Source organism: Rhodoferax potami (assembly GCF_032193805.1).
Lineage (GTDB): Bacteria > Pseudomonadota > Gammaproteobacteria > Burkholderiales > Burkholderiaceae_C > Allorhodoferax > Allorhodoferax potami_A.
Genome location: NZ_JAVBIK010000001.1, coordinates 1783908 through 1840869 on the forward strand (window position 1 = coordinate 1783908; position 56962 = coordinate 1840869).

At 61.3% G+C, this 56962-nt stretch carries 50 protein-coding genes, 2 pseudogenes and 1 riboswitch (2 of these 53 only partly in view); of the genes and pseudogenes, 16 read left to right on the forward strand and 36 right to left on the reverse strand.

The features are described 5' to 3' along the window. The 10 genes from RAE19_RS08535 to RAE19_RS08580 all read right to left on the reverse strand — a co-directional run. Nucleotides 1–1057 carry the 5' portion of a secretin N-terminal domain-containing protein gene (locus RAE19_RS08535; RefSeq protein ID WP_313874468.1) on the reverse strand. It extends 692 nt beyond the left edge of the window, so 1057 of the gene's 1749 nt are visible here — the first part of the coding sequence; the start codon lies at nucleotides 1055–1057; its stop codon lies beyond the left edge, outside the window. A gap of 11 nt (nucleotides 1058–1068) precedes the next feature. Next, nucleotides 1069–1545, reverse strand: coding sequence for a hypothetical protein (locus RAE19_RS08540; protein WP_313874469.1), 477 nt, complete (start codon nucleotides 1543–1545; stop codon nucleotides 1069–1071). Beyond that, the gene (locus RAE19_RS08545; RefSeq protein WP_313874470.1) at nucleotides 1542–2165 is read right to left on the reverse strand and encodes a hypothetical protein; all 624 of its coding nucleotides are present in this window, start codon (nucleotides 2163–2165) and stop codon (nucleotides 1542–1544) included. Before RAE19_RS08545 ends, RAE19_RS08540 begins: the two co-directional genes overlap by 4 nt. After that, the gene (locus tag RAE19_RS08550) at nucleotides 2162–2842 is read right to left on the reverse strand and encodes a PilN domain-containing protein (protein WP_313874471.1); all 681 of its coding nucleotides are present in this window, start codon (nucleotides 2840–2842) and stop codon (nucleotides 2162–2164) included. The genes RAE19_RS08545 and RAE19_RS08550 overlap by 4 nt, the downstream gene beginning before the upstream one ends. 21 nt (nucleotides 2843–2863) lie before the next feature. Further along, nucleotides 2864–3913 carry a hypothetical protein gene (locus tag RAE19_RS08555; protein WP_313874472.1) on the reverse strand — a complete coding sequence of 350 codons (1050 nt, stop codon included), beginning with the start codon at nucleotides 3911–3913 and terminating at the stop codon, nucleotides 2864–2866. A gap of 162 nt (nucleotides 3914–4075) precedes the next feature. Beyond that, nucleotides 4076–7069, reverse strand: coding sequence for a DUF6701 domain-containing protein (locus RAE19_RS08560; protein ID WP_313874473.1), 2994 nt, complete (start codon nucleotides 7067–7069; stop codon nucleotides 4076–4078). Continuing rightward, nucleotides 7069–7479 carry a hypothetical protein gene (locus RAE19_RS08565; RefSeq protein WP_313874474.1) on the reverse strand — a complete coding sequence of 137 codons (411 nt, stop codon included), beginning with the start codon at nucleotides 7477–7479 and terminating at the stop codon, nucleotides 7069–7071. Before RAE19_RS08565 ends, RAE19_RS08560 begins: the two co-directional genes overlap by 1 nt. Beyond that, nucleotides 7476–8378 carry a prepilin-type N-terminal cleavage/methylation domain-containing protein gene (locus tag RAE19_RS08570; RefSeq protein ID WP_313874475.1) on the reverse strand — a complete coding sequence of 301 codons (903 nt, stop codon included), beginning with the start codon at nucleotides 8376–8378 and terminating at the stop codon, nucleotides 7476–7478. Before RAE19_RS08570 ends, RAE19_RS08565 begins: the two co-directional genes overlap by 4 nt. A 13-nt stretch (nucleotides 8379–8391) precedes the next feature. Further along, on the reverse strand, nucleotides 8392–8844 hold the full coding sequence (locus RAE19_RS08575; RefSeq protein ID WP_313874476.1) for a type IV pilus modification PilV family protein: 453 nt from the start codon (nucleotides 8842–8844) through the stop codon (nucleotides 8392–8394). After that, on the reverse strand, nucleotides 8831–9289 hold the full coding sequence (locus RAE19_RS08580) for a pilus assembly FimT family protein (RefSeq protein WP_313874477.1): 459 nt from the start codon (nucleotides 9287–9289) through the stop codon (nucleotides 8831–8833). The genes RAE19_RS08575 and RAE19_RS08580 overlap by 14 nt, the downstream gene beginning before the upstream one ends. A 192-nt stretch (nucleotides 9290–9481) precedes the next feature. On the opposite strand from RAE19_RS08580, the gene RAE19_RS08585 reads away from it, so the two are divergent. Further along, a complete protein-coding gene (locus RAE19_RS08585) occupies nucleotides 9482–11584 on the forward strand; it encodes an O-antigen ligase family protein (RefSeq protein ID WP_313874478.1) in 2103 nt (700 codons plus the stop codon). 64 nt (nucleotides 11585–11648) lie between these two features. On the opposite strand, the gene RAE19_RS08590 is transcribed toward RAE19_RS08585, so the two are convergent. The 9 genes from RAE19_RS08590 to RAE19_RS08630 form a co-directional block, all read right to left on the reverse strand. Next, on the reverse strand, nucleotides 11649–12038 hold the full coding sequence (locus tag RAE19_RS08590) for a pilin (RefSeq protein WP_313874479.1): 390 nt from the start codon (nucleotides 12036–12038) through the stop codon (nucleotides 11649–11651). A 150-nt stretch (nucleotides 12039–12188) separates the two neighbouring features. Further along, entirely contained in the window at nucleotides 12189–12707 is a 519-nt protein-coding gene (locus RAE19_RS08595; RefSeq protein WP_313874480.1) for a hypothetical protein, read from the reverse strand. A gap of 3 nt (nucleotides 12708–12710) precedes the next feature. After that, nucleotides 12711–13949, reverse strand: a complete 1239-nt coding sequence (locus RAE19_RS08600; protein ID WP_313874481.1) for a type II secretion system F family protein — start codon at nucleotides 13947–13949, stop codon at nucleotides 12711–12713. A gap of 2 nt (nucleotides 13950–13951) precedes the next feature. Continuing rightward, the gene (locus RAE19_RS08605; protein WP_313874482.1) at nucleotides 13952–15718 is read right to left on the reverse strand and encodes a GspE/PulE family protein; all 1767 of its coding nucleotides are present in this window, start codon (nucleotides 15716–15718) and stop codon (nucleotides 13952–13954) included. 46 nt (nucleotides 15719–15764) lie between these two features. Next, nucleotides 15765–16577, reverse strand: coding sequence for a glycine zipper 2TM domain-containing protein (locus RAE19_RS08610; RefSeq protein ID WP_313874483.1), 813 nt, complete (start codon nucleotides 16575–16577; stop codon nucleotides 15765–15767). Between the two features lie 176 nt (nucleotides 16578–16753). Beyond that, the gene (metH, locus tag RAE19_RS08615) at nucleotides 16754–19519 is read right to left on the reverse strand and encodes a methionine synthase (protein ID WP_313874484.1); all 2766 of its coding nucleotides are present in this window, start codon (nucleotides 19517–19519) and stop codon (nucleotides 16754–16756) included. 29 nt (nucleotides 19520–19548) lie between these two features. Then, nucleotides 19549–20547, reverse strand: coding sequence for a Gfo/Idh/MocA family protein (locus tag RAE19_RS08620; RefSeq protein WP_313874485.1), 999 nt, complete (start codon nucleotides 20545–20547; stop codon nucleotides 19549–19551). A gap of 72 nt (nucleotides 20548–20619) precedes the next feature. Then, the gene (locus RAE19_RS08625; protein WP_313874486.1) at nucleotides 20620–21243 is read right to left on the reverse strand and encodes a hypothetical protein; all 624 of its coding nucleotides are present in this window, start codon (nucleotides 21241–21243) and stop codon (nucleotides 20620–20622) included. 66 nt (nucleotides 21244–21309) lie between these two features. Further along, entirely contained in the window at nucleotides 21310–22386 is a 1077-nt protein-coding gene (locus RAE19_RS08630; protein ID WP_313874487.1) for a homocysteine S-methyltransferase family protein, read from the reverse strand. 24 nt (nucleotides 22387–22410) lie between these two features. Beyond that, nucleotides 22411–22491: riboswitch (S-adenosyl-L-homocysteine riboswitch) on the reverse strand. 178 nt (nucleotides 22492–22669) lie between these two features. Here RAE19_RS08630 and recQ point away from each other — a divergent pair. Beyond that, entirely contained in the window at nucleotides 22670–24580 is a 1911-nt protein-coding gene (gene recQ, locus RAE19_RS08635) for a DNA helicase RecQ (protein WP_313874488.1), read from the forward strand. 7 nt (nucleotides 24581–24587) lie between these two features. Here recQ and RAE19_RS08640 read toward each other — a convergent pair whose 3' ends face one another. Both RAE19_RS08640 and RAE19_RS08645 read right to left on the reverse strand, forming a co-directional pair. Continuing rightward, nucleotides 24588–24881: a hypothetical protein gene (locus tag RAE19_RS08640; RefSeq protein ID WP_313874489.1), complete on the reverse strand. Its 294-nt coding sequence runs from the start codon at nucleotides 24879–24881 to the stop codon at nucleotides 24588–24590. Between the two features lie 176 nt (nucleotides 24882–25057). After that, complete coding sequence (locus tag RAE19_RS08645) at nucleotides 25058–27385, reverse strand: ATP-binding protein (RefSeq protein ID WP_313874490.1); 2328 nt, start codon at nucleotides 27383–27385, stop codon at nucleotides 25058–25060. 156 nt (nucleotides 27386–27541) lie between these two features. Here RAE19_RS08645 and RAE19_RS08650 point away from each other — a divergent pair, with 156 nt between their 5' ends. The 3 genes from RAE19_RS08650 (at nucleotide 27542) to RAE19_RS08660 (ending at nucleotide 30427) form a co-directional block, all read left to right on the forward strand. Next, nucleotides 27542–27682 carry a hypothetical protein gene (locus RAE19_RS08650; protein ID WP_313874491.1) on the forward strand — a complete coding sequence of 47 codons (141 nt, stop codon included), beginning with the start codon at nucleotides 27542–27544 and terminating at the stop codon, nucleotides 27680–27682. A gap of 14 nt (nucleotides 27683–27696) precedes the next feature. Continuing rightward, nucleotides 27697–28278 (forward strand): glutathione peroxidase, encoded by a 582-nt coding sequence (locus RAE19_RS08655; protein ID WP_313874492.1) that lies wholly within the window; start codon nucleotides 27697–27699, stop codon nucleotides 28276–28278. Between the two features lie 262 nt (nucleotides 28279–28540). Then, on the forward strand, nucleotides 28541–30427 hold the full coding sequence (locus RAE19_RS08660) for a phosphoenolpyruvate carboxykinase (GTP) (protein WP_313874493.1): 1887 nt from the start codon (nucleotides 28541–28543) through the stop codon (nucleotides 30425–30427). Nucleotides 30428–30553: 126 nt separating this feature from the next. On the opposite strand, the gene RAE19_RS08665 is transcribed toward RAE19_RS08660, so the two are convergent. Beyond that, nucleotides 30554–30961, reverse strand: coding sequence for a hypothetical protein (locus RAE19_RS08665; RefSeq protein ID WP_313874494.1), 408 nt, complete (start codon nucleotides 30959–30961; stop codon nucleotides 30554–30556). Between the two features lie 130 nt (nucleotides 30962–31091). On the opposite strand from RAE19_RS08665, the gene RAE19_RS08670 reads away from it, so the two are divergent. Next, nucleotides 31092–32054 (forward strand): LysR family transcriptional regulator, encoded by a 963-nt coding sequence (locus RAE19_RS08670; RefSeq protein ID WP_313874495.1) that lies wholly within the window; start codon nucleotides 31092–31094, stop codon nucleotides 32052–32054. Continuing rightward, the gene (locus RAE19_RS08675; RefSeq protein ID WP_313874496.1) at nucleotides 32051–32851 is read left to right on the forward strand and encodes a metallophosphoesterase; all 801 of its coding nucleotides are present in this window, start codon (nucleotides 32051–32053) and stop codon (nucleotides 32849–32851) included. Before RAE19_RS08670 ends, RAE19_RS08675 begins: the two co-directional genes overlap by 4 nt. An 8-nt stretch (nucleotides 32852–32859) precedes the next feature. On the opposite strand, the gene RAE19_RS08680 is transcribed toward RAE19_RS08675, so the two are convergent. Further along, on the reverse strand, nucleotides 32860–33753 hold the full coding sequence (locus RAE19_RS08680; RefSeq protein ID WP_313874497.1) for a DNA ligase: 894 nt from the start codon (nucleotides 33751–33753) through the stop codon (nucleotides 32860–32862). An 89-nt stretch (nucleotides 33754–33842) separates the two neighbouring features. Here RAE19_RS08680 and RAE19_RS08685 point away from each other — a divergent pair, with 89 nt between their 5' ends. Next, nucleotides 33843–34265, forward strand: a complete 423-nt coding sequence (locus RAE19_RS08685) for a universal stress protein (protein WP_313874498.1) — start codon at nucleotides 33843–33845, stop codon at nucleotides 34263–34265. 53 nt (nucleotides 34266–34318) lie between these two features. Here the strand turns inward: RAE19_RS08685 and RAE19_RS08690 are convergent, their stop codons facing one another. The 5 genes from RAE19_RS08690 to RAE19_RS08710 form a co-directional block, all read right to left on the reverse strand. Continuing rightward, nucleotides 34319–35302, reverse strand: a complete 984-nt coding sequence (locus tag RAE19_RS08690) for an aldo/keto reductase (RefSeq protein WP_313874499.1) — start codon at nucleotides 35300–35302, stop codon at nucleotides 34319–34321. A gap of 85 nt (nucleotides 35303–35387) precedes the next feature. Continuing rightward, the gene (yjfF, locus tag RAE19_RS08695; RefSeq protein WP_313874500.1) at nucleotides 35388–36356 is read right to left on the reverse strand and encodes a galactofuranose ABC transporter, permease protein YjfF; all 969 of its coding nucleotides are present in this window, start codon (nucleotides 36354–36356) and stop codon (nucleotides 35388–35390) included. Beyond that, nucleotides 36353–37414, reverse strand: a complete 1062-nt coding sequence (locus RAE19_RS08700; protein ID WP_313874501.1) for an ABC transporter permease — start codon at nucleotides 37412–37414, stop codon at nucleotides 36353–36355. Before RAE19_RS08700 ends, yjfF begins: the two co-directional genes overlap by 4 nt. Before the next feature lie 2 nt (nucleotides 37415–37416). Further along, nucleotides 37417–38955: a sugar ABC transporter ATP-binding protein gene (locus tag RAE19_RS08705; protein WP_313874502.1), complete on the reverse strand. Its 1539-nt coding sequence runs from the start codon at nucleotides 38953–38955 to the stop codon at nucleotides 37417–37419. A gap of 72 nt (nucleotides 38956–39027) precedes the next feature. After that, nucleotides 39028–39993 (reverse strand): ABC transporter substrate-binding protein, encoded by a 966-nt coding sequence (locus RAE19_RS08710; protein ID WP_313874503.1) that lies wholly within the window; start codon nucleotides 39991–39993, stop codon nucleotides 39028–39030. Between the two features lie 400 nt (nucleotides 39994–40393). On the opposite strand from RAE19_RS08710, the gene RAE19_RS08715 reads away from it, so the two are divergent. Continuing rightward, entirely contained in the window at nucleotides 40394–41317 is a 924-nt protein-coding gene (locus RAE19_RS08715; RefSeq protein WP_313874504.1) for an aldose 1-epimerase, read from the forward strand. Nucleotides 41318–41365: 48 nt separating this feature from the next. On the opposite strand, the gene RAE19_RS08720 is transcribed toward RAE19_RS08715, so the two are convergent. Further along, the gene (locus tag RAE19_RS08720) at nucleotides 41366–41995 is read right to left on the reverse strand and encodes a TetR/AcrR family transcriptional regulator (protein WP_313874505.1); all 630 of its coding nucleotides are present in this window, start codon (nucleotides 41993–41995) and stop codon (nucleotides 41366–41368) included. A 59-nt stretch (nucleotides 41996–42054) separates the two neighbouring features. Continuing rightward, a complete protein-coding gene (locus tag RAE19_RS08725; protein WP_313874506.1) occupies nucleotides 42055–42978 on the reverse strand; it encodes a LysR family transcriptional regulator ArgP in 924 nt (307 codons plus the stop codon). Nucleotides 42979–43064: 86 nt separating this feature from the next. Between RAE19_RS08725 and RAE19_RS08730 the strand changes: the two genes are divergently transcribed. After that, entirely contained in the window at nucleotides 43065–44390 is a 1326-nt protein-coding gene (locus RAE19_RS08730; RefSeq protein ID WP_313874507.1) for a D-amino acid dehydrogenase, read from the forward strand. A gap of 300 nt (nucleotides 44391–44690) precedes the next feature. Here RAE19_RS08730 and RAE19_RS08735 read toward each other — a convergent pair whose 3' ends face one another. After that, nucleotides 44691–45629, reverse strand: coding sequence for a LysR family transcriptional regulator (locus RAE19_RS08735; RefSeq protein ID WP_313874508.1), 939 nt, complete (start codon nucleotides 45627–45629; stop codon nucleotides 44691–44693). A 174-nt stretch (nucleotides 45630–45803) separates the two neighbouring features. Between RAE19_RS08735 and RAE19_RS08740 the strand changes: the two genes are divergently transcribed. Together RAE19_RS08740 and RAE19_RS08745 are read left to right on the forward strand one after the other, a co-directional pair. Continuing rightward, complete coding sequence (locus RAE19_RS08740) at nucleotides 45804–47114, forward strand: aspartate aminotransferase family protein (protein ID WP_313876207.1); 1311 nt, start codon at nucleotides 45804–45806, stop codon at nucleotides 47112–47114. 87 nt (nucleotides 47115–47201) lie between these two features. Continuing rightward, entirely contained in the window at nucleotides 47202–48707 is a 1506-nt protein-coding gene (locus tag RAE19_RS08745) for a CoA-acylating methylmalonate-semialdehyde dehydrogenase (protein WP_313874509.1), read from the forward strand. A gap of 122 nt (nucleotides 48708–48829) precedes the next feature. Here the strand turns inward: RAE19_RS08745 and RAE19_RS08750 are convergent, their stop codons facing one another. From RAE19_RS08750 to RAE19_RS08760, 3 genes and pseudogenes are all read right to left on the reverse strand, one after another. After that, nucleotides 48830–49000: a hypothetical protein gene (locus RAE19_RS08750; protein ID WP_313874510.1), complete on the reverse strand. Its 171-nt coding sequence runs from the start codon at nucleotides 48998–49000 to the stop codon at nucleotides 48830–48832. A 148-nt stretch (nucleotides 49001–49148) separates the two neighbouring features. Then, nucleotides 49149–49619 (reverse strand): annotated as a pseudogene (locus tag RAE19_RS08755) (FxDxF family PEP-CTERM protein); the annotation flags it as partial. A gap of 40 nt (nucleotides 49620–49659) precedes the next feature. Then, entirely contained in the window at nucleotides 49660–50142 is a 483-nt protein-coding gene (locus tag RAE19_RS08760; RefSeq protein ID WP_430962570.1) for an FxDxF family PEP-CTERM protein, read from the reverse strand. A 137-nt stretch (nucleotides 50143–50279) separates the two neighbouring features. Between RAE19_RS08760 and RAE19_RS08765 the strand changes: the two genes are divergently transcribed. Beyond that, complete coding sequence (locus tag RAE19_RS08765) at nucleotides 50280–51314, forward strand: LLM class flavin-dependent oxidoreductase (protein WP_313876208.1); 1035 nt, start codon at nucleotides 50280–50282, stop codon at nucleotides 51312–51314. Here the strand turns inward: RAE19_RS08765 and RAE19_RS08770 are convergent. Next, nucleotides 51286–52149, reverse strand: coding sequence for a pirin family protein (locus RAE19_RS08770; protein WP_313874513.1), 864 nt, complete (start codon nucleotides 52147–52149; stop codon nucleotides 51286–51288). The genes RAE19_RS08765 and RAE19_RS08770 overlap by 29 nt on opposite strands. Nucleotides 52150–52795: 646 nt before the next feature. On the opposite strand from RAE19_RS08770, the pseudogene RAE19_RS19430 reads away from it, so the two are divergent. Further along, nucleotides 52796–53400 (forward strand): annotated as a pseudogene (locus tag RAE19_RS19430) (GGDEF domain-containing protein). A 69-nt stretch (nucleotides 53401–53469) separates the two neighbouring features. Continuing rightward, nucleotides 53470–55449 carry an ATP-binding cassette domain-containing protein gene (locus tag RAE19_RS08780; RefSeq protein ID WP_313874515.1) on the forward strand — a complete coding sequence of 660 codons (1980 nt, stop codon included), beginning with the start codon at nucleotides 53470–53472 and terminating at the stop codon, nucleotides 55447–55449. Nucleotides 55450–55461: 12 nt separating this feature from the next. On the opposite strand, the gene RAE19_RS08785 is transcribed toward RAE19_RS08780, so the two are convergent. Beyond that, nucleotides 55462–56754, reverse strand: coding sequence for a CaiB/BaiF CoA transferase family protein (locus RAE19_RS08785; protein ID WP_313874516.1), 1293 nt, complete (start codon nucleotides 56752–56754; stop codon nucleotides 55462–55464). A gap of 121 nt (nucleotides 56755–56875) precedes the next feature. Here RAE19_RS08785 and RAE19_RS08790 point away from each other — a divergent pair, with 121 nt between their 5' ends. Next, nucleotides 56876–56962, forward strand: partial view of a GH1 family beta-glucosidase gene (locus tag RAE19_RS08790; RefSeq protein WP_313874517.1) — the 5' end (the start) only. Its footprint extends 1245 nt past the window's final position; the window shows 87 of its 1332 coding nt (coding positions 1–87); its start codon is at nucleotides 56876–56878; the stop codon falls past the right edge of the window.

A 56962-nucleotide genomic window follows, 5' to 3' on the forward strand; every position in this document is an offset into this window, starting at 1 on the left:
GTGCCAAACCGAACAAGCCGCCGCCGGTTGCCACGGATGGGAAGGACACCGCACCGTTGATCGTGGTAGTGCCTTGAACAAAGGGGTTGGTGCTCGTCACTCCACTACCGATCACACCGGCAGCGATCTGGTTGGAGCCACTGGTATTGAAAGCCCCCCAGTTCACACCGCTCTGGTAACCATCGCGCAACTCGACCTCTACCACCTTGGCTTCCAGCATGACCTGGCGCTCCACCGAGGCTTGCGCTGCTTTGAGGAATTTTTCCACCTGCCGCAATTCTTCAGGCATGCCGCGCACCGCCATGATGCCGGCCTGCGGGCTGGCGACCATACTGCGGCCTTCACCACTGCCCAGCAGGCTGCGCACGGCACCGGAAAGCTCCCCCCAAAAGTCGGACTTGGAAGTGGTCGATACCCGGCTGTTTTCCGGTTGGGCACCGGTTCCGCCGTTACCGGTCGCACCAGCGGCTGTGTTCGTGCCGCCAGACGATGACTGCGGCAAACCCGCTCCGGACGAGACCCGCAACTCGCTGCTGCCTTGGCGCTGCGAGGTCGGGTAGTTCAAAGTAAACACACGGGTCTGGAGGGTCGGGGCGTACACCGTGATACGGCGCCCTTCTATTTTGAAGTCGTAGCCATAGACATCGCGGATTGCCTCCAGAGCCTCGGTCACGGTCACGCCGCGCAAGGTCACAGACAAGGTTCCTGCCACGTCAGGGTGCATCAGCATGCTGTAACGGGTATCTGCCACGATCGCCAGGAACACTTCGCGCGCCTGGGCGTTGTTGACCAGCAAATCCAGACGCGGCTCGGGCGGCGGGGCCACCACGGGGGGTGCAGGCTCTGCCAAGGCTTCGCTCACTTTGGCGGGGACCACTGCTTGCGCCTTGGGAGGGGCTTCCGGTATTTCGGCCAGGATGGCCGCACTCACATCGGGCGTACGCAAGGGCCGGTCCATGCTGCCACAAGCGCCCAGAAGTGCCGCGCTCACCGTGGCACACAGAACCGAAACAGAGCGCGGAATAAAAGCGGTGGAGGACATAGCAATGGGGTTCATAGGTCGGGACTTCACGGTGGTGTGCCGGTGCATGGCGCAACAGGGGTCACGGCTTGGACGGACTTCGGACGGGCGGTTTTTTGTGCCGACTTGCGGGGCGATTCAGGGCCTGGAAGAGGGGCGGCACGGTCACAGGCGTCAGGCGCCTTGGCCACAGACCGCTGGATTCCGGCAAAGCGGGGCAGCTTGCGGATCTTGCGGCCTTCGCGCAACCAGATTTCAGTCTCAGTGATACGGTCCAGCGTAGCCGCACCGACCTTTTTCCCGACGCCGATCAATCGGGTACCGACCACGAGATACGGAACCCCGTTCTGCACCATCACGCTCATGTTGGGCAAAGGCACCTCTGCAGGATCCATGACAGCCCCCGGGGGCAAGGCCACGCCCGCTGCAGCCGGTGGCGCGGTCGGATCGCGCTCGGCGGCACCAGCTATGCCCAGCCAACTCGCCAGCAAAAGGCTACCCACCCATAGACGACTGGGCATCATGGCTGCGCCTCCAACACATAGACACGCAGGGTGAGCTCAGGCCCTTGGGGACCAACCAGCAACTGGAAGCCGCTCCAACGCAGGCGGGGCAACGCTTGCTCAAGACTTTTCACATACCGCGTCAATTCGTTGTAGGAGCCAGTCACTTTGAGCTCGAGGCCCCGGCGGGTGATGCCCGGGATGGTCTCGGTGGCCGGGGTCGCGCCATCCGCCGATACCGTGCCGGAAGACACCAGACGCAAACCCGGACTGCGCTTCAAGAACTGGGCGAGTACCGGCTCTATCGACGGCTCTCCGCTGGCACCGGAGGGCGCGAGCACTTGGATGTCGCGCTGCAGGGCATCCAGGGTCGCTTGCGACTGGGCAAGCTCAGCCCGGACATCCGCATTCAAATCGGTGGGCTTGGACACTAGCGCCAACTCGGCCCGCAAACGATTGACCTCAGAGGACTGCGTCACGAACTGCTGCTGCACCTGCTTCATCGCCTTCTGCGCCGGCGTGAGCCAAATCAAATCAGCCAAGGCGAGCGCCACCACCAAAAGGGAAATGAACAAAAACAAACGCTCACGCAGACTCAGCGCATTGATGCGGGCTGACTGTGCAATCCACCAGGCTTTCATGGTTGGGCTCCCGGCGCTTCAGGCTGCGCTTGGGCGCTCACCAGGTTGAAGGACCACGCCTCTCGCCCCCGGGCACCCGAGGCGCCTGCGGATGCTGCCAGCGCGGCGCCGCCTACTGACGGCGCCAGCGCCGTGCTCTGGATTTTCACGGTGCTGAGGCGCAAGCCGTCCATCAGGGGGCTCTGGGCCAAACGCCCGACCCAATCGTTCAAGGAAGATGGCTCCAAGGTGAAGCCGGTCACTTCCATGCTGCCCGCATCGGCGCGCACCGCGGTGATCCAGACCGAATCGGGGATGCTGCGTGCCACCAGAGCCAGCCGGTCAGAGTGGCCGAATCCGGGTTTGAATTGCCCTTGCTGCAATGCCAGCAAGGCTTGGTTCTTGAGTTGAATCTCGGCTTTTTTAGCTTGCGCTTCTTGGATCAACGCTGGAGAGGGTGGCTCCGCACGGGCTTTGCTCTGGGCGATAGCGGTTTGCAGGCTTTGCATCTCCGAGGCCTGCGTCTGCAAAGCCGAAGCAAACCCGCGCTGGGCATTCTGCAAATTCCACACCCAAGTGGCGCACAGTGCAGCACCCAGAACCATGAACACGCCGAGGGCCAACGCAATGGTGTTCGCCTCGAACTGCTGACGGGGCTTGATCAGCGAAACGGAGCATAGGTTAATTTGTTGGGGCATGGTGTCCTGTCCTGGTGCAGTCTAGGCGTCACCGCGCAACAAAATGCCAAGCAAAGGCAGGCATAAAGGCCGGTCTGCCTCTGCCACCGTGTCCCAGCCCGCAAAGCTGCTGGCGACCTCGAGTGCGCTCACGTTTTGACCGGTATCGCGGCTCAACCACTCTGCCAACTCCGCGCTACGCTCCCCCGCAAACACCTGAAAACCCGCCAAGGGCCACTGCGTCCAGGTGCGTTCCCACAGGTCTATCGAGCGCTGCACTTCCACCAACAGCCGCTGCGCACGGTCGATATCGCCCTGTTCGGCCGGGGCGGAATCTGCGCCTGTGGTCGAAAAGTTCGGGCTGTAAGATCCGCCGCCCGCATAGTCAGGCACGTATTCCTCTACCGGAGTGTAGGTATCCACCGCTGCAGGCTCTGGCGCCGCAGCGGCGGTCCAGGTCATTCCCATGAAGCCTTCGGGCAGGTCCAAGCGGCGGCTGTAAAACAATTCACCGGCTGCGCTGATGGTCAGCAACGCCTGCCGGCCGCCTGACAACAAAAGCGCACCGGTAGCTCGCGCGGGCTCCAGCAGGGTTTGCAAATTGCGTTGCGCCATGTCCTGGACATCGATCACCCGGACATCCCAGTGCATGGCCTCGCTAAGGCCCATGACATCGCGCACAAAACTATTATTCGCAGCCACCACAAACATTTGCGATGCCGCACGACCCTCACCATCGCCGACCCGGAGCACATCCATCGTCAAGTCATCCAAATGCGCGTCCACCATTTCCTTGACCTGGTAGCGGGCAGCAGAGCGCAGCTCTTCAGGGGGGACCGACGGGGCTTCAATTTGCAGCACCTGGTATTGCTCGGGCTTGAGCATGACGTGCGCCGCACGTCCTTTAAGCCCTAAAGCGGTGAGCCGACGAACAAACTCCTCCATGGTGTCGCTGCCTTGGATTTCCACGCCAGCACGCTTCACCGTGAAATCACGACCCGAGCCTGCCGCGACCACATAGGCCAGCGTTTGGCCTGACCACGACACGATCAGCTGTGCACCGGATGCGGCACGCCGCCAAGGCCAGCGCATCGTCAGCAAGCTCCCGTCAGGCGGGGGTGGAAGAACACAGTCGCAACTTCAATCATGAAATAGTTTGATGTCTCAGGAAATTTGCTCTCAGTTTAGTAGCTTGCCACGCCATCATGACACGGATTAAACGGGGTTTTCCAGCAGATTGGCAACCCGACACCCTCAGTAGTTCTCCCGCAAGTAAATCAAGGGGCTGCGGTATTTGCCGAAGGTCGCCCGGGCCGCCGGGTTGGTGCCAAACCACGGCATGTTGGCGGCCGTGGCCGGTGTCGCCGTTGCCGATACGCATGTGGTGGCCGACGCCACCGGAGTCGCGGCAACATTCAAGGTCAAAAGCACACTACCGCTGTTCCCCTTGCCCGGCTTGGACAATTGCAGGCTGGACAGCCTGCCGGCCGCCAGAGTCTGCGAGCTGGTGGGGCTGAGCTGGGTTTCACAGTTATTCAGGTTCTCGGTGTAGCTGCCCATTTGGATGGCAGAGGCCGCAAACGCGGTGCAGCTATCCAGGGTGTTGAGCACATACGCGCTTCCGTTCCAGTAACGGGCCTCCACCGGTATGGGCAAGGGCAGCAGCTCGGAACCATAGGCATTCCCCAAACGCAGTTGCCCATAGCGAATGCGGGTCGTGCCCGTGGCGGTGGTCGGGCCGATCAGGGTGCTGCCATCTGCATCGGCGACCGCCGCTTGAATACGGAAGCTGTCAAAAGGTCCGTCGGGGGTGGTCAATTTGCTGAACGCAAAAGTGTCAGTGATGCTGACCTGCCCCAGGTTCCACAGCGAATTGCTGGGCATCACGGGGAATGCCGGGATGTTGACCAAGCGGGTGATAGCCACTGGGCTCGAGGCGTTGTCTCCACTGAACGTCACAGAGGCCGCTCCCGTGAAACCAGACACCAGGCGACTCACCACCGGATCTGTCGCCGACGCCGGGCCGCCCGTGGTTGCATGGGCCTTAACCACCAGATTCACGGCCAGCGCATCTTGGCCCATATACGTAAAGCCCCCCGCGGTGCAAGCGGGTGTCAGGCTGCCGCTGAAGGAGTAGTGGCTCGGGTACCACCGGCCCATTCGGGCGGAGGCATTACTGCCGATGTTGCAGCCGTACCTGCCGCCCGTCAGCGTGTTGGAGCTGCTGTTCGCCACACAGTCTCCGGCCGCGGCATCGATTGCAGCGAAAGCCGTATCGACCACCGCATCTGCCTGAAACTGGATGTTGCCGACATCGGTGTAGCGGAAACTGTTGCCTGTGGCTGTAACGCCCGTGGCGGCGCCAAATGCACCGGTCAAGGTGCTGGCTTGAATGGTGGCGTTGTTGTGGTCGACCACTTTGGTCTCGTCAATGGCTGGCGTACCGGTGTACCCGCCGGTCACACCAGAAGACGCCGACAGGTCGAAATTACTGCCAGCCACCGCCCGAGGAGTGCCCGTCAAACCCGTGTTGGTTTGCGAAGCGGTGGTGACCGCCAAGCTTTGCGGACGGATGGCGAACCGGTCCGAGGAACACGCATAGAGCGTGGGCGACACATTGGTGTCCGTCACCCTGCAAATCACGTTGCGATGGGCGGTGGGCATGGTGATCGGGGTGGGCATGGCCTTGCGCCCCAGATCCGTGGTCGCAAAGGTGATGTTGCGGCTGGCAATCGGGCCGGTATAGGCCGAGCAACTCGCCGGCGCGGTGGCCGGCTGATCGAACAACTCCACCGTCACGCCGCTGGTGGCGGTATAGGTCAACGCAGGCGTACCGTCGGCCAGGACCGCCATGACATCGAAGTTGAACGGAGTCCCGCTGAGCTTGGTATTGAGTGGGTTACGCCCCGTGCTCGTGGCGATCACATTGTTATACACAGCACCGGTTTCGAGACAGTCGTAACCACCGACACAAGGTGTGCCTACAAAAGTCATGGCACAGCTTTGGGTACCCGTCATCGTGTTGAAGCAGCGCGTTCCGTTCAAAGGAATCGTGCTCAATCCCGTGGAGCCCAGCACCACAGCGCCGCTAGCAGAGGCCTGTAGCGTCACTGTCTGAATGCTATTACCGGACCCAACCGTAAACGTGCTGGGAGTTTTGGACACGGCAGGCACCCCGGGGGTGGTGGTGACCTGCCCGGTCAATGTCCCGGTGCTCACAATGCTGGCAGCAGGGCAAGGCACGGTGGATACCAGACAAGCCAACACCTGGACCGGCTCCGGGCACAAGGTGCCCATGCCATCGTGCCGAATTTCGAGGTGGTCGTAGGGTGGCACCGTGGGCGAACCGACCACAAAGTCATAGCTGAAGGTGTAAGTTCCGGGCGCTATGAACTGATACTGGATACCGATCCCGGTGTCGCGGAGGGTGCCGCTCACTGTATTGATCATCGGTGTAGCTTTGTTGACAGAACAAGTGTCACCGGCATCCCAGAACGTGTCCCATGTGTTGGCACAGTATTGGGAGAAGGGCAAACCCGAGCGCTCACGGAATGACTCTACGATCGTGACCCCTGCGGGAATAGCGGTGGTCGACGTGCACGCGCCAAAGGGTGGGGGATAAGTACCAATCACTCGCTTCCCGTTAGAGTCCACAAATGTCACGCCGCACCCAAGGTCACTGCCCCCCAAAAAGGTGTCAAAAGCATGGCTGTACCGTACGGGATTGGTCGCACTCACCGCAAAGCCCGAGGGAATGACGACTGTCACCTCGGCAATCAAAAAATCGAGCGGGGTGGTGTATTTCCAGACGATAGAGACTTGAGGTCCATTGGTCACCGCGAGTGTAGAAGTTGCCGCTTGCTGCACACCGGCGACCGCAGGGTTGGCAGGTGTGGTGGCGCTGATGGTCTGCGTGTCGTAACTTTGTCTCGTCGTAGTACCCAACCGGAAATTAGAGGGTCCGTAGAGCCGGCCGTTCGCTCGCAAAAACACTCCGTTATCAAGGTCATTGCTGGGCGGAGCCGTGTTAGGTTGAAAGACTTGCCCGGTGCCATTGAGACGCGCGACTTGGATTTGGGTATTCGCATCAATGAACACTCGTAAGCCATTAGTCGCCGTGTTGCCCCCAGTGTTATTGAACTCGATCGCCAGTGCGGCCACAGGTAGCAGCCCCAGGGCCACACAGGCCACCCATCGCCACACCATCGACCGGAGGAACCGGAAAAACACTTTGATTCGGGTCGTCATCACATCTCCATGCTGGCGCTGACACTGCGCTCTACGTAGTTGCTTCCACCGGCAACACCCAAGCTGGCCCGGGCGTCCAGCCGGTAAATGACCACATTGCCACCGCTATCGGCATAGACGGTGCGGCTACACGTCACCAGGACGGTGTAGCCATCCACATTGCGGCCAGCCGCACTGGTGAAGTCGCCCGAGGGGCAGGCGGCGTTGCTCGCAACCAGGCTTGCCACCCCCCACGCGAGGCCGCCGCGGGCCGCCCAGTAGGCGCGGCTGCCTTGCAGGTCGCGGGCGGAGGTCAGCTGCTGGGTGTTCGAAAACGACACCATAAAGCCGCCCAAGGCAGCCAGCACCACCACCAAAAAGATGGCGGCGATGGCGGCAAAGCCGTGTTGCTGGGGGAGTATTCGTGTCATGGCGTGTTGTTGACCTGGATCTGGTGATAAAGGTTCACCGTTTCCGCATTCCGGGTGATGGAGAGCGACATTTGCACCAGCCCGTTGCGCTGCGAATCCGTGTCGTTGTAGGTGAAACTGCAGGAGGACACATCCGAAATCAACACCGGCGCTGCGCTCACCGGGTTGCCTGCACTGCCGCAATACCGGGTGGCGCTATTGGTGAACAACACCCCGGTGCCGGTGGTCACCCCGGGCGTTACCAAGCGGCGCAGGGTACTGCCGTTACAAACATAGGCCACCACGTTTTCCTCGACCGGCACCACATGGAAACGCTTGGTTCCGGACTCCAACGGAAACAGCTTGGGTGCTGCCAGGGTGATCGTGGTCTCCTCGGCACCGCTGGTGGCATCGGAACTGAGGCTGGCAACCCGCGCCACGTTGTCGCCGTTATAGGCAGTCACATTGGTGATGCCGAGGTTGTAAACCACCACCAAGTCGTTGATACCGATCCGCTGATCCGCCGGCCAATCTGCATTACGGCCCAGCATGTTGAAGTCCGTATCTGCCGTTGTGAAATCGAGCCCCTTGCCCACCGTACCGTCGGTCGGACGATTGTTCTCCCGGTAGCGGGCGCCGTTGCGGGTGGGAATGAATTCCAGGCAAGTGTCTGCCCCGCTGGTACTCACCCGCACACTGTTGGGCAAGGCCTTGCGGATATCCCGCGAGATGCGCCGGACTACGGTGTCTGCCACGTCGGTCAGGGCGGCCCGACGTCCGCTGTCGACATACGCTTGGATGGGTGCCCGCATGAACACCGCCACCACCCCACCGATCACCCCCATGATCACAATCACGATCACCAGCTCCACCAGGGTGAAGCCCGTTTGTTGCCGCAAAGCTTGAACCGGAGTTTTCATCGTTGGTGACCGCTCAATAATTGGTCCGGTAACCGGTCAATACCATCGACTCGGTGCCACGCGTCACCGTGACGCGCACCCTTTTGGCCTCGATACCCAGTGTCGTGTTGTCGGCCGTGACGGCAATCGTCAGTGCGTAACCGGACAAACTGGCGGGGAACGCAAATGCCGCTTGTGTTTGACCGTTGTAATCGTCCACATCGTCCCACAGGTCCCGGCTTGCCTCGACGACGGCAGGCGAGTTGTCCGGATCGGTATAGGCTTTTTGCAGCACCTCTTCGAGCACCGACTCCGCGATGGCGATAGCCTGTTTGCGGATCATGGGGTCCGCGCTGGATTTCACCGAGTTGTCCATCACCGACAAAATGCCCGCCAAGCCCGCACCCACCACCACGATAAAAATGAGCAGCTCCACCAGAGTGAAGCCGCTTTGACGGTGAGCAGACTCCTCCTTAATCATGCACATACCCGGTGCCTGCTTCAATGGTGATCGACGGTGTCACATTGGCCACCTGCAGGACTTGCGTCGGGGCGGCCGCGCCGGTGCTGGCGTTGACAGGTTGCCCCAGCCCATCAAAGTTGAAAGAGGTCAAGGTGCTGCTGAACGCCACCCCGCTGCGGGCTATAAGCCTGGCTTCACCGCCCGGCCCGGGCAGGTCGATGGCGCAGGTGTTGCTGCCCGCCACGTCAGCCAAGCGCAAACGAATTTCACTGGCGGACAATTCCACACAGACGGTGCGGCGCTGGGCGATGGCGGTTTTCTGGGCATAGCGCAAATAGGCGAGCGATTGGTCATTGAACCCGCGGGCATAGAAATCACCCGTGTTGATCATGCGCGGCACCGCGTACACCGACAGCACCCCGAGCAACACAATCACCATGACCAACTCCACCAGCGTGAAACCGCGCATGCGCCTGCCCCGAGACGCGGGCATCGATTCCAACGCAAAATCCAAGGAAGCGGGCGGTGACATGTATCGTTTACATTTGCTATGCTTTTAGGAGCTATTCGCGCAGGAAAATCAAACGCTACAGCCTTATTTAATCATCAATCGTTGACCCCATAGCGGGGTCGCGGTGGACCCGCAAAGCTTACCTCCAACATGCCTGCTGCACCAGCCTCCAATGCACCCGAAAGTACCGCCATTTCTGCGGCCACTGCGTCCGCTCACCGGAAGACCCGGGGCGCCGCTTGGGCACTCGCGCTCACCCTTGCGCTCATGCCGGCGCTGGGTGTTCCCGGGGAATGGGTGTTGCAGGACACGCTGAAGTCCGCGCTGCTGGCTAGAGGCGTGGTGTGCGCCTTGGCACTGCTGCTCATTCGAGCGCTCCAGGCTCCTCGCGGGGAAAGCATCCCCTGGTTTCTTCATGGCCTGTTGGCGTTTCCAGCCGTCTTGTGCCTGTATGCGCTGGGCAGCATGGCGTGGTCGCACAGCTATCTGGCGGGGGCAGAGGCTGCGCGCTGGTGCGTGCTTGGCGCGCTGCTATGGGCCACCCTGCAGGTGCTGCGGGGCGGACACGCCATGCTGCTGGTGTGGGGCATCCATGCGGGCGCGGTCGGTGCAGCGGCGTGGGGCGCCGCGCAGTTTTGGGGAGACCTCTCCTGGTTCCCACAAGTGGCCGCGCCGGCCTCGGTGTTTGTGAATCGCAACTTCTTTGCGGAATATCTGGTGTGCACCTTGCCGTTCTCGGCGTATGCCCTGATGCAGCTGCGTTCCCCCAAGGGGCGGGGCCTCATGGCACTGTCGCTGGCATGGAACCTTGCGGCCCTGCTCATGACTGGCACCCGCTCGGCACTGATAGCAGCAGCCATCATGGTGCCTGTCACTTTGGTCGTGCTGTGGCGCTACCGGCGGGCGGCCGATAGTCCGTCTTGGTCTCAGCGCGACCTGGCGCTCACCGGCTCGGTTTTGCTGCTGGGGCTGGCAAGCTTGGCGCTGATCCCGAGCAACAGCCCGACCATCGTGGCACAAGGGTATGGGTTGACACCTTTGGAGCGCAGTGTGTACCGTGCGGGCTCAGTGGCACGGGCCGAGGAGTTCACAGAGGGCTCGTTTTCTGCACGCTTGCTCATGTGGCGTGCCAGCATCCGCATGCTGATAGATCAGCCGTGGACCGGGGTCGGTGCGGGTGCGTGGGAAGTGCATATTCCGCGCTACCAAGGTGCCCAAAACTCCGTCGAAACCGACTTTTATGCCCACAACGAGCCCTTGCAACTGCTGGCCGAATACGGCCTGCCGGTCGGTGGTGGCCTTTTGGCAGGCCTGCTCGGGTACCTGCTTTTCAGTGCCCAAACCCGATGGCAGCGCTTGGCCCGCGCTCAGCCTCCGGCAGCGGAAGCCTTGTGTGCAATAGCCCTGTGCAGCCTGTTGGGGCTTTTGCTCGTGAGTAATGCAGGGTTCCCGTGGCGACTCGCCAGCACCGGGGCGCTGTTCATGGTGGCGCTGGCGGTGCTGGCCCACGCGGACCCACGCCCCTACCTAGCCAGCGCTGGCACTTTGCGCACCGGGTTGGTAGCAACAGGCTTGGCGGGTTTGGTGATTCTGGTGGTGAGCGGCTTGGCGTTCCGGGCCGAATTCAGCATTATTCGCAGCATCCAGACGCTCAACCTCATCCTGAAGAACCCCACCATGCTGCCTGCGGATTGGCAGCGGCTACAAACCGAGGCGTGGGACTGGCTCAAAAAAGGGGTGGAAATTCACGCCCACTACCGCAAGCTCACGGCACAAGCGGCAGACGGCTTTGCCGCCACCGGCAACTTGCAGGCAGCACTCTGGGCCCAAGACTCAATCGCGGTATCCCGCCCGTACATTCCGGATGTCCGTGCCAACCAGGTCTTGCTGAATGTGGCCCTGGACCGCAACGGCCCTGCCGCCGAGGCGCTTGCCGCTCTTGCGGCCTTGCAACCGGATACCCCGCGTACGCGGGCTTTGGACATTCTGCTCATGCGGCGCACCGGCCAGACCGCAGAGGCTGCCCACAAGCTCCGCACCTACTTTGTAGCAGGGGTGCCCCAGTACGATTTGATCCAAATGGCCATCGCGATGGGCCTTGAAACCGGGGATGCGACCTTGACGACACAAGCCTACCGGCTGTGGGTACGCCACTGGCCGCAAGACCGCCAGGCGCAAGCGGCGAGCCTGGATACCGCTCCCGCCGCTTGGCGGGACGCTATGCGCCAACCCGACGAAGCGGTTCGCCCATGAAAAAAGCCAGTGTGGCAAACCACACTGGCTTTCCGAGGCCTAGAGCAGATAAGCTGCTGTTGCCTCAGGGCGTTGTAATGGCAATAAAAGACGCGGTTACTGCAGTGCCACCGCTCGGAGTGAATGTCAGAACACAATTGTTACTGGCTCCAGACGCAGTGCCAAAAGCGGTGGTGTCAGCGGTGTACTCCGCCGATGGGAAGCTTCCGCCTTGCAAGGTGCCTTTGGCTGCATCGCATGAATTCACAGCCGTTCCAGTTCCGCGGGCGGAGAATGTTGCGTAGTTGATGGCGGAGCCGGAAGAGAGTGCACCCGCCACGCCTTGCACCGATGCCTTACGGGCATCCGCAGACAGATCGACGAACTTTGGGATAGCCACCGCTGCCAAGATTCCCAAGATCACGATCACCATGACCAACTCGATCAATGTGAAGCCGCGCTGTACTTGTTTCATGTTGTCCACCTTCAAAAGAAAAATGTGAATACCAATGCTAGGCCATTCTAGGGGAGGAGCACGGTCTTGTGCCTGAGGATTAGACCGATAGTCCGTGACTTTTCTCAAGATTCCTGAGGGTTTACAAGGCCCAATGGGTGCCAAGCGCCCTCATTCCAAGGGCAAGCCGCCCCACACATAGGCCTGAATCGGCCGCAATTGGTAGGCCGCGGCCGTGCTTTCGACCATAAACCACACGGCTTGCGCGCCTGAGGGGGCGTCCAAACTGTCAGGCTCCAAGGGCTTGTAGCCAATACACCCGCAGCGCTTGTCAAACACCCAACGTCCCGGCGCGACCTCCTGCAGCAGCGCGGCCGGTACTTCACCGGCATAGTTGGCGGCAGGCTGCTGGAGCATCCCGAAAGGATTGGGAACCACACTATTGGCTACCACCGGGTCCCCGGTGCGCTTGCGCTGGGGCAGCATGGATTGGACGTAGTCGAGCACCAGCGCAGTCCGCAAGGCGCCCAGCGTACTTTGCACCGCTGCCCGCTCGGTTTGCGCGCGAACCTGCTGGCCGTAGCGCCACAACACAGCCGTGGCAATGCCAATACACAGGGTCAAGACGCCCCACTCGACCCAGCGGCTGTTCCAACCCACGCGGGCTACCGGAGTTCGGGCAGTGGCCATGGCCTAGCCTCCGCCCTTACCCATGGCGGCTTGCCCCATATTCCACAGTGGCAGAAACACGCCCAGCGCCAGCAACAAGACCAGGGCGCCGATCACCGCCAAGAGCACCGGCTCAATGGCGGCGGACAAGCCCTTGATGTTGTAGTCCGTCTCCCGCTCATACATGCCGGCGATCTCGAACAAAAGGTTATCGAGCTCACCGGTTTCTTCGCCCACATTGATCATTTGCAGCACCACCGGCGTGAAGACTCCTGTGGCGGCTGCGCAACGTGAAATGCTTTCACCCCGCTCAATGCCGTCACGCATCTGCTCAATCCGGGCACCAATGAAGGCGTTATCCACCGTTTGGGCCACGACCGTGAGCGCTTGCACCAAGGGAACGCCACTTTGGCTGCTTAAGGCGAAGCTCCGGGCGAAACGGGCCAGTGTGGCTTTGAGAATGATTTCTCCGATGATGGGGAGCTTGAGCTTGCGCGCATCCCAGTTGTAACGCCCGCCTGGCGTTCGCAAATACGCGCGAACGCCAATCGCGACCACCACCGAGGCCACGATCAGCAGCGGCCACCAATTGAGCATCCAGTTTGAAAACCCGAGCAGGCCCCGGGTGATCAGCGGAAGTTCGGTGTTAAAGCCGGCAAACACCTTGGCAAAGACCGGGATGACAAATATATTCAAGATCACAATGGCCGCGGCCATCGCTAACAACACAAAGGTGGGGTAGCGGGTGGCCTGCTTGATGCGCTCGCGGACATCGCGCTCGAACTCCATGTGCTCATTGAGCCGGAGGAATACCTCGGTGAGCCGGCCGGTCATTTCGCCGACCCGGATCATGGAGATATAGAAGTTTCCAAACAACGCGACATGGCGCCCCAAGGCCACCGAGAGCTCACGCCCCTGGTCCAGACTGGCGCGCACATCCTTGAGCAAGTCGACCATGGCCGGCTTGGAGGCCGAGGCCTCCAGCCCCGCAAAGGCCCGCAGAATCGGCACGCCCGCCTTGTTCAGGGTGTACATCTGGCGCGAAAAAATCAGCACATCATCCACATCCACCGGGCGGGCTGTCAAAAAAGCCAGAGGGTCTTTTTTGTCTTTGGTATCGACTGCCTTGGACACCGCAATGTGCACCGGCGCGACGCCGATGGACATGAGCTGATCCGCCACACCGCCTTCGGTCATGGCCTCCAACTGACCGCTTACGGCTTCGCCCCGGTTATTGCGTCCGCGCCAGTCGTAGATTGCCATGGTCAGCCCAACATGGCCTCATCGCCATCCGAGTCGAACCCGATGCGCAGCGCCTCGGCCAAGGAGGTTTTGCCGCTGCGCACCAGCTCAAGGGCATGGAACGCCATGGTTTGGCCCTTCATGCGCTCGCGCGCCGTCTTCAGAAAAGTAGCAGGGTCGCTCTGCGTGGCAGCGTGGGTCAGGGCGGCATCCATCTCTAAGAGTTCGTAGACGCCCTGGCGCCCTGAATAGCCAGTGCCATTGCACTGCGAGCAACCCAAACCGCGCTTGGGCTTGAGCACTTCACCGGGCTCTAACATGGCCTCCATCCACGACTGCTCTTGCGGCGTGGGGGTGTGCGGTGCCAGACACTCTTGGCAGTTCAGGCGCAGCAAGCGCTGCGCAATGACCGCTTGCAACGACGTGGCCACCATGAAGGCCGGCACGCCCATATCCATCAAGCGAAATGGGGTGCCGATGGCATCCCGGGTGTGCAAGGTGGAGAGCACCAAGTGGCCCGTAATGGCGGCGCGCAAACCAATTTCTGCGGTCTCGGCATCGCGCATTTCCCCGACCAGAATCACATCCGGATCCTGGCGCAGACAAGCCCGCAGCACGCGCGAAAAGGTCAATTCAATCTTGTCGTTGACCTGCACCTGGGTGATCGCTGGCAAGCGGTATTCGACCGGGTCTTCCACCGTGATCACTTTGAGCTCTGCCGCATTGATCTCGGCCAAGGCGGCATAGAGGGTGGTGGTTTTACCGGAGCCTGTGGGTCCGGTCACCAGCACCATGCCGGAGGAGCGGGACAGCACATCGCGAAAACGCTTGAGCATGTCAGCCGGCATACCAATGGTGTCCAGGCGGCGCATACCGGCACCCTGGTTCAACAAGCGCATCACGGCCGACTCGCCGTAGGTGGTGGGCAGCGTGGACAGGCGCACATCGATGGTGTTGTCCTTCAGCCGGACCGAGAAGCGGCCGTCTTGGGGCAAGCGCTTTTCAGAGATGTCCAGCCCCGCCATCAGCTTCAAACGTTGGGCCAGTGCGCCACCAATGCGCTTGTCGGCTTGCGTTTGGGTTTGCAGCACGCCATCGACCCGCACGCGGATTTGCAAAAAGCCTTCTTGCGGTTCGATGTGCACATCGGACGCGCCCACTTGGGTCGCGTCCTCAAACAGCGATTGGAGCAAGCGCACCACCGGCGCGCCTTCTTGGCCCACGCTGGCGGTGAGTTCGCCGAAGTCCACCGCATCGCCGAGGTCTTTTTCCAGTGCGCGGGCCAGACCACTGATCTCTTCGGTGCGTCGGTACAGACGGTCGAAGGCCAAAGCCAAATGGCTCTCGGGCACCGCCGCGATGCCGATGTTGCGCTTGAGAAGGCGAGTGAGCTCGTCGTAAGCAAACAGGTCCAGCGGGTCGGCCAAGGCGACGAGCAAGACATCGCCCTTGTCCTCGAGCACCAGTGCCTTGAAGCGGCGCGCAGCCGCTTCGGGCAGCAGCTTCACCACATCAGCACGGAACGGAAAGGTTTTGAGGTTGACGAAGGGAACACGCAGCTGCCGGGCCAAGCCGTTGGCGAGTAGCTCTTCGGTGATCACGCCCGTCTCGATCAACAAGCGCCCGACCTTTTTGCCGGTCGTGCGCTGCAGGTCAAGGGTTTGCTGCAACTGCTCTTGGGAAATGAGCTTTTGCTGCACCAGCACATCGCCCAAACGCAGCTTCTCCGGGCGGCCCGAGGGCGGCCGCGGAGCGTCCGTCGCACCGGGGGAGGCCGTTGCCATATTCATGCGCTATTCCTTTTGCGGTTTGCAAAAATAATAGCATGGGGCCCCCTTAGGTGTTGCCGGGAAAAGCCCCCGAATTCCGGTCAGAAGCGGCGACCGCCGGGCTGATCCGGTTGCCGTCCAGCGTCACCGCCTGGCCGATGGTCGGGGCGGTGGACTGCTCCACGGTGCGCAGGCTGCCATCTTCCATGCGGACATCCACTTGGTAGATGGTGTCTTTCTTCAAGCGCTTTTCCACGGTGTTGCCCGCCCAGCCGCCACCCAACACGCCGGCGATGGTGGCCAGGGCCTTGCCGTCGCCGCCACCGAACTGGTTACCCACCAAACCACCCAGCACCGCTCCTGCTACCGCACCTGCCCCACTGGGGTTGGCGCTTTCACGCTGGATGGGCGTGACGCCCTCGATAACGCCGCACTGGGTGCAGGCCACCTTGGCGGGCACTTTCGCGGGTGCTTGTGCCGGCGCTTGAGCGATAGCAACCGGGGGCTCAGCTGGCGCCGGTGCAACGACCGGTGTGGCCGGCGCTTTTGCCGCAGGCTGCTGCGCTATGACTTTAGTAGCGCGAGGTGCTTGATTTTCTTGGGCGGAGGTCGGTTTTGACTGCTTTTTCTCTGCATGTACCGAGTTGGATGCGGTATCCGGCGCCACAACAGAAGGCGGAGCCGTTACTACAGGCGTAGCAGCAGCAGGGGTGCTGATGGCCAGCACTTCGATGGGGGCCTCCGGTGCAGCGGTCTTGGTTTGCTGATGCAGCACAACCGCACCCAACGCCAAGGTGCTGACGCTCAGAGCGCCGATGGCACCCCATAGAAATTTATTACCCGTCGCAACAACCGCGGGGTGGGACACAACAGTCGACATACATCTCCTTCGTTCAGACAAACAGGCTGCACTTTGCGGCGCCTGCTCTTCAGCTAACGCTTGACAGGCCCTGAAGGTACACAGCCTGCACGACGGGGAGGTATCTGATTTGTAACGCTGGGTAAAGCTGCGCCGCCACAGCCGCGAAGACTGCGGCAGCGGGCAGCCGTGCGGATTTACAGGTTAGGCGCCAACAAGCGCTCCAGCGCGGCGCGGTCCAATTGGCGGCGTTCGGCCAGGTCGTGCACCTGGTCGTCGCCGATCTTGCCGACGTTGAAGTAAGTGGCATCGGGGTGGCCAATATAGAAGCCACTCACGCTGGCTGCCGGGGTCATGGCCAGGCTCTCAGTCACCGTCATGCCCACCTCATCGCACTGCAGCAGCGCAAACATGTCTTTCTTGGCGCTGTGGTCCGGGCAGGCGGGGTAGCCGGGTGCGGGGCGGATGCCTTGGTACTTTTCGCCGATCAGGTCTTCGTTGCTCAGGGTTTCGCCAGCGGCGTAGCCCCAGAGGTCGGTGCGCACTTTTTTGTGCAGGCATTCGGCGAAGGCTTCAGCCAGGCGATCGGCGATCGACTTGAGCATGATGGCGCTGTAGTCGTCGTGCGCGGCTTCAAAGGCCTCGGCCCGCTTGTCCGCACCGATACCAGCGGTGACGGCGAACATGCCGGCGTAGTCTGCCTTGACGCCCTTGGGGGCTACAAAGTCCGCCAAGCAACGGCTCGGGCGCATGACGCCGTCAATCTCCTGCTTCTCGGTTTGCTGGCGCAGGCCGTACCAGGTCATGGCGACATCCGTGCGGGACTCGTCGGTGTAAAAGGCGATGTCGTCGTCGTTCACGGTGTTGGCCGGGTACAGCGCCACAACCGCGTTGGCGGTTAACCAGCGGCCATCGATGATTTTTTTCAGCAAGGCCTGGCCGTCGGCTAGCACGCGCTGGGCCTGCTCGCCCACCACCTCGTCTTGCAGAATCGCCGGGTAGGGGCCGGCCAGATCCCAGGTTTGGAAGAAGGGGCCCCAGTCGATGTACTGGGCCAGCTCGCTCAGGTCGAAGTTCTTGAACACGCGCCGGCCGATGAACTTGGGCACCGCAGGTTGGTGGGCAGCCCAGTCGATGGGGGTCTTGTTGGCGCGCGCGCGGGCCAGGCTCCACAGCGGCGTCTGCTTTTTGTTGGCGTGCTGCTGGCGCACCCGGTCGTAGTCAGCATTCAATTCCGCAAGGTAGCTGGGCGCCCCTTCGCCCAGCAGGCTTTGGGCCACGCTCACGCTGCGCGAGGCATCGGGCACATAGACCACCGGGCCTTCGTAGTTGGGCGCAATCTTCACCGCGGTGTGCACCCGGCTGCAGGTGGCGCCACCGATCAGCAGCGGAATGTTGCGGCTGCGGAAGTACTCGTCCTTCTGCATTTCACCCGCTACGTATTGCATTTCTTCCAGGCTGGGGGTGATCAGGCCGGAGAGGCCGATGATGTCCGCGCCCTCTTCCTTGGCCTTGGCCAAAATTTCGTGGCAAGGCACCATTACGCCCATGTTCACCACGTCAAAGTTATTGCACTGGAGCACCACGGTGACGATGTTTTTACCGATGTCGTGCACGTCGCCCTTGACTGTGGCAATCACGATCTTGCCCTTGGCTTTGGCTTCGCCACCGGCCTCCACCATGGCGAGCTTTTCGGCCTCGATGTAGGGCAGCAGGTGCGCCACCGCGCTCTTCATGACGCGGGCACTCTTCACCACCTGCGGCAGGAACATCTTGCCTTGGCCGAACAAATCGCCCACCACGTTCATGCCGTCCATGAGCGGGCCTTCGATCACATGCAGCGGGCGGCCGCCCTTGGCCAGAATTTCGCGGTAGGCCTCTTCGGTATCGACCGTGATGAAGTCGGTAATGCCATGCACCAAAGCATGGCTCAGGCGCTGGGCCACCGCCACAGGCGCCTCGGGGGTGCCGCGCCATTCGAGTTTTTTGCTCTCGTCTTTGGCGCCGCTCTTGGCGGTTTCAGCAATCTCCACCAAGCGCTCGCCGGCGTCTTCGCGGCGGTTCAGCACCACGTCTTCCACCCGCTCGCGCAGCGCGGGTTCCAGGTCGTCGTACACGCCGACCATGCCGGCGTTGACGATGCCCATGTCCATACCGGCTTTGATCGCGTGGTACAGGAACACGGTGTGGATGGCCTCGCGCACCGGGTCGTTACCGCGGAAGCTGAACGACACATTGCTCACGCCACCACTCACCTTGGCGCCGGGCAGGTTCTGCTTGATCCAGCGGGTGGCCTCGATAAAGTCCACCGCGTAGTTGTTGTGCTCTTCAATGCCGGTGGCAATGGCAAAGATATTGGGATCGAAGATGATGTCTTCGGGCGGAAAGTCCACCTCGTCCACCAGCACGCGGTAGGCGCGCTCGCAGATCTCGATCTTGCGCGTATAAGTGTCGGCCTGGCCTTTTTCATCAAACGCCATCACCACGGCGGCGGCGCCATAGCGGCGCAACAGCTTGGCTTGGCGCTTGAACTCGTCCAAGCCCTCTTTCATGCTGATGGAGTTCACCACCGCCTTGCCCTGCACGCAGCGCAGGCCCGCTTCGATGACGCTCCACTTGGAGCTGTCGATCATGATGGGGACGCGCGAAATATCGGGCTCGGACGCAATGAGGTTCAGGAAGCGCACCATGGCGGCCTGGCTGTCCAGCATGGCCTCGTCCATGTTGATGTCGATGATCTGCGCGCCGTTTTCCACCTGCTGGCGGGCCACGGCCAAAGCCTCTTCGAACTGGCCGTTCAAGATCATGCGGGCGAATGCCTTGGAGCCGGTCACGTTGGTCCGCTCACCCACGTTCACAAACAAGCTGCTGCTGTCGATGGAGATGGGCTCCAAACCCGAGAGCAGCATGGGCGCTACGGAATTGATAGCTACTGGCGCAGAGGATGCGTGGGCTTGAGGCATAAAAGACCTAAAAATCAAAATTCAGCGGCTTACACCGCAACCCAGGCACCACTGCGCTGGGAGGCAAACAGGGCATCGATGATGCGCATGTTCTGGATGGCGTCTTCCACGCCGTATTGCAAAGGTTGCTCACCGCGAATGGCGAGCGAGAAAGCATCGCCCTCTAGGCTGTACTGGTCGCAGGCGGCAAAGGTTTCCACCACCGCTTCGCGGCCGCCGAGCACCTTGCCATCGTCGACAAAGATGCGGGTTTCATGGCCTTGAGGCGCATTGAACGGGATCTCAATTTCCACACGCTTTTCGGTACCCACCACATGCACACGCTGATAAGGCGTGGTTTGCATGGACACGGTGAAATCCAAGCGGCGGCCATTGCCGAAGTCCAACAAAGCGCTGAAGCTGCGGTCCACACCGAAATCCGGGTCCATGTCCGCCAAGGCCATCACGCGCACCGGCTCTGTGCCAAAAAGGAAGCGACCCGCCACGATGGGGTAGCAACCGATGTCCATGAGCGCGCCGCCGCCCTTGCTGGCATCGTTGCGGATGTTATTTGCACTGCGATTGAAATACGAGAACCACACTTGCACCGCGCGCAGATCACCCAGCGCGCCACTCTGCACCAGCTCGCGGGTGCGCAGCCACTGGGGGTGAAAGCGCACCATGAAGGCTTCCATGATGTGCACCTTGCCCGCCACCTCGCGCAGCTGGGCCGCCTCATTGGCGTTCAAGGCGATCGGCTTTTCACACAACACGTGCTTGCCCGCGCGGGCTGCCGCCAGCGTCAAAGGAACGTGTTGGTCGTTCGGCAAGGGGTTGTAAATGGCCTCGATCGACGGGTCCGCCAGCAGCTCCTCGTAGGAGCCGTAGGCCTTGGGAACACCCAACTTGCCCGCCGCCGCCTGCGCGCTCTCGAAGGAACGCGAGGCAATGGCCTGCACATCACACCACTGGCTGCGTTGCAGCGCAGGGGTGACTTTTTCCATGCCGATCTTGGCAGTGCTGAGCACGCCCCAGCGGACTTTGTTCATGGCTTGTCCTTTTGATCTACCACTGGGTTAAATCTGCACATGCGAATTCGGCCGATTAGCACCTAGGGCGCTTTAGTACATATAAATCAATGACAAACCAACGTGGTTGCCATTGAAGGGTGGATTGGTGATGGAGTAATTGGTCGGTTGCTTGGCAATGGCCTTGCCATCGAAGCGATCCACCACGTAGCGGATAGACACACCAAAGCGACCGTAAGGGTTGGCACCGCGCTGGGTCAGGTACTGCGCCTCTGCCACCAAACCGGTGCTGGCTTCATAGGTCTGGTCAAAGCCTGCGCCAACGCCACTGGTTTCCAGCTTGGTGCTGCTCAGCAAGCGTGCGCCACCACCCAGACGCCAGTTTGCACCTACGTTACGAAACACCAAGAGCTCCACCGGCATGCGGACAAAGGCCAACTCGCCATTGCTAGCGGCAGTGGTTGTTTTTTCGTAGCCCAGGCCCAATGAAATGTCGTAATCAGGAGTCACGGAGTAACTCACACCGCCAGCAAACGCGTTGCCGTTACCTGCCTTGATGCTGAAGCGATTACCGCTGATGTAAGTTCCGCCTGCCACTTCCGAACTGCTTTCGCCAAAATTCTGACCGACCTTGACGAAAAAACTCCAAGGCGAGGATTGGGCTGCAACCCCGTTTGCTACACACGCAATCGCTGCAGCAACCAAAACTTTCTTCATAACAAACTCCCTTTTAAAGAATAGACCCACTCGAAAATCGTTCGCAAGAGCCGGCCCAACCGGATCTCATGCCACCTCTTTATAAAAATACCCTCGCTGCACGCTACGGGTCGCCAAGGGCGACACCGCTTGTGCGATGGCGCCGATGTGGTCCGGGGTGGTGCCGCAGCAACCGCCGACGATGTTGACCAGGCCTTCGGCCGCAAACTCGCGCACCAAGCGGCTGGTGACATCGGGGGTTTCGTCAAAGCCGGTATCGCTCATGGGATTGGGCAGACCGGCGTTGGGGTAGCAGCTGATAAAAGTGTCGGTCGCCACCTTGTTCAGCTCCTGGATGTAGGGGCGCATGAGTGCTGCACCGAGTGCGCAGTTCAGGCCGATGGCGAGCGGCTGGGCATGGCGCACGCTGTGCCAGAAGGCGGTGACCGTCTGGCCGCTCAGGATGCGGCCAGACGCGTCGGTCACCGTGCCGCTGATCAGAATGGGCAGGCGCTCGCCGCTGGCCTCAAAGTACTCATCCACCGCAAACAGCGCAGCTTTGGCGTTCAGCGTGTCAAAAATGGTCTCCACCAGAATCACGTCCGCACCGCCTTCGACCAGCGCCTTGGTCTGGTCGTAGTAGGCGGCTCGCAACTCTTCAAACGTTACGTTGCGGGCACCGGGGTCGTTCACATCAGGGCTGATGCTGGCGGTTTTGGGTGTAGGGCCGAGGGCGCCGCACACAAAGCGGGGTTTGTCGGGCGTGCTGTACTTGTCGCAGGCGGCACGGGCCAGTTGGGCGGAAACCAAGTTCATCTCGATGGCCAGGTCGGCCATGTCGTAATCCGCCTGGGCCACAGTGGTGGCGCCGAAGGTGTTGGTTTCGATCATGTCCGCGCCAGCCGCCAGATAGGCCTCGTGGATGTCGGTGATCACGTCCGGGCGTGTCAGGCTCAGCAACTCGTTGTTGCCTTTGACGTCTTTGGGGAAATCTTTGAACCGGTCGCCCTGACTGCCCGGGCCGGCGTAGCCTTCGCCGCGGTATTGGGCTTCGCCCAGCTTGAAGCGCTGAATCATGGTGCCCATGGCGCCATCCAGAATGGCGATGCGGCTAGCCAGAATGCCGGGGAGCGATTGCGCGCGGGTATAGGTAATGGGCTTCATGGTGCGGCTCACTGTGTGGATTGAAACAAGTGAGCGCAGTTGGAGTCCCCAAGCCTGACCGGTTCCGCCGTGCGGCGGACCCCGGCTGCAGCGCCCCTTGGGTTCACGGATTTTAAACGACAACTGCAGCCCCTCTCTGGCCCCATACCCTCAAGTGCGCATCGCCATGCAGTTTCGGGTCCATGCTGTGCCGCAGCGCTGCCGGCAGGGCCGCGACCATGCCCGACAATAGGGACCGCAGTGCCTCGGAGTGCCACCATCACGCCACACCGCCGGATTTTGTATGTTTTCGAGCGACAGCCCAGGTATTACCTGCGCAAATAGCTCTTATTTTGATAGCAATTTAGTGCCTCACCTGTCCATTCTTCGCGATGTTTTTGGTTACGCGGCCTTCCGCGGGCCTCAGGAATCCATCGTGGAACATGTGATCGCGGGGGGTGACGCGCTGGTGCTCATGCCTACCGGTGGCGGCAAAAGCTTGTGCTACCAGGTGCCAGCCATCGCCCGCCAGCAAGCAGGCTTGGGCGCCACGCTGGTCATTTCCCCCCTGATCGCGCTGATGCACGACCAGGTGGGCGCCCTGCATGAAGCCGGGGTGAGCGCCGCCTTTCTGAACTCCACTCTCAGCAGCGACGAGGCCTACCAAATCGAGCAACAACTGCTGCGCGGCGAAATCACCTTGCTGTACGCGGCCCCGGAGCGTGTCAGCAACGCACGCTTCTTGGCCTTGTTGGATTCGCTCTTTGAGCGCGGCAAGCTGAGCCTGTTTGCGATTGACGAAGCCCACTGTGTGAGCCAGTGGGGTCACGACTTCCGGCCCGACTATCGCAACCTCACGGTGCTGCACGAGCGCTACCCAGGGGTTCCGCGCATCGCTCTGACGGCTACGGCTGACGACTTGACCCGCGCCGACATCCTGGAGCGCTTGCAACTCGAAGAGGCACGCGCATTCGTCAGCAGCTTCGACCGGCCCAACATCCGCTACACGATTGTCGAGAAGAAGGACTCCACCACTCAGTTGCTGCGCTTCATCGAGCGTGAGCACGAGGGAGAGGCCGGCATCGTCTACTGCCAAAGCCGCAAAAAAGTGGAAGACATGGCGCAGACACTAGTGGACGCGGGCATCAAGGCACTGCCCTACCACGCCGGGCTGGACACCAAGGTACGCCAGCTGAACCAGGACCGGTTTTTGCGCGAAGAAGGCATCGTCATGGTGGCCACGATTGCCTTTGGCATGGGCATCGACAAACCGGATGTGCGCTTTGTCGCTCACCGCGACATGCCCAAGAACATCGAGGGCTACTACCAAGAGACCGGCCGCGCCGGGCGAGACGGCCTGCCTGCAGATGCCTGGATGGCCTATGGCCTGCAAGACGTGGTGAACCAGCGCCGCATGATTGACGAAAGCCCGGCCAGCGAAGAGTTCAAGCAGGTCATGCGCGGCAAGCTGGACGCCTTGCTCGGACTGGCAGAAGCCACCGATTGCCGCCGCGTCCGATTACTGGGCTACTTCGGCGAGAAAAGCCTGCCTTGTGGCAACTGCGACAACTGCCTGAACCCGCCCGATGTATGGGATGGCACAGATGCAGCTCGCAAGCTGCTCAGCACCATCTACCGCATCCAGCAAATGAGCGGGGTGAGCTTCGGTGCGGGCCACCTGATGGACATTGTGCGGGGCAAGACGACCGAAAAAGTCACCCAATACGGCCATGAAGCCCTGAGCACCTTCGGAATCGGCAAAGACTTCAGCGAGCTGCAACTGCGTGGCGTGTTGCGCCAGTTGATCGCCATGGGCGCAGTGGCGGTGGATGCGCAGGCTTTCAACACCCTGCAATTGACTGCAGAGTCGCGCGCAGTGCTCAAAGGGGAAGTGGCGGTGATGCTGCGCGAGTCAGTGTCGAGCCCTGCAGAGCGCAAACCGCGCAAGAGTGCCCGCTTGGGGGCAGTGGTCAAAGCGCCGATCAATCTGGACAGCGAAGGCTTGCTCCGCTATTCAGCCCTCAAGGCCTGGCGGGCTGAGGTGGCCCAAGAACACAACCTGCCGGCTTATGTGATTTTTCACGATGCCACGCTGGCAGCAATTGCCCAGCGCGCCCCGCAAACCATTGACGACTTGCAAGGCATTAGTGGCATCGGGGCCAAGAAGCTGGAGGCGTATGCCGACGACGTTTTAAAGGTCGTCGCACTCCAGTAAGCGCCGGTCAATGGCGGTGAAAACCGCTTTCGTAGGCCACGGCGGCGCCGGACAAGGTGTTTTGCAGTCGCTCGATCGCACGTTGGTGACGGGCACCGGTTTCAGCGTCAGCGAGTTTGGCGCGGTGCTGTTGCACAAGCGCTTGGAACTTGGACTTGCACGCGTCGAGTGCGCCGGCGAAATTGAGTGCGATATAGGCGTGGTGTGTGGCATGCGTCTGGCGGTACTCGCCCGACCAGTAGTCAAACAACTGCCACTTGTAGGTTCCTTTTTCCGGCACTTCAATCGTGTTTTTTTGCATATTCGCTGCACGTTAGGTTGCAATGGAGTGCAGTACATGCCCCGGTTTGGTTCCAACGGCCCGGAGTAAGCGCACCCGCTTTGATATATCACGCACGAGATACGGGAGCGGTTGACACAAACTTCAAAAAAGTTTCAAGCGGGTTACGAGGCTGCCGCTCGCACCGGATCGCAGGCTCAGGACATAAAGCCCATGCTGCGGCGTTCACGGACCAGCGGCTTGACCCGGTGCTCTGCCGTGAGCTGCTCCAAAAACTCTTGGGGGCTGATTTCTGTCTCCAAGATCGCCAACTGCTGCTTGACGGCCGCAAAATCGCCCAAACTGAGCTGATCGAGCTGCTTCAGGAGTCCACGTTGAACCGGCGTCAACGCGGACGGCTCGTTCCCGCAGGCCTCTTGAATGAACAAGCGCTCGCGCTGCTCCATGCTCAGGGCCAAAAACTGGATCTTGAACGTAAATCGACGCAAAGCAGCTTCGTCCACCCGATCCATCAAATTGGTGGTGCAAATGAAGACACCACGGTGGCGCTCCATGCCTTGCAGCATTTCATTGACTTCGCTGACCTCGTGGTTGCGTTGCGCTGAGCGCCGGTCCTGCAGAAAGCTGTCTGCCTCGTCCAAGAGCAAAACAGCGGCTTCAGCCTCTGCCTCGCGGAACATGGCGGCCATGTTTTGCTCGGTCTCGCCCACATACTTGCTCATCAGGTCGCTCGCCCGCTTGATGTGCAGCGGGCGGCCCAGCTCCTGCGCAATGTGCTCGGCCAACGCCGTCTTGCCGGTACCCGGGAGTCCATAAAAGCACAGGGTTCCGTGCCCTCGCGCCGCGAGCGCCTGCACGATACGCGGCAACTCAAAGCGACATTCGATATTCAGATAGTCAAGGTCATAACGGCTGAGTGCCTGCGCGCGGCCTGGCGTAACGGGCGGTCGCCCCAAAGCGTGGTCGGCATTCTTCAGCTGGCGGTCGATGAGTGCTTCGAGGCCGGCAACATCCCCTTGCTCCGCGTCCGTTCTGCCCAGGCGCGCGAAACGGGCTGCTGTTCGGATTTGGGCAGGCGTCAGACCCTTGCGGCTGGAGAGCCTCGCGACAAAAGCGTCACTGACCGGCGTCCCCTCCAGGGTTTTGCGAACCACCCCCTCCCGGGCACCGGGGGGTGGGGACTTCAGCTCCAAATGGTAGGCAAAGCGCCTTAAAAAAGCGGGGTCGATCTGCTCAATCCGGTTGGTCACCCAAATGGTGGGTACCGCGTTGGACTCCAAAATCTGGTTGACCCAAGCCTTGCCGCTCACGCTGCCACTGGCCGTGGCGGCGTGCGCGTCTGCACGGGCCAGATAGCTAACGGTTTCCGTAGACAGCGGGGGGAAAACATCCTCCACCTCATCAAACAACAAGGCGGCCTGTGCGCTGCCCTTCAAAAAAACCTGGGCGATTTGCAGGGAGCGGTAGCGGTCACGGCCGCTGAGGGAGTTGCCATCACGGTCTGCATATTCCACCTCAAACAGCTCCAAGCCTGCGTGGTGGGCCATGACCTTGGCGAGTTCCGTCTTACCCGTCCCCGGGGGTCCGTACAGCAAAACGTTCACACCAGGCTCCTGCCGGGCGACGGCATGTTGCAAGACGCGGCACAGCACCGCGGCGTCTTCGGCCACAAAATCAAAGTCCTGCATTCGCAGCTCTGTTTTGCTCGACAGCCGGGTAAAAACCGCCATCAACTCTGCGTGGTCGCGGTATTGCCGCATGAGCACTGGCGGGAGCTTTTCACTGACCTTCATGAGGTCTGCCAGGTCAGTGATGTTGTGCTCCGAGATCAGATTCTCGACCAACCCGATACGCTCCAAGCGGGAGCCGGCGCGCAAGGCCTCGCCCAGCTCTTGGGGGTTGACATGGGCAACATCGGCGATGGCGGCATACGCCTCGGCGGCGTTGTTCACTTTAAACTCCACCAGGATGCTGCGCATGTCCCGTTGATAACGGGCGAGGGTCCCGTACAGCAGCAAGGCCCGCTCGGCCTTGTTGAGCTGCAACAAGCCGGCAAGTGCGTTGATGTTTTTTTCGACAAGGGTGGACTGCTTTTTCAAAGCGCCGTTCAGCCACTCGCCCGTGACGGCCAGCACGGATATCAAGTCTTTCGGCTGGTCCTTCACATATTCATCTAGGAAGAAAAAGAGCGTCGCTTCATCGTAGGGGCCGCACCAAACGCCGTGCCGCTCCAAAAATTCCGTGGCTGACAAAGACTCATGGCCCCGCCAAAGCTCATTGCCCAAGCAGCGTCGCCCCAGAAACTCGCGGAGCCGGCCCAACACAGACACCGGCCACAGCAAGTGGCGGCCAGCCAGACCGACGACTCCATTGAAATCGCGCCGAACATTGAACCCCGCACCCTGCCGGGCCGCCAATGTCAGCACGAAATGGGAGCACATCAAGTCGAGAACAGGCGCGCGCTCCAACCCCGGCGACGGGATCAGGTGCCCACCTTGGGGCATAAACAACGAACGCTTGGTCATCCAACGCCTCCGGCACATGCTTGTGCTGTGACCACGATAACGCAGTCTTTGACAGGTGTGAAGTACCTGTGACAAGACGCTCAGCAGCATAGTTGAGCCAAAACGGGCTGCTGGCGCTAAAATCCGCCCATACCAACGACACCCTGAGGATCGACCATGTCTGCACCCGTTCACTCCGATGACAACCACCCCGCCGATCCGGTGGACGAGGTAGTGCCTTTGATGCCCATCGTGCTACCCATCGTGGGCGCCGTGTTGATGTTTTTATTGGCGTTCATTGCAGTGTCCATGGCCTGACAGGGGCGGACCCGATGGCCTCCGGCATCCAACAAGCGGCTTCGGCCGCTTTTTTATTGGGCATTGCAGCAGGCGTTTCTGCGGCGACGCCACTGGATGGCAAAGCAGCGGTTTGCCCGGCCCTCTGGCAAAAGAACCTGCCCCGCCTGCAAGACGACAGTCCCCAGAATCTGTGCCAATACAGCGGCAAAGTGGCTCTGGTCGTAAACACCGCCAGCTATTGCGGTTTTACCTCGCAGTACCAGGGCCTTGAAAAGGTATACGCCCGCTTTCAGCAGCGCGGCCTTGTGGTGATGGGCTTCCCATCGAACGATTTCGGTCAGCAAGAGCCAGGCAATAGCAAGCAGATTGCAGACCTGTGCTTCAACACCTATGGGGTGAAGTTCCCGATGTTTGCCAAGAGCGTCGTTACAGGCGTGCAGGCGAATCCCCTGTTCAAAGAGCTGGCGGCGCAGACGGGCCAGAGCCCGCGCTGGAACTTTCACAAGTACCTGGTGGACCGGCGCGGCAAAGTGGTGGGCAGCTTCCCCAGTGACACATCCCCGGAAGACCCGAAGCTGATCGCCCAGATTGAAAAGGCATTGACGGCACCCTGAGCCGGTACCGCGATTTCTACAGGGCGAGGACTTCTCGCCTTTTTTTCGGGCCTCATATTTATAGACATAAAGCAATGCGTCTTTTGCATAAAGTTAAGCAGTAATCGCTTTGTAACTTTAGAACGAGTTCATAGAATCAGGCTCCTGATCCAAAGGCTTCAAAGCCAATGCGTCGGACGAAAGCCGGTTTCTCAAAGTTCGTGGCTGAGCGCGTGGCAGCACCTGATTTTGAAAAGACGATTTTCAAACTTAGGAGCTTTTTATGAACGCACCCGTGATGCAGGGCTTGTCCCTCAACACCCCCAGCTACGTCAAAAACCCGGCCTTGGTCGCTTGGGTGGCCGACATGGTGGCTTTGTGCAAACCCAAAGACGTGTACTGGTGCGACGGCTCTGAAGAAGAGTACCAACGCCTGTGCCAACAGTTGGTCGACGCGGGCACCTTCAAAAAACTCAACCCGCTCAAGCGCCCTAACAGTTTCCTCGCCTGCTCCGACCCGACCGACGTGGCCCGCGTGGAAGACCGCACTTACATCTGCGCAGAGAGCAAAGAAAACGCCGGCCCCACCAACAACTGGATGGCCCCTGCAGAGATGCGCAAGATTCTGCAAACCGGTCAGGCCGACGGCACACCCGCCCTGTTTGACGGCTGCATGAAAGGCCGCACCATGTATGTGGTGCCTTTCTCTATGGGCCCCTTGGGCTCGCACATTGCGCACATCGGCATCGAGTTGTCTGACAGCGCCTATGTGGCGGTTAATCAGCGCATCATGACCCGCATGGGCAAGGCGGTGTACGACGTGTTGGGCGTAGACGGCGCTTTCGTGCCCTGCGTGCACACCGTGGGCGCACCTTTGGCGGAAGGCCAGGCCGATGTGAAGTGGCCTTGCAACAAGACCAAGTACATCGTGCACTACCCCGAGACCCGCGAAATCTGGTCTTATGGCTCGGGCTACGGCGGCAATGCTTTGTTGGGCAAAAAGTGCTTTGCACTGCGTATTGCCTCCAACATGGGGCGTGACCAAGGCTGGTTGGCAGAACACATGCTCATCCTGGGCGTGACCAACCCCGAGGGCAAGAAGTACCACGTGGCAGCGGCTTTCCCCAGCGCCTGCGGTAAAACCAACTTCTCGATGCTGGTGCCACCCACTGGCTTTGAAGGCTGGAAGGTCACCACCATCGGTGACGACATCGCCTGGATCAAGCCGAATGCCGACGGCAAGTTGTATGCGATCAACCCCGAAGCAGGTTACTTCGGCGTGGCCCCCGGCACCAACTATCACACCAACCCCAACTGCATGGCCAGCTTGGACAAGAACGTGATTTTCACCAACGTCGCGCTGACCGACGATGGCGACATCTGGTGGGAAGGCATGGAAAAGGACACCGGCGGCCTGCCGGACCACTTGATTGACTGGCAAGGCAAGGACTGGACTCCCGCCATCGCCAAGGAAACCGGCGCCAAAGCGGCCCACCCCAACGCCCGCTTTACGGTCGCAGCCGGCAACAACCCTGCGCTGGACAGTCAGTGGGACGATGCCAACGGTGTAGCGATTGACGCCTTCATCTTCGGTGGCCGCCGCTCTACCACCGTGCCATTGGTCACAGAAGCACGCAACTGGACCGAAGGCGTCTACATGGCCGCGACCATGGGCTCCGAGACCACCGCAGCAGCCACCGGCCAAGCCGGTATCGTGCGCCGCGACCCGTTTGCGATGTTGCCGTTCATGGGCTACAACATGAGCGACTACTTCCAACACTGGCTCAACATCGGCTCCAAGCTGGCCGGTAGTGGTGCCAAGCAGCCCAAGATCTTCACCACCAACTGGTTCCGTAAGGGTGAAGACGGCAAATTCGTCTGGCCCGGCTATGGCGAAAACATGCGCGTTCTGAAATGGATGATCGACCGCCTGGAAGGCAAAGCCGCCGGCGTCGAGACCGGTTTCGGTGTGGCCCCCGCGTATAGCGAAATCAATTGGACCGGACTGGACTTCACGCAAGCACAGTTTGACTCCGTTACCAGCCTGAGCAAAGACGACTGGAAGGCAGAAATCGCCTTGCACACCGAACTGTTCAGCCAGCTGGCCTACCATTTGCCGAAGGAACTCGAAGAGACCAAAACCCAACTGGCCCAGCGTTTAGCTGCCTGAGGGACACACCCAGAGCCGGGCGCGGCGAACACCGCTGCAGCCTGCCACACAACAAAAAAGCCACCTTGCGGTGGCTTTTTTTCGTCACGACCCGTGAGCGAGGGTCGGAATCAACACAGGATCAAGTCAGATCTGGCTCTGGCTGCGCAACCAGGCGTGTTGCAGTTCGGCCATGATGCGGGGATCGTGATGGGCATATTCCCACATCTTTTCTTCCATGCGGCGCACTTTGTAGGACTGCACAGCTACTGCCATGAACGTGGCCAAACCTGAGGACACTTTGCGCAGGGGAGGCGCCAGCAGAGCCAGAGCGGCAAATGCGACGGTCCACAATGCGACCCAAGCCGCCAACATATGGCCGTCGACCCAAGTGTCGATCACTTGGTCAGCAACCACCAACAAGGCAGAGAGCACAGCCGCGAGCAACATGCCGGACAGAGTGCGGGAGGCTTCCACAGTTTCGCGGCGTACGCGGGTGGCACGGGGCTGAGCGGTGGAATACGAAAAATAGGGGGTAGAGGTAACAGGTGTCATGGCAAACTCCTTGAAAAGGTTGATGCTCACTGGATAAAAATTTTTGAAGTGGGCGAATCATAGGGTTTCCCCTAGTGTCATTCAACTTTATGTTAGTGATGCTTGGTATTCACGGCATTTATAGTTAGCCATGCCCACCAGCCGCATCAATCTCCGGACTTTTGATCTGAACCTGCTCAAGGTCTTTGATGTCGTCATGTCCGAGCGCAGCCTCACCCGTGCTGCCACCCAACTCAACCTCACCCAACCGGCTGTCAGCAACGCGCTGCGTCGCCTGCGCGAGGCGCTGAACGACGAGCTGCTGGTGCGCAACGGCCGTACCCTCGAGCCTACGGCCCGCGGGCAAGAGCTGTGGCCCGCCGTGCGCGAAACGCTGCAAAAGCTGCAGGCATCTCTCGCCCCCAGCGTGTTTGAGCCCAGCGGTGCCACCACGACCTTTGTACTCACCATGGCTGACGCGACCGCGGCGGAGCTGATGCCCGGCCTGGTCAAAGTGCTGGCCCGGGATGCCCCGGGCGTGTCGCTACGGGTGGTGCCGCTCACCACCCGCGACCCGCGCAAAGTGCTGGAAGAAGGCGGGGCAGACCTGGCCATCGGCCACTTCCCGGCGGTGCTTGCCGACCTGACTGCGCGTGCACAGGCCGGCGCTGCCGAGACTTTTTTGCACCACCGCCTGTTTGTGGGCGACTATGTGTGCGTCATGCGCAAGGACCACCCTTTGACGGTGGGCGAATTGACGCTGGACCGCTTCTGCGCGGCTTCGCACATGTTGGTGAGCTTCTCGGGGAGGGCCTTCGGTTTCATTGACGAATCGCTGGTCAGCCTCAAGCGTACGCGCCGGGTCGTGCTCACGGTAAACCAGTTTTTTACGGCGGGCAAGGTGGTGGTGCAGTCCGACCTGCTGACGGTGCTGCCGCGCCATTTTGTGAATGTGACCGGCTATGCCGATCAACTCGTGATCCGCGAGTTGCCATTTGCCGTGCCGCCCATCCAGGTCGATGCGCTGTGGCACCAACGCCTGGACGGTGCCAGCCCCCACGCCTGGCTGCGAACCCAGGTGGCAGCGCTGGGTCAAACCATTTTTTCAGCATGAAGATTCAACTGCTCTCAGACCTCCACCTGGAGGCGCACCCTCATTGGCAAGCCACGCCGCTGCCCGGCGCTGATCTGCTGGTATTGGCGGGCGATATCGGCTCGTACCAGCCCGGATCCCAGCTGGCGGGAGACGACTTCGGGCTGGAGCGCTTTTCGCCCCTGCACGGCTGGCCGGTACCGGTGCTGTTTGTGCCGGGCAACCACGAATACGACACCCTCGACTTTGACGAGGCCCACTCGCGCCTGCGCGCGACCTGTGCCCGCTTAGGCGTTCAGTGGCTGGAGCGCGAGGTCCTGGTGATGCACGGCGTGCGCTTCATCGGCACCACGCTGTGGACCGACTTTGATGCGCTGGCCGCGAGTGAGCCACCCGAGCGGCAACTCAAGGCGCGAGAAAAGGCATTCCGCGCTGCCAACTATTACCTGAAGAAGGCCTTGGTCTCCCGCCACGGTGCCCCGTGGCTGGCAGAGGGCCTGCGCGAGCAGGCCATGACCTGCCAAGCATGGCTGCGCGCGGCTCTTTCAGAGCCGCACCAAGGGCCCACGGTAGTGGTGACCCACTTTGCCCCCAGCTTGAAAAGTGCCGATCCGCGCTACGGCATGGTGCCCGGCACCGCAGGCTTTTGTAATGCGCTGGACGATTTGCTCCCTGCAGCAGACCTGTGGCTGCACGGCCACTTGCACGCCCCGAGCGATTACCGCGTGGGCCGCTGCCGTGTAGTGGCTAACCCGCTTGGCTATGTGCGCAAAAACGAGCAACTGGGCTTTCGGTCAGACTTTTTGATCGAGGTCTGACACTTCCGCTACCAATTCATCGCGGCAGCCGGCCGCAAATAACTGGCAAAGCGCGGCACGCCCTGCGCAGTGAGGCCCCGGTAGCGGAACGTGACCCAACTGCCCACCGCCGGCGGCTCCGCGCGCTCGGCATCGGTGAAGCCGCTTCCGAGTTTGAAACGATGCGCCTTGGCACCTTCAGTGGCGCGCCACTCAACCCACAGCGCGCCCGTCCGGCCCTGCAAACGGCCCTGCCCCGCCACATGCGAGAGCACGCGGGCTTCAGCATCTTGAAACAGCTTGAGCTTGACCAAGTCTGCCGAGCGGCCCGCCTGGTACAGCGCGCTGGCCCGGTGCAACATCAAGCCCTCACCACCCGCGCGGGTGGTATCCGCCAGCAGCGCCTGCAAGCCCGCTGCATCGGGGGCAGGGCTTTGCAGCACCGGTTGCACCCATGCCTGTTGCATGGTTTGCACTGCGGCGAGTAGCGCCGCGTAACGGGCTTCAAAGCGGCCACCCTGCGCAGGCAAGTCGAACACCATGTAACGTAGGCCACGCCAGGCGGCATCGTCCGGCGACTCTCGCCGGGCGGTGGACACCGCCTCGGCAAAGCGCCCGCGGCCCGCCCACAACTCACCATCCAGCGCAAAGGTGGGCCAACCCGCAGTAAACCATGCAGGGGCTTCGATACGATGGCCGCCGCGTGTGAGCAATTGCCGGCCATCCCAATAGGCGCGCACCCCATCGTATTTTTCGCTGACCCAAGCATCGCCTCCGGCAAAGCTGGGTGTGTGCTCGGTGGCCAGCATCAAGGCGGGGCGGTTAGCCGCCTGCACTTTGCTTGCCGGCAACCATGCCGCGAGCGCACTGGCGCCCAACCATTTCAAAGAGTTCCGACGCCGGGTGGGTAGCGCAAAGACCATGCATGCCTCCAGAGGTGGTGTTTCTTGACTTAGCGCAAATCCGCAGTCAGGAGCTGTTTTTACACTGGCTCCACAACCAGGAGATAACCATGAAGATTTTGCTCGCTGTCGATGGAAGCTCTTACAGCAAAAAAATGCTGGCCTACTTGAGCACGCATGAAGCGCTCTTGGCTCCCGGCCACGACTACACCGTGTTCAACGCCCAAACCGCCTTGCCCCCACGGGCCAAAGCGGCGCTCGGCAAAAGCACCGTGGACGCCTACCACGCCGAAGAAGCGGCCAAGGTGCTGTCGACGACTACCAAGTTCTTGAAACGCCATGGCATTGATGCCAAGGTGGAGTGGAAGGTAGGCCCCGCCGGCAGCCTGATCGGCAAGCTGGCAGAGGACGGGCAGTTTGACCTTTTGGTCATGGGCTCCCACGGCCACAGTGCCCTGGGCAACTTGGTGATGGGCTCGGTCGCCACCCAGGTCTTGGCCCACTGCAAAACGCCGGTTTTGCTGGTCCGCTAACGTCCGCCGGCTAAAGCACCGCGGGGTATACCGGCGCTGCTCACCGGCACTGTTCACCAGCGCTGATGCACCAAGGGTTTGGCGTACTGCTCATAGACATCCGCCAAGGCCTGCATGGTGGCGTGGCTGAGCAAGGGCATATCCGCTGCGGCGACGTTGTCGCTCACCTGGGCAGGGTTCTTGCCGCCGGGGATGCTGCAGGTCACTGCCGGGTTCATCTGAATCCAGCGCAAGGCCATTTGCGCCATGCTCATGCCTGCGGGCACCAGCGGGCGCATGGCCTCGACTGCCTGTAACCCGACCGCAAAGTCCAGCCCCGAGAAGGTTTCGCCTTTGTCGAACGCGGCGCCTTCGCGGTTGAAGCCGCGGTGGTCGTCTTCGGCAAAGGTGCTCTGGGCACTCATCTTGCCGCTGAGCAATCCACTAGACAGCGGCAAGCGGGCCAGAATGGCCACGCCGCGCTTTTGCGTTTGCTCAAACAGCAGTTCCGCCGGGCGCTGGCGGAACAGGTTGTAGATGATCTGCACACTTTGCACGCCGGGGTACTCGATCGCCTTGAGCGCTTCTTCCACTTTCTCCACACTCACGCCGTAGTGGCGCAGCTTGCCCGCTGCCACCAGGTCGTCCAGCACGCCAAAAACCTCGGGCATGTAAAACACATCGGTGGGCGGGCAGTGCAGTTGCAGGAGGTCGATCGCCTCGGTCTGCAGGTTTTGCAGGCTGCGCTCCACAAAGGCGGTCAGGTTGGCGCGGGTGAAACCGGCGGCCACATGCGGGCTCAGCCGACGGCCGGCTTTGGTGGCTACATAAAACGGCTCGCTGCGCTCCTTGCGCAGGCGGGCCAACAGGCGCTCGCTACGGCCGTCGCCATACACATCGGCGGTGTCAAAGAAGTTCACCCCCAGGTCCAGCGCGCGGTGCAGCGCCGCCATGGAGTCCTTGTCATCCACCTCGCCCCAGGTGCCCCCAATGGCCCAGGCTCCGAAACTCACTGTAGAAATATTCCAGCCGGTGCGGCCTAGCGGACGGTATTGCATAACGATTTCCTATCTAATTTGCTATGAATTCAGGAGCTACATGCGCACGTTTTATAAGCGCTAGCAGCCTATTGGTCTCTAAATCTTAAGCCCCCGGCTTGCGACCAGCTTCAAACACCCGTTGCAGCACGCAGAACACAAACAGCAGAGCCCCGATGACGATGCGGGTCCACCACGAGCTCAAGGACCCGTCGAACATGATCAAGGTCTGGATCACGCCCAGGGTCAGCACCCCGAACAGTGTGCCCACCATGTAGCCCACCCCGCCGCTGAGCAAAGTGCCGCCTATAACCACGGCGGCAATCGCGTCCAGCTCCAGCCCCACCGCATGCAGGCCGTAGCCCGACAGCATGTAGAAGGTGAACACCACCCCGCCCAGCGCTGCGCAAAAGCCGCTCAGGGCATACACCAGCACATTGGTGCGCGCTACCGGCAGGCCCATGAGCACGGCCGAATGTTCAGAGCCGCCTATGGCATACACCGTGCGGCCAAACTCGGTGCCGTGCGCCACAAACACGGCAGCGGCCAGCACTGCCAGCGCCAGCACCGCGCTGATGGACACCATGGGACCGCCCGACCACAGATGCAGCCGGGTTTGTGCCAGCACGGTGTAGGCCTCGTCGGTGATGCTGATGGAGTCGATGCTGATCAGGTAACACAGCCCGCGCGCCAGGAACATGCCGGCCAAGGTGACGATGAACGGCTGCAGACGGAAGCGCTGGATCAACCAGCCCATGAAGGCGCCGAACAGTGTGCCCATGCACAGCACCAGCGGAATGGCGGCCATCAGGTCCCAATGCAGGTGCTGCACCAGCTTGGCCAGCACGATGGTGCTCAGTGCCACCACCGAGCCCACGGACAGATCGATACCGCCGGACAAGATGACGAAGGTCATGCCCACCGCCACGATGACCAGGAAGGCGTTGTCGATCAACAAGTTCAGGAACACCTGGGGCGACAGAAAGCCGGTGTACGACACCGCCCCGAACACTGACATGGCAGCGAACAGCGAGATGGTGGCCGCCAGGGGAATGTATTTGCTCTGGAGTTTCATGCATGGCTCCCGGCAGCGGGGCGCACCACCCAGCCGCGCACGGCGCGGCGGAACTCTGCGGACTGCATCAGCATGACCACGAACACCACGGCTGCCTTGACCACGAGGTTGATCTCGGGCGGCACACCAATGGAATAGATGGTCGATGTCAGCGTCTGAATGATCAGTGCGCCAATCATGCTGCCCGCCAGCGTGAAGCGCCCGCCGGTGAGCAAGGTGCCACCCAGCGTGACCGCGAGAATGGCGTCCAGCTCCAGCAGGTTGCCGGCGTTGTTGCCATCCGCGCTTTTGACGTTGGAGCTGATGATCAGCCCCGCAATACCGGCCGTGAGGCCGCAGAAGGCATAGACGCAGATGCTGATGAGCCGCTCCCGCACGCCGGCCACACGGGCCGCTGCAGGGTTGATGCCGATGGCCTGAATGAACAAGCCCAGCGCGGTGCGCGTGACCGCCAGATGCATCAACAAATAGACAAAGCCCGCGATGAACAGCGCAAACGGCAAGCCCCACAAGTAGCCACTGCCGATAAAGAAATACGGCGGGTAATAGACCGTGACGATCTGTCCGTCGGTGAGCAACTGCGCCACACCGCGGCCCGCCACCATCAGGATCAGGGTGGCAATGATGGGCTGCAGGCCGATCTTGGCCACCAGCACCCCGTTCCACAGCCCGCAAGCCAGCGCGGTGAGCAGGGCACACACGATGGCCAGCCACATAGGAAAGCGGCTCACATGCTGGGCCACACCATCGGTGATGACCAGCTTACCGCCCACCATCAGGGCCGCTACCGCCGCACTGATGGCCACGGTAGCGCCCACCGAGATATCAATGCCGCGGGTGGCAATGACCAGCGTCATGCCTAGCGACACCAGCATCAGTGGTGCGGCGCGGTTCAGGATGTCGATGACGCTACCGTAGAGATGGCCATCGCGCCACTGCAGCATCCAGAAGCCGGGATTCAAACTGGCGTTGACCATCAGGATCAGCACCAGCGTGACCACCGGCCACAGCAAAGGGTGCGCTTGCACCCGCTTCACAAGGGAAGGTGTGTTCGACATGCTCATGCCTGCCCCGCAATCATGGCGTAGACCGCCTGGTCATTCGTGCCGGCGGGCAGCTCGCCCACCTTGGCGCGGTCGCGCAGCACCACAATGCGGTCGGAGACGCGCACCACCTCTTCCATCTCGGAGGAGATGAACAGCACCGCCATCCCCTGTTTGGCCAGTGCCAGTATCTCGTTCATGATTTCCTGCTTGGCGGCGATGTCGATGCCGCGGGTAGGTTCGTCCAATATCAACAGGCTGGGTTGGGTGGCCAGCCAGCGGGCCAAGACTGCTTTTTGCTGGTTGCCGCCTGAGAGCTGCCCGATGGGCGTGTCCACATCGGCGGTCTTGATGCCTAGGGCTTTGACATAACCCTCGGCCAGTGTGGTTTGTTGCACCCGGCCGATCGCGGGCCATAGGCCTCGGCGGGCTTGCAAGGCCAGCACGATGTTTTCGCGCACCGAGAGCTCGGCGATGATGCCCTCGGCCTTGCGGTCCTCCGGGCACAGGCCCAGCCCCAGCTGAATGGCGGTGACGGGCGAGTCCATGCGCACCGTTTTGCCATCGAGCGTAATTTCCCCCGCATCGCTGCGGTCCAGTCCGAAGAGCAGGCGCGCCAGCTCGGTGCGCCCCGAGCCCAGCAGCCCGCCCAGGCCCACCACCTCGCCCCGGCGGATGCCGAGGTCCATGGCTTTCACATGGCCACGGCGGTTGAGCGCTTTGGTTTGCAGCCACTCAGGGGCTTGTGCGCGGCTGGCGTCGGTGGCGGCGTCTGCGCTGGAGGTTGCGGCGAGCTCGCGCCCCACCATAGCGGCAATCAGGGCGTTATGGCCCAGCTCTGCCGCCGGGTACTCGCCGACCAGCTCGCCATTGCGCAGCACGGTGATGCGGTCGCACAGCGCATAGACCTGGTCCAAAAAGTGGGTCACAAACAAAATGGCCATGCCCTGGTCGCGGAGCTGGCGCAGCACCACGTATAGGCGCTCTACTTCCTCGTCGTCCAGGCTCGACGTAGGTTCGTCCAGTATCAGCACCTGGGCCGAAATACTCAGGCCCCGGGCGATGGCCACCATTTGCTGCACTGCGACCGAGTAGCTGGCCAGTGTCTGGGTCACATCGATGTCGAGGTTCAGGCGGGCCAGCAGCGTGCGCGCATCCCGGTGCATGGCGGGCCAGTCAATGGCCCATGCGCCGGCAAGCCCCTTGCGCGGGTAACGGCCCGCAAATATGTTTTCAGCCACCGACAGGTTGGCGCACAAGTTGACCTCTTGGTACACCGTGCTGATGCCCAAGCGCTGGGCATCCAGTGTGGAGGTGGCGCGTATGGAGCTGCCGTTGAGCCGCATGTCGCCTTCATCGGCTTGGTAGACGCCGGTGAGCACTTTGATCAGGGTGGATTTGCCCGCGCCGTTCTGGCCCATCAGCGCATGGACTTCACCGGCATACAGCCGCAATCCCACGCCCGAGAGCGCCCGCACGGGTCCGAACTGTTTGGTAATGCCGGAAAGCTCCAGCACCGGTGCCACAGCCTGCGCCGTTGGTGGTGTGTGTGTCATGTTCTACGTGAAAAAAGGCCTGCAGCCGAAGCCGCAGGCCAAAACGAATGACCGAAGCTAACTAACAGGAGATCAGTACTGGCGGCTGGGAAACTCTTTGGCCGCGGTTTCCATGGGGTACACGCCGTCTTTGCCGATGATGCGGCGTGCCACGGTTTTGCCGGCCACGATGTCTTTGGCGGTGGCCATGACCAGGGGGCCAAGCAGCGGGCTGCATTCCACGCTGACGTTCAACTTGCCGGCAATCATGGCTTCGAACGCACCCTTCACACCGTCCACCGAGATCACCAGGATGTCCTTGGCGGGCTTCAAGCCGGCTTCTTCGATGGCCTGGATGGCGCCGATCGCCATGTCGTCGTTGTGCGCGTAAAGCACATTGATCTTCTTGCCCTCGGCCTTCAGGAAGGCTTCCATGACTTCCTTGCCCTTGGCGCGGGTGAAGTCACCGGTTTGCGAGCGGATGATCTTGATATTGGAGTTGCCCTTGATGGCCGTCTCAAAACCCTTCTTGCGGTCAATGGCAGGTGCAGAACCCACGGTGCCTTGCAGCTCCACCACATTGATATCGCCCTTCATGGTCTTGGCGCGGTCGGCCAGCCACTGGCCTGCCATCTCGCCTTGCTTCACAAAGTCAAAGCCGATGTGGGTGGCGTACAAGGAGGTGTCTTTGGAGTCCACCGAGCGGTCCATCAGGATCAGGGGAATCTTGGCATCCTTGATCTCTTTGAGCACCGTGTCCCAGCCGGACTCGACCACCGGGGTCAGTGCAATCACATCCACCTTTTGGGCGATGAAGGAGCGCAGGGCCTTGATCTGGTTTTCCTGCTTCTGCTGCGCATCCGAGAACTTGAGTTCGATGCCGGCGGCTGCGGCTGCGGATTTCATAGAGTTGGTGTTGGCGGTGCGCCATTCACTTTCTGCACCGATCTGGCTGAAGCCCACCACGATCTTCTTTTGTGCAAAAGCGCTCAGGGGCACAGCGGCGGTGATCGAAGCTGCGAGGGCGGATGCCAATACGGTCCGACGGTTGTTGTTCATGATGTCTCCTCTTTCCTTGTAGATGCGGGAAATCGATTTCAAAGCAGCCTCCCGCGTTCGACTACTGGGCCTCCCTTGTCAACCAGGCAACGTTTTCAAAGCGGCCCAGATCGGGAGGAGTGAGTGTCATCATAGGATTCAAAAAGATATCAATCTAATAGATATTTAGATCTTTCAGATATCAATCGAATGATTCAGGTTAACCCTAAATTATTGTTTTTAAAGGGTTTATTGATTTAGTTTTCCCAGTAGACTAAATGTGGTCACTTGTTTTATTCATTGCAATATTGCAATGTCACAAGCCTGAATTGTGATTTTCTTTTCGGCGTCTGCGGGACTAGCATGCGCCAGCCCTGCCCCTCGGCACGCCATCGAACCAGCTCCACTCCCCCCTTTCGCCATGACCTCTCTTTCTGCACCCTCCCACCCGATTCATTGGCTGCAACACGGGGGGCAGCGCTTGGGCCTGATTCCGGGTTTGGGCGGTAGCGTGGCCGCCTGGCAGCGCGACACGGGGCAGGGCTTGGTGGACATCTGGCGCCCCTGGGCCGGTGCGGCGGACTTGTATACGACGGCGTCCTTCCCCCTGGTGCCCTGGTCCAACCGCATCGGGCAAGGCGGGTTCAGCCATGCCGGTACCCACCACCCCATGCGTCCCAACCGGGTGGGCGAGCCCTACCCCATCCACGGCGATGGTTGGCTACAGCCCTGGGTGATCCACCAACCCCGCCACGACACGCTGGAGTTGCACCTCGAATCCAGCCACTTTGATGGCAACCCCTATCACTACCGCGCCCTGCAGCGTTTTGTGCTGCGGGATGACGGCATGGACCAGCTGCTGGAAGTCACCCATTTGGGCCCGGGCAGCCTGCCCTACGGTCTGGGACAGCACCCGGCTTTTGTGCGCACGCCCTTGACGCGCTTGCACGCGCAGGTGGAGGGCGTTTGGCTCAGCGGCGCAGACCCCATGCCCACCGAATTCACCACGTTATTCCCCACAGGGTGGGACCCACGGAGCGGTATGGAGGTGAGTGGCAGCCTGATTGACAACGCCTATGCCGGCTGGAGCGGCCAGGCCCACATTGACTGGCCGGAACACGCGCTACGCCTGCACATGCGCGACCCGGCTGTCGTGGCCCGTGGCCAGAACGATGGGTTTTGCCTGCTCTACCGCCCGGCTGAAGGGCCTCACTTTTGCTTTGAGCCAGTCACCCACCCGATTGACGCGTTCCACATGGAAGGCCGCCCGGGGTTGCAGGTGCTGGAGACCGGCCAGACCTTGCGCCAAGCCGTAGAGTGGCGGTTCGAGTCGCTGGGCCAGTAGCGCCATCTGCTATATAAAAAATAGCAGACAGCGCAATTACTGCCTGCGCTAGCGGCTATTTAGGCCATCAAAGCAGGTGGACAGCACCAGATCAATGATTTGTTCATCGGTGTGTTGGCCGCCCATGCGCAAGAACTCCAGCACCGGGTCACAGGCGCGGGCGTACAGGGTGTAGAGCACGGCGATAGCCGGCAGGGCAGGGTTGATGGTGCCTTGGGCTTGTGCGGCCTCGATCCAGCCGCCCACGCGGTCGCTCACGTCCATCAAGCCATCCATATAGGCTTTGTGGCTCATCAGCGTGGCGCGCAAGGTGGAGTTTTGGCTGGGGAGCGAAGGCATCTCGCCAGCCAGCTTCAACAGCATGGTCCAGCGCACCACCCCACGCAGCTTTTGCAGGGGGGACATGTCGTCGGGCAAAGAATTCAAAAACGCCTGTGCCTGGCCCATCAAGTGCGCCATGGCGGCGGCAGCCAGGTCTTCTTTGCTGGGAAAGTGCTTGTACAGGCTGGCCTTGGCAATGCCCACACTGGCGGCGACCTCGTCCACGGTCATGGCTTCAAAGCCTTTTTCTGCGAGCAGCAGGTTGACGGAGCGGATGATCGCGTCCTCCCGCGCTTGCAGCATTTGCTTCTTGAAGGACACTTTGACAGGCGCTTTGGGCGCGTCAGTAACAGGCATATCGGTCATGCTGTCTATTTTATGGCCCTCCACGTCGCAAAGTAGAGGCAGAGGTCAATTTATGACTGCTTGGTTTTCTCGGTCAATTGCCGGTTGGCGGCCTCGGTTAAGGCGTGGGTCAGCCGGTCGATCACCTCAGAGTCCAGGTTCCAGCAGTGCCAGTACAAATTGACCGGCAGGCTCAAGCTGGGCGCCAAATTCACCAGGCGCCCGCTCTCAAGCAGCCCCCGCACCAGCAACTCGGGCACGATGCTCGCGCCCCAACCGGCCAACACCGCGCGCACCTGCCCCTCGGAGCTGGGCACAAAGCGCTGGCTCAAAGACACGCGGCGCAGGTTGAGTGCCCGGCTCACAAATTCGGTGGGCAAGTCATCCTTGCGGTTGAAAGCCACAAACGGAATGCTGCGGAAATTGTGCGGAGTCAGGCCCTGGGGGCAATGCGCCTGGGCGTATTCGGCACTGGCCACCGCCACATATTGCATGGCGCCCAGCGACTGCACCTTGCAACCGCGCAGCGCCTGCTTGAGGGTGGTCACACAGCCCAGCACCTGGCCTTCACGCAGCCATTCGTGGGTGAAGTCCTGGTCGTCGGTGATGATTTCCAGCGGCAGCCCAGCGTGCACCAGCGGGTCTAGCGCGGGCAGGGCCCAGGTGGCGATGCTGTCGGCATTCACCGCAATCGAGATGCGCTCGTCCTCGCGCACCGCACCGGTGCTGGGTGCGAGGTCTTTGAGGTCGGTCTCCAAGTCGGCACGCAGCAAGCGCATCTGCACCGCGTGTTTAATCAGCAATCGCCCAGCCGAGGTCGCCTTCACCGGCCGGCTGCGCACCAGCAGCACGGTGCCCACCTGCGCCTCGAGCGCGCGCAGGCGCTGCGAGACGGCAGATTGGGTGATGGACAGGCGCACCGCAGCGCGTTCAAAGCCGCCTTCTTCCACGATGGCGGCAAGGCATTCCAGGGCGTCCGAGTCAAAAGTACGCATGGTGTGATCTTATTAATGCTGCTAATGTTTTCGCAATCCAGTTAATTTTACTTTTACTCGGCTTCCGCTTGCCTGACACTGCGCGGATGAAAATTATTGTTCTCGGCGCAGGCACCATCGGCATTTGCACAGCGTGGCATTTGTTGGAACTCGGCCACGAAGTCACGGTGGTCGAGCGTCAAGCCGATGCCGCCCTGGAAACCAGTTTCGCCAACGGCGCGCAAATCTCGGTGAGCTACTGCGAACCCTGGGCCAACAAAGAGGCGCCACTCAAGGCCTTGAAGTGGATGCTTAGCAAAGAAGCTCCGCTCCTGTTCCGCCCCCAGAACCCTTTCGGCTCCGGCCTGCACCAGTACACCTGGGGCCTGCAGTTCCTGGCGAACTGTAACGACGCGGCTTTTGAGCGCAATGTGCAGCAGCTCGTCGCTTTGGGCGCCTACAGCCACGCCGCCTTGAAAGATGTGGTTGCCAGCACCGGCATTCAGTACAACCGCCTGGAGCGCGGCATTGCGCACTATTACTGTGACCAGAAGTCGTTTGACACGGCGGGCGACGCCGCTGCGCTGATGCGTAAGTACGGCGTGAACCGCCAGGTCATCAGCAAAGAAGAGTTTTTGAAGATCGAGCCGGCCTACCGCCAGTTCGCACACCAGATCGTGGGTGGCACCATCACCCCCAGCGACGAGTCCGGCGACTGCAAGGTGTTCACCCAGGAGCTGGCCAAGCTGTGCGCTGCCCGTGGTGCGGAGTTCTTGTATGAGTACAGCGTAGAGCAGCTCAATACCGACGGTGGCGCTATCAAATCAGTAGCTGTCCGCGCACTGTCTTCGGGCGCCAAGGGCCAAAATGTGCCTGGATCGTTCAAGGTGCTGAAGGCTGACCATGTCGTGGTCGCCACCGGCTCCTACACCGCTCCGCTGTTGCGCACCGTGGGTGTGAACCTGCCGATCTACCCCGGCAAGGGCTACAGCGCCACCTTCAAAATCTTGAAGCCCGAGCTGGCGCCGCTGGTCTCCACGATTGACGACGCCAAGAAAGTGGCCATCAGCCGCTTGGGCGACGAACTGCGTGTGGCTGGCACCATCGAGGTCGGCGGCTTTGACCTGACGCTGGATTCACCTGTGGCTAAGGCCCGCTGCCACATGCTGTCCCGCCGTATTGAAGAGGTGTTGCCCGGCGTGTGCGACACCCGGACCGAAGAACAAGGCGGCCAGCCCAACTACTGGACCGGCCTGCGCCCCGCTACCCCCACCAACATTCCTTACATCGGCCAAAGCCCGGTGCGGGGCGTGTGGGTGAATGCCGGCCACGGCACCCTGGGTTGGACGCATGGTGCGGGGTCTGGCAAGGCGATTGCGGAGCTGATCCACGGGAAGAAGCCCGAGATGAACTTCAAGTTTTACGGGGCTTAGGTCTTACCTCGCCGTTTTTCGGTCAGTGGTTTACCGGCCGTGTTGGCGAGGAGCTGGCGGGGTAGGCGTTCTGCTCCGTGTCCCCCGGCCGCTTTGCGGCCTCCTCCTTGACCTGCGCAGAGCGCCTACCCCGCCAGCTCCTGAGCGGATGTGGTGTACCTACTCAGACGAATGCAAACCCTCTAGCGTGGGGCGGGGGTGTACGCTGAAGCGAGGTCAAGGAGGAGGCCGCAGCGCGGCCGGGGGACACGAGCTCAAGCGCACACCCCCGCTCCACGCCGGCGAACACCACAGTCGCCGTCACCCTCCGTGCGCCCGCACTAAACACGACTGAAACGCCAACGTCGCCCGGCTCGGCTGCGGTGACTTGCGCGTGATGGCAAAAAACTGGCAGGCATAGCTCAACAAATCAGGCCGCACCGCTTGCATCAGACCCCGGCGTACAAAACTCTCGGCATAGTGATCGGGCAGAAATCCCAGAAACTGGCCGGACAGAATCAGCGTGGCAATCGACTCTTGGTCAAACCCCGTGGCACGGCGCGGCAGGCGCATGCGCTGACTCAGCTCCATGTTGGGCGAGTGGTAGCCCAGCCCAGCAAACTCGTATTTAGGCAAAGTCTCCCAGTTCAGGGCCCTCTGATCCGCGTTCCACAACGCATGGCGAGTGCCGCAGTAGAGCAGCATGTGCTCGTCAAACAAGGGGGTGTAGTCCAACACATCCGACGCGCGGTGGCCGGGGATGATGCCCACATGGAACTGCCCGTCCAGCACCCCGCGCTCGATGGCGGTGAGAGTGGCCACATGCAGGTTCAACCCCACATCGGGGGCTTCAGCATGAAAGTGAGCGATGGCTTCGGCAATGTGGCTGGCAGGGTTGCTGGCGGTTTTATCGAATACGGCCACCTGCAATTGCCCGCCCATGCGCTGATGGATTTCGTCCACGCTGCTGCGGAATGCGTCAGTCGCAGCCAGCAACTGGGTGGTCTGGGCATAGATTTTTTCGCCCTCAGCAGTGAGTGCAAAGCCGGCCCGGCCACGCCTGCACAGGGTCAGGCCGAGGCGGGTTTCCAGGTCCTTGATGTGACGGCTCACCGTGGACGTACCGATGTTGAGCTCCAGCTCGGCCGCGGCCATGCCCCCGCAATCGACCACCGCCTTGAAGACGCGCAGCAAGCGCAAATCCATATCGCTGATCTGGCCGAGAACGGCTTTGGCTTTTGTTGCCGAATTTACTTTCATCTTTTGCGAAGTAAATAGTGCTATTTGTGACTTTATAAGAGTAACAGAGCCGCCCACAATGCACCATCGCCCCTTTAAGGCCTACCCACCCCACCCTCTGGAGTTCCCATGAAGCTCAATGACACCAGCAGCACCGCCACTGGCGAGGCTGTCACCAGCACCTCCACCTTCCCCATGTCCCGCGAGTGGATGGAATCGCACTGGATGGCCTTTACCGGCAACCGCGACTTCAAATCCAACCCGCGCATGATGGTGAGTGCCCAAGGCGCTTACTTCACCGACTCCAACGGCAAGAAGATTTTTGACGGCCTCTCCGGCCTCTGGTGCGCGGGCCTGGGCCACGGCCGCCGCGAGATTACCGAGGCGGTGAGCAAGCAGATCGGCACCTTGGATTTCTCGCCCGCATTCCAGTTCGGTCACCCCTTGTCGTTTGAGTTGTCCAACAAGATTGTCGAGCTCATGCCCCAAGGCCTGGACCACGTGTTCTACACCGGCTCCGGCTCCGAGTCGGCTGACACCGCGCTCAAAATGGCCCGCGCTTACTGGCGCGCCAAGGGCATGGGCACCAAAACCCGCCTGATCGGCCGCGAGAAGGGTTACCACGGAGTGAACTTCGGCGGCATTTCGGTCGGCGGCCTGCCGGCCAATCGCAAGACCTTCGGCCAAGGCATTGAAGCCGACCACCTGGCCCACACCCAACTGGCGTCCAACGCCTTCAGCCACGGCCTGCCTGAAAAAGGTGGCGACATGGCGGACGAACTGTTGCGCCTGATTGCCCTGCACGATGCGTCCAACATTGCCGCGGTGATTGTGGAACCCATGTCCGGCTCGGCTGGTGTGGTGGTGCCGCCGGTGGGCTATCTGCAGCGCCTGCGTGAGATCTGCACCCAGAACAACATCCTGCTGATTTTTGATGAAGTCATTACTGGTTTCGGCCGACTGGGCGCTTACACAGGTGCGGGCTATTTCGGCGTGGTGCCGGACATCCTGAACGCCGCCAAGCAAATCACCAACGGCGCGCAGCCCTTGGGCGTGGTGGTAGCCAAGAAAGAGATTTACGACACCTTCATGGCAGCCGGAGGCCCCGACTACATGCTCGAATTCCCACACGGCTACACCTACTCCGCGCACCCCGTGGCCTGCGCCGCCGGCATTGCGGCGCTGGACATTCTGGTCAAGGAAAACATGGTGGAGCGCGTGGCGGCTCTGGCGCCTTACTTCGAGAAAGCGGTGCACAGCCTGCGCGGCGCCAAACACATCACGGACATCCGCAACCTCGGTCTGTCGGCCGGCTTTACCCTGGCCGCCGTGCCCGGCGAGCCCGCCAAGCGCCCCTACGAAGTGGCCATGCGCTGCCTGGACAAGGGCTTCTACGTGCGCTATGCCGGTGACTGCATTGCGCTGGCGCCGCCCTTCATCACCACCGAGGCCGAAATCGACAGCCTGGTCAACGCCTTGGGCGAAGCCATCAACGCAACCGCCTGAAGTAAACCACCCGCTTGCTATTCTTTTTATAGCTGCTTGCGCATGTTATCTGTGCCCTCGCAGCCCTTTTGACTCTTCAATCCCTCTATGTCTCAACTCCCCACAGTCGGCCACCTCATCGGCGGCAAGATCATCACCACTGGCGATCGCGCGCAAGACGTCTTCAACCCCGCCACCGGTAAAGCCGAGAAGAGCGTGCTGCTGGCCCCCAAAGCCACGGTAGAAGAAGCCATTGCCAATGCGCAAGCCGCATTCCCCGCCTGGCGCAACACGCCGCCGCTCAAGCGTGCCCGCGTGATGAGCAACCTCAAAGTCTTGCTGGAAAAGCACGCTGAAGAACTCTGCGCCCTGATCACCGCCGAACACGGCAAGGTGCTCTCCGACGCGCTGGGCGAGCTGCAACGCGGCATTGAAAACGTGGAGTACGCGAGCTACGCGCCCGAGCTGCTCAAAGGCGAGCACAGCAAAAACGTGGGGCCCGCCATCGACAGCTGGTCTGAGTTCCAAGCGCTGGGCGTCACTGCTGGCATCACGCCCTTTAACTTCCCGGCCATGGTGCCTTTGTGGATGTGGCCCATGGCCGTGGCCTGCGGCAACACCTTTATCCTGAAACCCTCCGAGCGCGACCCGAGCTCCACCCTGCGTGTGGCCGAGTTGGCACTCGAAGCCGGCCTGCCACCCGGCGTGCTGAACGTGGTCAACGGTGACAAAGAAGCCGTGGACACGCTGCTCACCGACCCACGGGTCAAGGCCGTGAGCTTTGTCGGATCCACCCCGATTGCTGAATACATCTACGCTGAAGGCTGCAAACACGGCAAGCGCGTGCAAGCCCTGGGCGGCGCCAAGAACCACGCGGTGGTCATGCCCGATGCCGACGTCGCCAACGCCGTCAGCGCGCTCATGGGCGCAGCCTATGGCTCCTGCGGCGAGCGCTGCATGGCCATCCCGCTGGTGGTGGCGGTGGGTGACGCCACCGCGGACGCGGTAATTGAAGGCCTGAAGACCGAAATCGCCAAGATGAAGGTCGGCCCCGGCACAGCCCCCGGCATGGACATGGGCCCGCTCGTCACCAAGCCACACTTCGAAAAGGTGAAGGGCTATGTGGACCAGGGCGTGAAAGAAGGCGCCACACTGGTGGTGGACGGCCGCGGCCTGAAAGTCGCCGGCCATGAAGACGGCTACTACCTCGGCCCTTGCCTTTTTGACAACGTCAAGCCGGGCATGGTGATTTACCAGGAAGAAATCTTTGGCCCGGTGCTGGGCGTGGTGCGCGTCAAAACCTTGCAAGAGGCCATGGACATGATCGATGCCCACGAGTACGGCAACGGCACCTGCATCTTTACCCGCGACGGCGAAGCCGCCCGCTACTTCACCGACAACATTCTCGTCGGCATGGTGGGTGTGAACGTGCCGCTGCCGGTCCCCGTGGCGTACCACTCGTTCGGCGGCTGGAAACGCAGCCTGTTCGGCGACCTGCACGCCTACGGCCCTGATGCGGTGCGTTTCTATACCAAGCGTAAGACCATCACCCAGCGCTGGCCGAGTGCCGGTGTGCGTGAGGGTGCGGTTTTCAACTTCCCGAGCAGCCGCTGAGTCTGGCGTGGGCCCGGCCACCGCCCGGTTTGCACGCTCCACGGACCCGCCAAAAAGCAAAAAGGCTTGTCGTTCGACAAGCCTTTTTTAGGTGGAGCCGTGCAGACCCGCGGCAAGCGTCCTTACCTGAAACGACGTCGCGCAATCGTCGCCATCAATCCCAAACCGGCCAATACCAAACCGCCGGAACTGGCGTCAGGAGCCACCAGCTGCATCGCGTCGGGGCCGGCAGTCTGAACTGCCCAAGCGGGTAGCGCAGCCACTGCGAGTAACAGCAGTAATTTGATCTTCATAAGGCCTCCGAAAGGATGTGTGCCGAGGTCAGTATTAACCCTATGCTGCATTGCAGCAATAGTCCATTCGGACCCATCACATCCGCTCCGACACCCCCAACAAAAAGGCCTGCACAAGGCAGGCCTTCCGGAAGCAGAGGCGCTTGGTTTAAGCAGACTTTTGACGGCCGCGCTTGGCAGCAACGCCCACCAGACCCAAACCGGCAAGCAACAAAGCAAAGGTTTCTGGCTCAGGCACAGCGCTCACGGTTCCGTAGGTGGCAGCCACCGTACCGATTGCAGTGTTGGGCAATGCAGAGCTGATACCGGTCACTTTGAGGGTATAGGCTTGACCCGCTGACAAACTGAATGCGCCATTGGCACCGTCGCTTATTACAACGAGACGGTTCCCGTTGACGCTATTGGAACTGAAAGTGCCGATCTGGGTAGCCCCAGACCACAAAGACGCTGACAGCGCAGAGAACTGGGATGCAAGGCCGGTTACGCGCAAGATGAGCTTGTTAGTCACCGAGGGAGTCACGACAAAGGACTCAGTGAATGCGCCGTTGATGGCCTCTTCAAAAGTCGCACTGGCTCCGGCAGCATGGCTGCTGGCTGCTGTTGCCAATAACGCTGCGGCGGCGATGGTTTGGATGGTTTTTTTCATACTGACCCCTTGATTATTTGGATTGGCGACGGCGAGCCACTGCACCCATCAAGCCCAGACCGGCCAGGAGAAGTGCGTAAGTTTCTGGCTCCGGAACCGGCGCCAAAGTCACCGTGTACGAGGCCAAATCACCACTACCAGACAGTTTGAACCAATAGGAGCCGCCGGATGTGAGACTGAAAGTAGATTGGTAAGAAGCTACGTCTACGCCACCGAGGGTCGAGTTAATAGGCAAAGAAACCATCAGGCCAGCACCAGGGGTGCCTTGGCCTACGGTCAAAAACGTATTCAGACCAGACCCATCAAAATCAAATCCGATGTAGCCACCGGTTACTCCTGAGAAGGAGCCCGGCAAACTGAAGGTGTACGTATCGTCAAAGGTACCTTGCACATCAACCGTGTTTGTGTAGGTGTTACCCAAAGCACCGATGTTGAAAGTTGCGGCCTGAACTGCGGCGGCAGAAACCAAGGTCAGCGCAATCGCGGCTTTTTTCATCAAAGATTTGTACACAGACTTCTCCCATCAAATTTCAGAATGAGCGAAGTGTCGGTTTTTTGCGGCACTGCAGCAATAGTGCGATCGGACTATCGGCAACATGGCTTTACGGCTTTCGCCACAATCCTTACATGCACATGTCCCCAAGCCCTCGCCTCTCCATGCTCGATCTGGTGGCCGTCCGTGAAGGCGGAACCGTCGCGCAAGCCTTGCAACTCGCCTTGAAAACCGCACAGCATGCGGAGGCCTTGGGCTTTGAGCGCTACTGGTTAGCCGAACACCACAACATGCCGGGTATTGCCAGTTCGGCCACCGCCGTACTGGTGGGGCATATTGCCGGTGGTACCCAACGTATCCGGGTAGGCTCTGGCGGCATCATGCTGCCTAACCATGCGCCGCTGGTCGTGGCCGAAGCCTTTGGCACCTTGGCAGAGCTCTATCCCAACCGCATTGACCTCGGGCTGGGCCGCGCTCCCGGCACCGACCAGGCCACGATGCGGGCCCTGCGCCGCAACAAGGTAGAACACGAAGACGACTTCCCGAGGGACGTCGCCGAGCTGCAAACCCTTCTGGGCCCGATGCAAGCCGACCAAAAACTGGTGGCCATGCCGGGGGCTGGCACCCAGGTGCCCATCTGGCTACTCGGCTCCAGCCTGTACTCCGCGCAACTCGCAGCCCACATGGGCCTGCCCTACGCCTTCGCCTCGCACTTTGCGCCCCGCTACCTGCACCAAGCGGTGGCGATGTACCGCAATTTGTTCAGGCCCTCGGCCACACTGGCCAAACCGTATGTGATGGTGGGTGTGCCCTTGGTCGCCGCAGAAACCGACGAAGCGGCCGAATGGCTGGCCAGCAGCATTTACCAACGGGTGCTGGGCATTCTGACCGGCCAGCGCAAATCGCTGCCGCCTCCAGTGCCCGGCTTTATGCAGCAATGCCCGCCCGACGCGCGGGCTGCGATTCAAGACTTCTTGGGCGAGGCCGTGATCGGCGGGCCCGAGACCGTGCGCGAAGGCCTGCACGCTATGGCGACCGCCACCGGCGCCGATGAGCTGATGCTGGTCTGCGACATCTACGACCCTGCCCTTCGCCTGCGCTCTTTGGATATTGCCGCGCAGGCCATTGCCCAAGCGCAGGCCACGGTCAAGGGCGACGTGCTGGCAACGGTATAAATTCAGTCTCGCCGGGCACCATGGGAAAGCGCTGCGCCTCCCAGTCGGCCTGGGCTTGCACGATGCGCTCTTTACGGCTGGACACAAAGTTCCACACCATGAAGCGGTAGCCTAGGGGCGCGCCACCCAGCACCATCAAGCGCGTGGCCGCGTCTGCGCGAACCACCGGCTCCTCGCCCTCCGTCAAGACCTGCATTTGGCCACTGGGGAGTGGTGTGCCGGCCACAGAGACTGCGGCATCCACGCTGTAAATACCCCGCTCGACCGCTGCCGCTGGCAGAGTCACAGCGGCACCAGCTTCTAGCTCCAGCGCCAGATACAAGGTCGGGGACAAGGTTTTCACCGGCGAGCTGGCACCGAATGCACTCCCCACCAACACCCGCACCGTCACCCCGGGCAGCTGCACTACCGGAATCTCGCTAGCTGGGGTGTGGACAAAGGAAGGCGCGTCCTCTTCATGTTCTGCCGGTAACGCGGACCAGAGCTGAAAGCCATGGCTGTGCCGCTCTACGGCGCGCAGATCGTCTGGCGTGCGCTCGGAATGCACGATGCCCCTGCCGGCCGTCATCCAATTGATGGCGCCCGGCTCGATACGCTGCACCACACCGGTCGAGTCGCGGTGCATCATGGCGCCCTCGAACAAATAGGTCACTGTGGCCAAGCCAATATGCGGGTGGGGCCGCACATCGTGGTTGTCGCCCGGCTGGGCGGTGACCGGACCGAAATGGTCAAAAAAGACAAAGGGGCCGATGGCCTGGCGCTGCACTGAGGGCAGCACCCGACGCACCGTAAAGCCGCCCCCGAGGTCGTGCGCGCGTGGGGTGATGTAGGTCAAAGCTCGCTCCTTGCCGGATTGCGTGAAATAAGAGACCCATCCTACCAACTGGGCTCTGCTACAGTGTTTACGCCTTATGAATAGCACCCTACTCCGTGATTTCCGTTTGATTGCACAGCGCTGGCAGGCTGAACATGCGCTGGTGGTGGATGAAGCAGGTGCCGCGAACCTGGAGCGCATCCGCTGGCTGGGCCCCTTGATCATCGCGATCAACGGTTTTCATGCACTGGTTTTCCTGCTTCTGGCCCTGCAAAAGGGCTCAACGGCCGGGGTACCGCCCTGGGAATGGGTGCTCTGCGGCCTGCATGTCGCGATGGGGCTGACGATGGCGGCACTGACCTGGATGGCCCACCACAAGGGCTTGCGCTACCGCCGGTCACTGGCCCGCTGGATGGCCCCGCCGGTCGCGCTGGTCTTGCTGGGATTTGCCGTTGCCATCGCGTGTGCGGATCAGTGGATCACCCCCAGCGTGACACCGTTCCTGATTGCCTGCCTGTGCGTCAGTGTGGGGCTTTACTTGCGGCCGGCTGCAGCTCTCATCGTCTTTGTGCTGGCCTATATCGGGTTTTTCATCGCACTGGGCCATTTCCAAGACGAGTCGCGGGTATTGCTCTCGAACCGGCTCAACGGCCTGACCGCATCCCTGATGGGTTGGGCCCTGTCGGTGTTGCTGTGGAGAAATTTCACCACCATCGCCCTGCAAAAAGCCCAGGTGGCCCGGGTGAACGCCGAGCTGCAGACCAAGCAACGTGAGCTCGAGCGCCTGACCCGCCAGGATGGGCTCACCGGCCTCTTCAACCGCAACACCTTTGTTGAACTCAGCAGCACCGAACTCAAGCGCGCCCTCCGGCAAGGCAGCGCCACCACGATTTTGCTGTTCGACCTCGACCACTTCAAACGCATCAATGACACCTGGGGCCACCCTGCGGGAGACGCCATGCTGCGCCACGTCGCCCAAACCAGTGTGCAATCGGTGCGCAGCACCGACCTGGTCGGGCGGCTCGGGGGGAGGAGTTCATCGTGTTGTTGCCCCACACCCATGCAGACGCGGGCCGGCGGATTGCCGAAAAAATCCGCCAGCGGCTCGAGGCCAGCCCCCTCCAGTGGAAGGGCGAGACACTGCACATCACCGCCAGCTTTGGCCTGTCCAGCACCACCGCGGTGGAAGGCCGGAGTTTTGACCACCTCTATAACGAGGCAGACAAAGCCCTTTACCTGGCCAAACAGCGCGGGCGCAACCGGGTGATTTGAGGCCACCGCCTCGCGCGGTGGCGCCAGCCCCGGCGGGGCTTTTGCCGGTGCAGGGATAATCTGGGCCACATGGCACTTATTACTCTTCTTGACGCCCAGCTGGCATTCGGGCACGTCCCTCTCCTCGACCACGCTGATTTCTCCCTCGAAACGCAGGAGCGTGTCGGCCTCATCGGCCGCAACGGCGCCGGCAAATCGTCGATGCTCAAAATCCTCGGCGGCATGGAGCGGCCCGATGACGGCACCCTGCAAGTCCAGGGCAGCACCCGCATTGCCTATGTGGCGCAGGAGCCGGTGCTCGACGCAGATGCTACTATTTTTATAGCGGTTCGCGCAGGTCTTGAGCGCGTCATCGGCCTGATCGAGCAGTATTGCGCAGGCGAGGGCGACCTCGACGCGATGCAAAGCGAAATCGAAACGCTGGACGGCTGGAACTGGGAACAACGGGTCAACGAAACCCTGCAACGCCTGCACCTGAACCCCGAAGCGGTGGTGAGCACCCTGTCGGGCGGCACCAAGAAGCGTGTCGCACTGGCCCAGGCACTGGTGGCGCAGCCCGATGTGCTGCTGCTCGACGAACCCACCAACCACTTGGACTTGGACTCGATTGAGTGGCTCGAAGGCCTCCTCAAGGAATTCAAGGGCTCCATCATCACTATCACCCACGACCGGTCGTTCCTCGACAACGTGGCGACCCGCATTGTGGAACTCGATCGCGGCAAATTGATGAGCTACCCCGGCAACTTTGCCGCCTACCTGCTGCAAAAAGAAGAGCAGCTGGCACAAGAAGCCATCATCAACGCCAAAGCCGACAAGCTGCTGGCCCAGGAAGAGGTGTGGATCCGCAAAGGCGTGGAAGCCCGCCGCACCCGCGCCACCGCCCGTATCAACCGCCTGCAAGAGCTGCGCGCCACCCGCGAAGCCCGCCGCGATGTGGTCGGCAGCGTGAACATGGATGTCAACAGCGGCGACAAGAGCGGCAAGCTCGTCTCCGAGATGGTGCATGTCAGCAAAACCTTTGGCTTGGGCACCGAGCAAGAGCGCCAGATCGTGCGCGACTTCACGGCCACCATTCTGCGCGGCGACAAAATCGGCCTGCTGGGTCCGAACGGCGCAGGCAAGACCACCCTGCTCAAACTCATTCTGGGCGAGCACCAGCCCGACCCGGCACCGGCCAACGCCCCCAAGCCGGAACCCGGCCACAGCCCTTGGGGCACCGTGCGTTTGGGCAGCAATGTGACCGTGGCTTACTTCGACCAGATGCGCAATGCGCTGGACATGGATGCCACGCTGGAAGACTTCATCAGCCCCGGTTCGGAATGGATTGAGATCGGCAACCAGAAAAAACACCGCAAAAGCTACTTGGGCGACTTTTTGTTCTCGCCGGCCCGAGCCACCTCGCCGGTGCGCTCCCTGTCTGGCGGCGAGCGCAACCGCTTGTTGCTGGCGCGCTTGTTTGCCCGCCCCGCCAACGTGTTGGTGCTGGACGAGCCGACCAACGACTTGGACATCGACACCCTGGAGCTGCTGGAAGACCTGCTGCAAAACTACGATGGCACCGTATTCTTGGTCAGCCACGACCGGACCTTCCTCGACAACGTGGTCACCAGCACGATTGCCTATGAGGGCGATGCCAAGTGGCGCGAATACGAAGGCGGTGTGAGCGACTGGCTGATCCAGACCAAGCGCGCCAACGACATTGCGGCCGCTCAAGGAAAAACCACGGCCAAGCCCTTTAACTACGAGCGCGAGCAGCTACAAAAACAGGAGCAAGCGACCGCCAAAGTGAGCGCCACAGCCCCCGCGGCTCCGGCACCTGCCAAAGCCCGCAAACTCAGCTTCAAAGAGCAGCGCGAGCTCGATGCTTTGCCCGACCAGATTGCCGCCCTCGAGGCGGAGCAAAAAGAGATCGCCGATGCGCTGGCCGATGGCAGCCTGTTCGCCAAGGACAACGCCCGCGCGCTGGCCCTGAGCGAGCGCAATGCCGCGATTGACGAAGCGCTGATGGCCGCGCTGGAGCGCTGGGAAGAACTAGGCAAGCCGGCCTAAAGGCCCGCTGCCTTACACAATGCCTTGCTGCTGCAGGGTCTGGATGCGCGCAGCGTCCAGACCCAGTTCACGCAGCACCTCGGTGGTGTGCTCGCCCAGCGCAGGCGGCGCATAACGTAACTGCACCGGTGCGGCGGACAAGCGCATGGGGCTTGCCACGGTGCGGATTTCTGTCGCCCCCTTTGTCGCGCTTGTTGCTATGCTTTCAGTAGCAACACTCGCACTATTTACTTGGGCTACTGCCTGTTTTTGCACCAAACCACGGGCTTGTACCTGGGGATCTGCAAACGCGCTGGCCAGGGTATTGATCGGGCCGCAGGGTACGGCTTTGTCTTCGAGCAGCGCAATCCACTCGGCAGTGGTGCGGGTGCGGGTGGTCTCGCTCATCAGCGGCACCAGCGTAGCCCGGTGTTCGACACGGCGGGTATTGGTGGTGAAGCGCGCGTCCTGCGCCCACTCCGGCCGGCCGGCCGCCGCACAGAAGCGGGCGAATTGCCCGTCGTTGCCGATGGCGAGCAACATCGCGCCGTCTGCGGTGGGAAAGTCTTGGTAGGGCACGAGGCTGGGGTGGGCATTGCCCATGCGCTGGGGCTCGGCACCAGTGTTGATGAAACCCGCCGCTTGGTTGGCCAGAATGGCCATGCCCACATCCAGCAAGGCCATGTCGATGTGCTGGCCCTCGCCGGTGCGGTGGCGCATCTCAATCGCGGCCAGGATGGCGCTGGTGGCGTAAATGCCGGTGAACACATCGGTGATGGCCACACCCGCGCGCTGCGGGCCGCCGCCGGGCTCGCCGTCTGCCCGGCCGGTGATGCTCATCATGCCGCTCATGGCCTGGATCATCAGGTCGTAGCCGGCCCGTTCGGCATAGGGCCCGGTCTGGCCGAAGCCGGTGATCGAGCAATAAATCAGGCGCGGGTTCAGGGCCTTGAGGCTGGCGTAGTCCAGCCCGTAATGGGCTAGGCCACCGACCTTGAAGTTCTCTACCAGGATGTCGCTCTGCAGCGCCATCTGCCGGATCAGGGCTTGCCCGTCGGGGTGGGCCATGTCGATGGTGATGGAGCGCTTGTTGCGGTTGCAGGCGGTGAAATAGGTGGCGTCGGCTGTGGGCTGGCCCTCTGCATCGGGCATGAAGGGCGGCCCCCAATGGCGGGTGTCGTCACCGGCGACCGGGCGTTCGACCTTGACTACATCCGCCCCGAGGTCTGCCAGCATTTGGGTGCACCACGGGCCTGCCAATACGCGGGAGAGGTCCAGAACTTTGAGGTGCGACAGTGCGCCTTGGGGGGTGTTGGGGAGGGTCATACCGGCTCTAGTGCGTGAAGGAACCCATAGTAGCCTCTGCAGCCGGTTTGACAGGTCCGATTTCACCCGTAAAATTCGCACCTGAAAACGATTTCAAATGAGAATAATGCAAGGACGCCCCGTGACCTCTCTCGAGACATTTCCCCTGCCCCGCTTTCCCTCCGATTTCCGCTGGGGTGTCGCCACCAGCTCCTACCAAATCGAAGGC

Bases quoted from the DNA above. Each gene is read 5' to 3' on its own strand.
- RAE19_RS08540 (WP_313874469.1), bottom strand. From the start codon at position 1,545: ATGATGCCCAGTCGTCTATGGGTGGGTAGCCTTTTGCTGGCGAGTTGG.
- RAE19_RS08545 (WP_313874470.1), bottom strand. From the start codon at position 2,165: ATGAAAGCCTGGTGGATTGCACAGTCAGCCCGCATCAATGCGCTGAGT.
- RAE19_RS08550 (WP_313874471.1), bottom strand. From the start codon at position 2,842: ATGCCCCAACAAATTAACCTATGCTCCGTTTCGCTGATCAAGCCCCGT.
- RAE19_RS08555 (WP_313874472.1), bottom strand. From the start codon at position 3,913: ATGCGCTGGCCTTGGCGGCGTGCCGCATCCGGTGCACAGCTGATCGTG.
- RAE19_RS08560 (WP_313874473.1), bottom strand. From the start codon at position 7,069: ATGACGACCCGAATCAAAGTGTTTTTCCGGTTCCTCCGGTCGATGGTG.
- RAE19_RS08565 (WP_313874474.1), bottom strand. From the start codon at position 7,479: ATGACACGAATACTCCCCCAGCAACACGGCTTTGCCGCCATCGCCGCC.
- RAE19_RS08570 (WP_313874475.1), bottom strand. From the start codon at position 8,378: ATGAAAACTCCGGTTCAAGCTTTGCGGCAACAAACGGGCTTCACCCTG.
- RAE19_RS08575 (WP_313874476.1), bottom strand. From the start codon at position 8,844: ATGTGCATGATTAAGGAGGAGTCTGCTCACCGTCAAAGCGGCTTCACT.
- RAE19_RS08580 (WP_313874477.1), bottom strand. From the start codon at position 9,289: ATGCGCGGTTTCACGCTGGTGGAGTTGGTCATGGTGATTGTGTTGCTC.
- RAE19_RS08585 (WP_313874478.1), top strand. From the start codon at position 9,482: ATGCCTGCTGCACCAGCCTCCAATGCACCCGAAAGTACCGCCATTTCT.
- RAE19_RS08590 (WP_313874479.1), bottom strand. From the start codon at position 12,038: ATGAAACAAGTACAGCGCGGCTTCACATTGATCGAGTTGGTCATGGTG.
- RAE19_RS08595 (WP_313874480.1), bottom strand. From the start codon at position 12,707: ATGGCCACTGCCCGAACTCCGGTAGCCCGCGTGGGTTGGAACAGCCGC.
- RAE19_RS08600 (WP_313874481.1), bottom strand. From the start codon at position 13,949: ATGGCAATCTACGACTGGCGCGGACGCAATAACCGGGGCGAAGCCGTA.
- RAE19_RS08605 (WP_313874482.1), bottom strand. From the start codon at position 15,718: ATGAATATGGCAACGGCCTCCCCCGGTGCGACGGACGCTCCGCGGCCG.
- RAE19_RS08610 (WP_313874483.1), bottom strand. From the start codon at position 16,577: ATGTCGACTGTTGTGTCCCACCCCGCGGTTGTTGCGACGGGTAATAAA.
- metH (WP_313874484.1), bottom strand. From the start codon at position 19,519: ATGCCTCAAGCCCACGCATCCTCTGCGCCAGTAGCTATCAATTCCGTA.
- RAE19_RS08620 (WP_313874485.1), bottom strand. From the start codon at position 20,547: ATGAACAAAGTCCGCTGGGGCGTGCTCAGCACTGCCAAGATCGGCATG.
- RAE19_RS08625 (WP_313874486.1), bottom strand. From the start codon at position 21,243: ATGAAGAAAGTTTTGGTTGCTGCAGCGATTGCGTGTGTAGCAAACGGG.
- RAE19_RS08630 (WP_313874487.1), bottom strand. From the start codon at position 22,386: ATGAAGCCCATTACCTATACCCGCGCGCAATCGCTCCCCGGCATTCTG.
- recQ (WP_313874488.1), top strand. From the start codon at position 22,670: ATGTTTTCGAGCGACAGCCCAGGTATTACCTGCGCAAATAGCTCTTAT.
- RAE19_RS08640 (WP_313874489.1), bottom strand. From the start codon at position 24,881: ATGCAAAAAAACACGATTGAAGTGCCGGAAAAAGGAACCTACAAGTGG.
- RAE19_RS08645 (WP_313874490.1), bottom strand. From the start codon at position 27,385: ATGACCAAGCGTTCGTTGTTTATGCCCCAAGGTGGGCACCTGATCCCG.
- RAE19_RS08650 (WP_313874491.1), top strand. From the start codon at position 27,542: ATGTCTGCACCCGTTCACTCCGATGACAACCACCCCGCCGATCCGGTG.
- RAE19_RS08655 (WP_313874492.1), top strand. From the start codon at position 27,697: ATGGCCTCCGGCATCCAACAAGCGGCTTCGGCCGCTTTTTTATTGGGC.
- RAE19_RS08660 (WP_313874493.1), top strand. From the start codon at position 28,541: ATGAACGCACCCGTGATGCAGGGCTTGTCCCTCAACACCCCCAGCTAC.
- RAE19_RS08665 (WP_313874494.1), bottom strand. From the start codon at position 30,961: ATGACACCTGTTACCTCTACCCCCTATTTTTCGTATTCCACCGCTCAG.
- RAE19_RS08670 (WP_313874495.1), top strand. From the start codon at position 31,092: ATGCCCACCAGCCGCATCAATCTCCGGACTTTTGATCTGAACCTGCTC.
- RAE19_RS08675 (WP_313874496.1), top strand. From the start codon at position 32,051: ATGAAGATTCAACTGCTCTCAGACCTCCACCTGGAGGCGCACCCTCAT.
- RAE19_RS08680 (WP_313874497.1), bottom strand. From the start codon at position 33,753: ATGGTCTTTGCGCTACCCACCCGGCGTCGGAACTCTTTGAAATGGTTG.
- RAE19_RS08685 (WP_313874498.1), top strand. From the start codon at position 33,843: ATGAAGATTTTGCTCGCTGTCGATGGAAGCTCTTACAGCAAAAAAATG.
- RAE19_RS08690 (WP_313874499.1), bottom strand. From the start codon at position 35,302: ATGCAATACCGTCCGCTAGGCCGCACCGGCTGGAATATTTCTACAGTG.
- yjfF (WP_313874500.1), bottom strand. From the start codon at position 36,356: ATGAAACTCCAGAGCAAATACATTCCCCTGGCGGCCACCATCTCGCTG.
- RAE19_RS08700 (WP_313874501.1), bottom strand. From the start codon at position 37,414: ATGTCGAACACACCTTCCCTTGTGAAGCGGGTGCAAGCGCACCCTTTG.
- RAE19_RS08705 (WP_313874502.1), bottom strand. From the start codon at position 38,955: ATGACACACACACCACCAACGGCGCAGGCTGTGGCACCGGTGCTGGAG.
- RAE19_RS08710 (WP_313874503.1), bottom strand. From the start codon at position 39,993: ATGAACAACAACCGTCGGACCGTATTGGCATCCGCCCTCGCAGCTTCG.
- RAE19_RS08715 (WP_313874504.1), top strand. From the start codon at position 40,394: ATGACCTCTCTTTCTGCACCCTCCCACCCGATTCATTGGCTGCAACAC.
- RAE19_RS08720 (WP_313874505.1), bottom strand. From the start codon at position 41,995: ATGCCTGTTACTGACGCGCCCAAAGCGCCTGTCAAAGTGTCCTTCAAG.
- RAE19_RS08725 (WP_313874506.1), bottom strand. From the start codon at position 42,978: ATGCGTACTTTTGACTCGGACGCCCTGGAATGCCTTGCCGCCATCGTG.
- RAE19_RS08730 (WP_313874507.1), top strand. From the start codon at position 43,065: ATGAAAATTATTGTTCTCGGCGCAGGCACCATCGGCATTTGCACAGCG.
- RAE19_RS08735 (WP_313874508.1), bottom strand. From the start codon at position 45,629: ATGAAAGTAAATTCGGCAACAAAAGCCAAAGCCGTTCTCGGCCAGATC.
- RAE19_RS08740 (WP_313876207.1), top strand. From the start codon at position 45,804: ATGTCCCGCGAGTGGATGGAATCGCACTGGATGGCCTTTACCGGCAAC.
- RAE19_RS08745 (WP_313874509.1), top strand. From the start codon at position 47,202: ATGTCTCAACTCCCCACAGTCGGCCACCTCATCGGCGGCAAGATCATC.
- RAE19_RS08750 (WP_313874510.1), bottom strand. From the start codon at position 49,000: ATGAAGATCAAATTACTGCTGTTACTCGCAGTGGCTGCGCTACCCGCT.
- RAE19_RS08760 (WP_430962570.1), bottom strand. From the start codon at position 50,142: ATGAAAAAAGCCGCGATTGCGCTGACCTTGGTTTCTGCCGCCGCAGTT.
- RAE19_RS08765 (WP_313876208.1), top strand. From the start codon at position 50,280: ATGTCCCCAAGCCCTCGCCTCTCCATGCTCGATCTGGTGGCCGTCCGT.
- RAE19_RS08780 (WP_313874515.1), top strand. From the start codon at position 53,470: ATGGCACTTATTACTCTTCTTGACGCCCAGCTGGCATTCGGGCACGTC.
- RAE19_RS08785 (WP_313874516.1), bottom strand. From the start codon at position 56,754: ATGACCCTCCCCAACACCCCCCAAGGCGCACTGTCGCACCTCAAAGTT.